Source organism: Moraxella sp. CTOTU46711 (genome assembly GCF_031975715.1).
In the GTDB taxonomy this organism is placed as follows: domain Bacteria; phylum Pseudomonadota; class Gammaproteobacteria; order Pseudomonadales; family Moraxellaceae; genus Faucicola.
The window spans coordinates 1-49,482 of the sequence record NZ_DALYMP010000012.1 but is presented as its reverse complement, the minus strand read 5'-3'; the positions used below and the strand labels follow the sequence as shown (position 1 = coordinate 49,482).

The following is a 49,482-nucleotide window of genomic DNA, read 5'->3' as shown; positions in this document are numbered from 1 at the left end:
AGTCGGCTTTTGCCCAGCTTAAGGCTATTAGCGGTGCGTAACTTCGGTTAATAAGCTACTATTTATCAAAGCGTTTGTAAAACCTTCTAATCCATAAAAACTTAGCCATAGTCGCAAACTTTTATTTATGTTATAGTAAACTAGTACGTTGAAATGATATACTCGACTCACAAAACAAGTTTAACTATTGGGGAATACTATGTTGTCAACTAGAAACGGTCAATTATCCGCTCTTTGCGCCATTGTTGGATTATCTTTAGCTGCCTGCTCACCTCAGAAACCATCCGCGCAAGCCTCTATGAACACGGCTAGCAACCCCTCAGCCACTGCCAGCCAAAAACCCAATAAAACCATCGCCATTTCTGCGATTGTGGCGCACCCATCGCTCGACGCCATTCGCCAAGGTATCATTGATGAATTGGCTGCTGAAGGGTATATCAAAGGACAAAATCTAACCGTAAATTTTCAATCTGCACAAGGCAATACAGCAACGGCAGGACAAATATCCAAGCAATTTGTCGCTGATAAACCTGATGCCATCGTGGCAATCTCCACCCCTACTGCCCAGTCATTGGCTGCCGCTAGCAAAGAGATACCGATTGTTTATACAGCAGTGTCAGATCCTGTGGCTGCCAAGCTCATTACTCAACAAAATACCCCGACTCAGCCCAACATCACAGGTTTATCCAGCCAATTACCGCTAGCACCGCAGCTCGACTTTATGCAAAAAATCATGCCGTCAGCCAAATCCATTGGCTATGTGTTTAGCGCAGGTGAAATGAATTCGGTGGCGCTGCGCGATAAACTCAGCATTGCGCTACCACAGCGTGGCATGAACTTAGTGGATATCCCAGCCAACCGTCCGACTGATATTGCCATGGCAACTAATAGCCTTGGCGGCAAAGCCCAGTTGATTTATACATCAATGGACAATAATGTGGCGTCGGCATTTGAATCAATGGTGCAATCAGCCAATGCACTAAAACTTCCCATCATCGCCTCCGATGAGTTTAGCGTCCGCCGAGGCGCTACCGCAGCACTCGGTGTCAATGACTATGATTTTGGGCGTACCACAGGCAAAATGGTAGGCAAAATTTTGGATGGTACACCCGTCACTCAAGTTAAACCCGAAGTGATGAACCAATTAACTTTATACGTGAGCCCAAAACACGCACAAGCCCAAGGCTTAACACTAAATCCTGAACTACTAAAAGGTGCGATTAACGTTGATACTACACCCGAGCGAAAAATTGACAAATAATTGTTATGAGTAAATAAGAAAAAACCCGCCTAACTAAATAGACGGGTTGTTCAAACTGGGCAGTAAAACGATGCCTTATTTAAAGCACATTTAAAAATTTAAAGCACATTTAAAATAACACGTGTCGCTTCAAGAACATCAAGTACGCGGTTGTCAACACGTAGGCGCACTTCACCTGGACGCGGGCGACTGATAACTTTTGCCTGGCGATAAGCATTGTTATTTAATACATAGACATTACGGTCATTATATCGCTTGACGCTGTAATAACGACTGTCTAGTTTTTTTGCCCAGCCTGGTGGTACCGCTTTACCACGAGCGACATTTTTTTGTAGACCTGGGGGCAATTGGCGATACTGATCGTGGGTTAGGTACCGACCTGTACGACTATCGTAGTATCGATTATTGCCTCTGTCGTGGTCTCTATCATGGTTTGTGTTGTAGCGTCGATTTTCTTTACGGTCATCTTTATAGTGTTTTTGTTGCTGAGTCCAGTTTCTAGCTTGTTTATCTTGACCTTGACCTTTACCATGCCCAGGATCTGCAAAAACAGCGGATGAAGCCATGAATGAGCCCGCTAAAAATAAGCTAGTTAATAATGTCGATTTTTTCATTGTCATACACCTTTATCTGTACGTTGGATAAGTAATTTTGTATGAAGCTATATTATGAAATTAAAATGTAACTTAATATGACAATGCTGTGGTAATTTTCTTTCTACTTAAAAACAATGCGCTATGACTTATTAGTTAGCTGATGACTTAGCGAATTATTATTAAAAAATGATACATTAGCGAAATGAGGCAGATTTTTATGTGATAGAAATTTATCAGATAATGCCTTTTTAACCAGTGACCCAAAGCTTCAATCATGGTTGGCAAACTTGCCTGATACATATAACGCTATGCGACTGCAAAATTAGCTGATAAAATGTAAATAATGTTTAACAATGCGGTATGATATTGTTATTGAAGTGTAAGATTTACCTTTTTAATAGTTACCCTATGGATGGATTTTTGGAGTGATATATGTTGAACGCTACATTTGGTGTTTCTCGTTTAACCAAAGCAATGATGCTAGGTGGAATTTGTATGGCAAGCCTGATGGGCTGTAGCCAATCTAACAATAAAACAGCTGATGCCAGTACTGCAAGCACGGCAAGCGCAACGACAGCTGCGTCAGGCGATACCAAATCTGTTGCTATCACAGCAATCGTTGAGCACCCAGCATTAGATGCCGTTCGTCAAGGTGTGATTGAAGAGCTTGGTAACGAAGGCTTTAAAGAAGGTCAAAACCTAAAAGTAAATTTCCAGTCAGCCCAAGGCAATACGGCGACTGCCGGTCAAATTGCCAAACAATTTGCCGCTGATAAACCCGATGCCATCGTTGCCATTGCTACCCCATCGGCGCAATCCGTCATTGCAGCGACCAACTCAATTCCTGTTATCTTCTCTGCGGTTACCGACCCTGTCGAAGCGAAACTGATAAAATCTTGGGAGGCCTCTGGCACCAACGTGACAGGCGCATCAGACATGTTGCCACTTGAGCCACAGATTGAGCTGATGAAAAAAGTCGTACCAAATCTCAAATCAGTCGGCTATGTATACAGCCCAGGCGAAGTCAACTCAACCGTGGTACTCAAAGCGCTTGAAGCAAAATTTAAACCGATGGGTATCAACATAGTTGCGGCACCTGCACAGCGCACTACCGATATTCCGCAAGCGACTCGCGGTCTACAAGGTAAAGTTCAGCTCATCTATACCTCACTTGACAACAACGTGGTATCCGCTTATGAGTCGCTTTACCAAGCGGCTAAAGAAATCAAAGTCCCTCTAGTGGCGTCCGATACTGGCTCCGTTGCCCGTGGTGCAGTCGCGGCGATGGGTATCAACTACAAAGATTTGGGCATCGAAACAGGTAAAATCGTCGGACGCGTCCTAAAAGGCGAAAAACCCGGTACCATCAAGCCTATCACGATGAATAAGCTTGACTTATACCTTAGCCCAAAACACGCGCAAGAAGTCGGTATTACGCTGCCACAAGATTTAATTAGTCAGGCAGCCGAAGTAGAGCCTGCACCAAAAGCTAAACAATAAATCTTTTGTTAGTTTTAGCTGTTTTAATGTGATTGCAAATTTAATTTCCCAGTGGCAACTAAAGTTTCAAAGCGCGTATTTGTACTTTAGTCGCATTACGCTTAATGCCACTTGGTTTACCTTAACACCTGACTGCTTGTTAAATTAACAAGCGGTCTTTACTTTTTTGTGTGAACAGTTATGTCGTTACTTGCTTTATTTGGTGCCCTAGAAAGTGGTCTAATCTATGCGTTAGTGGCTTTGGGCGTATACATTTCATTTCGGGTGTTAGATTTTCCAGATTTGACCGCGGATGGTAGTTTTCCCTTAGGCGGTGCTGTCGCGGGTGTGGCAATCATCGCGGATGTCAACCCTTGGCTGGCTTGTATCTTTGGTATGCTTGCTGGGGGTGTTGCAGGTTTGGTAACGGCTTGGCTACATGTCAAACTTGGTATTTTACAGCTGCTCTCCAGTATTTTAGTTATGGTCGCGCTGTATGCCGTCAATTTGCGTATTATGCAAGCGCCAAACTTGGCATTGCTCGGTGAGCCAACGATATTTGGCGAACTGGTGACCGATAGTAACGGCTATTGGATGCGCTGTATGGTGATTGGTGGTGTGGTGATTGCTGCCAAGTTTTTCTTGGATTGGTTTTTTAGCACTGAGATGGGCTTGGCGATGCGAGCAACTGGCTCTAACCTTAGAATGTCACAAGCTCAAGGTATTGCTACCTCTCGTAGCATTTTGTTAGGTATGGCGATTTCTAACGGGCTGATTGCGCTTGCTGGTGCGATTTTTGTGCAAACCCAAGGGGGTGCCGATATTTCCATTGGTGTCGGTACGATTGTGATTGGTCTTGCTGCCGTTATCATTGGTGAGACCATCATCCCTGCCAAAAAAATGCTGTGGATTACCCTATCCGCTATTGTCGGGGCGATTCTTTATAAATTCTTTATCCAAATTGCGTTGTCAAATGATACCTTACGTGCGATTGGTTTTGGTCCTCAAGATGTTAACTTAGTCACCGCACTACTGGTTGTGATTGCTTTAATCCTGCCAAAAATCAAATCAAAAATTTTAAGCAATCGCCATAAGCATGCTGCTTAACTTGGTATCAAATAGTTGATTTTAATTTTGGCACTTAACAACTTATAAAGTAAAAGTAAAAGGACAATGCCTTATGATGAACGCAGACAACCTACGATTGACCTTCAATCCTGGTACGCCCATCGAAAACCCTGCCTTACGTGGCATCAGCCTGCGTATTGAAGCGGGTGAATTTGTCACGGTCATTGGTACCAACGGCGCAGGTAAGTCAACGTTTCTAAATGCTGTCGCTGGCACGATTCGGGTCGATAGTGGCAAAATTACCCTAAACAATATTGACGTCACCAAAAAATCCGCCCACCAGCGGGCGCACTGGGTAGCACGCGTTTTTCAAGACCCAATGGCAGGTACTTGTGAAGCTTTAACCATTGAAGAAAACATGGCACTTGCTTATAAGCGCGGCGAATCGCGTTTTTTAAAAGGCGCATTGAATCACAAAAACCGTGAAATCTTCCGTGAAAAACTGGCGATTTTAAAATTGGGGTTAGAGAATCGACTCACTGACCGTATGGGTTTGTTATCAGGCGGGCAACGCCAAGCGGTTAGCCTATTAATGGCGTCCCTGCAGCCGTCAAAAATTTTACTACTCGATGAACACACGGCTGCCCTTGACCCAAAAACCGCCGCTTTCGTCTTGGATCTGACTGATAAAATCGTCCAAGAAAATAACCTCACTACCATGATGGTCACTCACTCCATGCAACAAGCGCTCAATCATGGCACGCGCACCGTCATGCTACACCAAGGACAAGTGGTACTAGACGTATCAGGCGATGAACGCAAAGGCATGACTGTTCATGATTTACTCAATATGTTTGAACGCACCCGCGGCGAAGTGGTAGAAGATGACAGCTTAATTTTGAGCTAACTTAACTGGGCCCAATCAAATAAGATGGGTTAATATAGAATAAGTTAAATAAACCCTAACGCTTAACAAGATGAAGATGGATAACATAAGTTATCCATTTTTTTACACACAGTGATAAATTAATTCTTCATAATAACACTGGATAAGCAAGCAGTGACAATACTGCTATTTTCCCTAAATTTTAATTATAAAAAACAATATCCTTTGAGGTCACTATGTTTGATTTAAAATCACTTGTTACGAAAGCTGTCGAAGACAAAACGTTAAATGTCAATGAATATATCTTTATGCCAGAGCGCGTGGATATGATGGTAAAAGATGGACGGTTAAGCTGTGTCCTAAACACCAATGGTAAAGTTGATTTTATTTACCATAAAAATGGTATTACCGAAGTGCGTTCAGGTCTACGTAAAAGTCCGTTTACGTCATTTCGCAATGAACTTCACTATGGGGTGTATGATGATGTGGTGGATGAAGTGATTGAAGCAGTTGAAAAAATCATTGGCAGTCAGTCAAAATACTTTAATTTTGCAGCAGATGCAGAATAAACAAGTGAATTATAAAAAAGCTGAAACATTACTTTTCAGCTTTTTTTATATCTTTTATTCATAGATGATTAAAGGCACTATCAATCGCATCATCTAATCGCTCAACCGCGATGATTTTGAGACCTTGATATTGCTCTAATTGCGTTTTGGGTGCATTGGCTTTGGGTACAATCGCATGGGTAAAGCCATGTTTCACCGCTTCTTTTAGACGCTCTTGACCATTGGGAACAGGTCTGATTTCACCCGACAAGCCCACTTCACCAAATACCGCCAGGGTATAAGGCAAAGGCTTTTCTTTAATGCTAGACGCACAGGCCAATAAAACCGCTAAATCTGAGCCTGTTTCAAGCACCTTGACCCCGCCTACCACATTGACATACACATCTTGCCCATTGGTTTGGATACCGCCATGACGGTGCATGACTGCCAGCAACATGGCTAAGCGCTGATAATCTAAACCTAGTGCCATGCGCCTAGGTTGTCCTTGCGATTCATCCACCAGCGCTTGTACTTCAACCAGTAGCGGTCTGGTACCTTCACGGCTAACCATGACCACTGAGCCTGCAATCGGTTTATCATAGCGACTTAAAAATATCGCTGATGGATTCGCAACTTCTTTGAGTCCTGCATCCGTCATGGCAAAAATGCCCAGCTCGTTGACGGCACCAAAACGATTTTTCACCGCACGAATCATTCGAAAACGGCTGTCCGACTGTCCTTCAAAATACAGTACCGCATCTACCATATGTTCTAGCACGCGAGGGCCTGCCAGCGCCCCTTCTTTGGTCACATGCCCGACCAAGAATAACGCTGTGCCCGTTTGCTTGGCATAGCGCGTCAGAATCGCCGCTGATTCACGGATTTGACTGACCCCGCCTGGTGCGGATTGGATGGCTTCGGTAAACAAAGTCTGAATTGAGTCAATGATGGCGACGGCTGGTTGCTCTTGGGTTAGGGCTTGGCAGATCATTTCAACATTGGTTTCTGCCAATACTTTTAAGTTGTTATTGGGTAGCCCCAAACGACTAGCCCGCATCGCCACCTGTGACAACGATTCCTCACCTGTAATGTACAGCGCACTTCCGGCTAGACTGTGATTTTCTGCCATGTGAATCGCCGTCTGTAGCAAGATAGTGGATTTGCCAATACCAGGGTCACCCCCAATCAGCACCACAGAACCTGCTACTAAGCCACCGCCTAACACCCGATCAAACTCACCAACACCCGTTGGTAGCCTAGTATCGAGTGACATAGGCACGGCATTAAGTGGCATAACGCTCGATTGTTCGCCCGCGTAGTTGCTGGCTTTTTTGGTGACAGGTTTATGATGTGGCATGCTGACCGTCGGCGCTTCGACAAGGCTATTCCATGCGCCACATTCGGCACACTGTCCCGACCATTTACCAAAGTTTGCGCCACATTGTTGGCACACGTAGGATGATTTTGATTTTGCCATAGAGTCCAATTTGCAATGAAAAATTTAAAAATAAAGAATAAAGAGTAAAAAAACTTAAAGCGTATTGGTGATGGTGAGAGGGATAAACTATGCGATGAAATTAATACGATGACATTAATGCGATGAAATTAGGGATAGCGAGCTATATTTGACACACAAGTTTTGACACGCAAGATTGCTGTTATTTGCGACTATATTTATGGGCGACTAGGTCATAAATCCAGTAAAAAATAAACCCATACACCAAAATAAGTAGGGTCAACGAAATATCGAGCAAAAACGCCTGCCACAGACCAATATTCATCACCCACATGACCAGTGGTAAGGTAAAGCCCAACAAGCCACCTTCAAATCCCAGTATATGCAACACCCGTAGCCATAGCGGTCGAGTCAGTTTTTCACCGGTAAAAAATTTATCAAACAATAAGTTATAAATAAATGTCCAAATCATGGCGATGAGCGAAATGCCAATCAGCAGCGCCAATATACTTGCGTTATGCTGCGATTCACTACCCGTAAAGCCAAAAAAGCTGAGTAGTTTTACCCAGCCTAATGATAGCAGTATGGCGATTGTCTCAAATAACATCGCTTGCCAGATGCGTGCTTTGGTGGTCATCACGTTTTGCTTGTAACCATCTTACTAAACCCTGCTTGCTAGACCATGAAGTTTTCACCCAAGTAGACCTTACGTACCAACTCATTGTCTAAAATATGCTCTGGTGTACCTGCCGCAATAATTTCTCCTTCACTGACAATATAGGCATGTTCACAGATAGCCAAAGTCTCACGCACGTTGTGATCAGTAATCAACACGCCGATACCGCGCTGTTTAAGCTTAATAATTACCTCTTTGATATCGCCTACCGAAATCGGGTCGACTCCGGCAAAAGGCTCATCAAGCAAAATAAACTTGGGATTTGAGGCAAGGCTGCGGGCAATTTCACAGCGTCTGCGCTCACCGCCTGACACGCTCATCCCTAATGAGTGGCGTACGTGACCCAAATTAAATTCCCCAATCAGCTGCTCAAGTTGCTGCTGCTGCCCCGCTTTATCCAAATCTGTGCGAGTCTGCAAAATCGATAAAATATTTTCTTCAACGGTTAATTTGCGAAAAATTGACGCTTCTTGCGGTAAGTAGCCAATGCCTGATGCGGCGCGCTCGTGCATGGACAATGCCGACAAATCCCGATTACCTAGCTGTATTTGCCCTTTGTCCATATTGACCAGACCAACGACCATATAAAAGCTGGTAGTCTTACCCGCCCCATTTGGACCAAGTAACCCAACCACTTGCCCTTGTTCTACCGAAAAAGACACGTCTTTAACCACCCAACGCTTGCCATAGCGTTTGGCAAGGTGCTGCATGATTAGAGTCTGGTTGGCTTGCGGTTGCGACATAATAAATCCTAGAACTAAACAATGGCAATGAACAAAGCGAAAGCAAGTTAAACAATACTAGCGATTGCGAACGCCCACACGGTTGGTCGCTTGTGGCGGAAATACCAGCTCAACACGTTGGTTATTCCCCGCTTTTGCCTCAATATCACCCACTTTTAGACTGTAATGGATGACATTGCCAGAAAAACTACCACCATTTTGGGTCAAACGCGCATTACCCGTGAGGGTGACAAGCCCTGTTTTGACATTGTAATCAATTCGATTCGCCTGACCTTTCGCCAAGCCCTTCTCTTGTGTCACAATTTGTTGGATAGTGGCAGGACGCCCGGTTGCGACTGCGCTTTCGATGGCGCGGGTTGGCGTCAAATTGACGGTTAAATTATCCGCCGCCATTTTGAGCGTGCCTTGGCTGATGGTGACGTTGCCTGTATAGCTTGTCACCCCAGAGCGCTCACTATACGTCGCTTTATCTGCCAATAACCGAATCGGCTCATTGGCGTCTGATGGCAAGGCGTTTGCCACGTTCGATGCCGCAAGGATGCCAGCAACTAACACACCGCCAGCCATTATTAATTGTCGAGTCTTCACCACAATCATGTTAAACCTTTTATATAAAAATTTTAAAATCAACAATATAGATTAAATTAGCACCGAAGTTAAAGATTTTTGATAGTCATTTAAATCCCGTCAACATCACAACTGAATTACTATCTTAATAGTAGCCACTCTACTCCATAGAGATAGGGTTAGCTACTGTGCAGGTTGAATCATCACACTCACTTGTCCAAAACCGTAATCACCCGTTGCCAAGTCACCACTAAATTGTTTGGCATCAAACCGATTATTTCCATGGATAAAGGTAAGCGGTTCATTAGTCATTACTGTATTATTGACCAAATCACCGACAAAGTTTTTACCTATCATTTTAACGGGCAAATTCGACCTACTGGTATTTTGGGTGAGCAACGGAACGCTGGTTAAGGTCACGTTACCTATCAGTTTGGCAATCTGCTTATTTTCATCCAATTGCGCTTGGTCAGCCACCAAGGTTACTTCACGTTCGTTTTTTGGACGGATAACAATCTGCGGCTTGGACATCACGGCGGTATTGGCATTTTGGTAATGGGTTACCTGCGCCGCTGTTAACTGATAGCCGACACTACCTGTTTCGGTCGTTTGTAATGCTTTAATTTGCTCTGCTTGGTAATCAATATCGGTCGGTTTGAGTGACACTTGGGTCAAGCGAGCATCGTTTTGCGCATAAAAATAGGCCGATACGATAATAAATAATAAGCCTAAAATAAATAGCGTTTTTGTTGACACAATTGCCACCTAACATTGCCAAAAAATTTGATAAAAACGGACGTTACCACACTAAGCCGCATACGCCAAATCACTTAAAACAAATCACTTAAAATAAATCACTTAAAATAAATTACTTAAAATAAATTACTTAAAATAAATCCCTTAAACCAACTTACATGCACTAAATCACATAACTGGCCAAAATATCCTCGTAATGACCCGTTGCTTTTAATATCAAATCACATAACTCACGAACTGCCCCTTCTCCGCCTGAGCGCGTGGTAACCATATCGACCCGTTTGATGACTTCGCCATTGGCATTTGCCACGGCTACAGCAAATCCGACGGATTGCAAGGCTTTGATATCTGGCCAATCATCACCGATATAAGCACACTCTGTTAGCGAAATACCAATATTAGCTAACAATTCGTTGAGCGCCATTAATTTGTCTTCCCGCCCTTGCACTAGATGGGTGATTTTTAATTCTTTGGCGCGATGCGTGACAATGTCACTAGTACGACCCGTTATAATGGCAGTTTGAATCCCTGCTTGGTGAATACGCTGAATACCAAAGCCATCTTGAACATTAAAGCCTTTGGTTTCCACACTGTTGGCGTCATAGATAATTTTTCCATCGGACAATACACCATCCACATCCATGACCAATAGTTTAACGTTTTTTGCTTTAGTGAGCAGACTTTGCATGACCTTATCCTTATTATTTTAAGCCTAATTACTTTAAGCCTATTAATTCACACCCGCATGCAGTAGCTCATGCAAGGTCAAAATACCCGCCAAAGTCTTATCATCATTAATGATTAATAGCTGATTTATCTTTTGTTCATTCATTAATGTGAGCGCATCAGACGCACGAACATCAGGATTGACGGACTTTGGATTGGTTGACATCACCTGACTAATCGGCGTATCAAGCCCCAATTGGCGCGCTAAGCTACGGCGCAAGTCGCCATCGGTGAATACGCCCACGACTTGATTATTCGCATTTGTAATTACCGTCATCCCCAGTCTACCACCCGTCATACTAAACAAGGCTTCGTTAAGCGTCGAATGCTCATCAATGGTTGGCAGGTTATTTACATGCATCAAGTCTTTTACTTGGGTCAATAATTTGCGACCCAATGCCCCTGCAGGGTGTGATAAAGCAAAATCTTCTGAGGTAAAATGCTTACTATGCACCAACGCCACCGCTAACGCATCTCCTAGTGCCAAAGTAGCTGTGGTACTTGATGTCGGTGCTAACCCAAGGGGACAAGCTTCTTCAGACGCCCCTAAAGTCAAAGCTACATCGGCAGATCTTGGCAAAATACCGCGTTTGTCGCGGCTGATACTAATGAGCGGAATGCCCAGTTTTTTTACCACAGGCAGTAACGTGCGGATTTCATCTGACTCACCTGAGTTCGAGATGCCAATTAACACATCACCTTTGACCAACATGCCAAGGTCGCCATGACCTGCTTCACCAGGATGCATAAAAAAAGACGGCGTTCCCGTTGAGGCAAAAGTCGCTGCAATTTTGCGACCAATAAGCCCTGACTTACCCATGCCTGTCACCACCACACGCCCCTGACAGTTTTCAATCAAATGGCAAGCAGTCACAAATCGTTCATCTAGCTGTTCAATCAGCAAATCTAAAGCATGTTGTTCTGTTTTGATAGCGTCTTTGGCATGCTTTAAATAATCAACCGATGCATCCAAGATAATTCCTCACTAATTTTTCAAGATGGCTGTTGGTGCGCTTTTTTCAGGCACTTATCTTTATGCGATTATTGCTATACGCTTATTAGGGCGTTTAATAGTTAGCATAAACAATCTTTAAAGCTAAAAATTTAAAATTTTTTAAAGTCTGATTATCATAGCGTAATTTCAGCCAATATTCACGGGATAAGTCCGAAAATACATATTTTGACAACATTTCATCGAGTTTGTATTAACAATCTAGGCATTGCTAAATCAGCCCCAAATACACTATAAAAAATAAGCTATAAAAGCTATAAAAAATGGCGAACACTGATAGGGTTCGCCACGTAATATCATGTTTGGAATTTAAAAATTAATACTTGTCTTCACCATTACCGTTTGCATCATCGTCAAAGTTGGCATCGTCTTTGGTAGGCTCAAAATTCATATTGTCATAGCCGCTATCAAAACCACGGTCAGCAAAACCACTGCGATCATACGGTGCTTGCGCAAACCCTGTACGTTCCTGCGGATAGCCACGTTGGTCATTGTCATAACCGCCGCCATCAAAACCGCGATCGCCAAACCCACCCCGATTAGCAAACCCCGTGCGATTTGCGCCATAGCCTGATTGTTCAAAACCGCCTGCTTGACCAAAGCCCATTTGGCTAGATTGACCGTAGCCACTTGCCCCTGGCATTGGTGTGGCTGAACGTGGATTACGGGCTGGTACTACAGTTGAAATGGCGTGTTTATAGACCATTTGACTGACAGTGTTTTTGAGTAACACCACATATTGATCGAAAGACTCGATTTGACCTTGAAGCTTGATACCATTGACTAAAAAAATAGACACTGGAATACGGTCTTTGCGTAAAGAGTTTAAGAAAGGGTCTTGTAGTGTTTGACCTTTTGACATAGGTTTCTCCCAGAAATAAACAGAAAGTTAGTTAAATTATTATATTTTTAGACGACTTTTTAATTATACCTTAAATGACAGCTTATTGGCTTAACACGGATGGTCAAAGCTATACTAGACAAGCGCTTAGATAGTATTACCCAAGCATAGCACTGCTTTTAACTTGTTTTTATTAGCAGCGTTCTTGCCTGATCAATAGTTGTCAAGGGTTTTATAGCAAACCGCTCAACCAATTGTTGTGTACTTACTAGCTTACGCATCCATGTATATTGGCGTTTTGCTAGCTGCCTTGTAGCATATAATGCCTCATTTTGCATAGTTTGTCTATAATCTTCAATTGGGGAGCTGTGCGTGTTTAGTAAAGAAAGCGCCACATTATCATGAAAATTTTCTTCATTATTATCATGTGTAAACACTGTTGTATTTTGTATTTTTTCTAAAAAATCCCAAGCTTGCCGGTAGCCAACGCAGCGCATGGATGGCAGATCAGCCGTGAGGTGATACTGTTGTCGCAGCGCAATCACTTCTTGTAAAAAGCCTTGCTGCCACATCATATCTAGGCGAAGTGCGATACGCTTGTGTAACCAATCACGATCTGGCATCACAGCTAAAATTTGCCAACGCTGATGTGGGTTATCAGCCAATGCCCTAGCGGGCTGATTCTGCCAAGCGCTTAATGGCTTACCTGTTTGTAGATAGATTTCGACCGCTCTGCCAATTCTTTGGGTGTCTGTGGTTCTGAGTTGCTTAGCAAGGATAGGATCTACCTGGGTTAAATAAGCATGCAGCTGTTCAATCCCCTGCTTGGCAATCATTTGGGTGACTTGTTGGCGAGTCGCTGGCAAGGTTGCTGGGATATCATTGATACCTTGAATCAGTGCCATATAGTACATCATCGTTCCACCCACCAGTACAGGTGTTTTATTTTGCTGATGCGCAAGATTGATATGATAGTCCACATCGTTGACAAACTGGGCAACGCTATAGCTTTGCTCAGGACTAATGATGTCAACAAGCGCATGTGGATACTTTGCCAATTCTTCACGTGTCGGTTTGGCAGTCCCGATATTCATATCCCGATAAATCAAAGCAGAATCTACCGAAATAAGACGATATTTGCCTGTTTCATAGAGTTCATACGCCAACGCTGTCTTGCCGCTGGCAGTAGGTGCTATAAGGCAAATCACGTCTTGTTTGTTGGCTGTTATCATAGCTTATTCTGGGGATTGTTAAGGTTACTAGGGATTAGGTAAATGCGAATGCGACAGCAGCCATTGTAGCATGTCAGTTTCACTGACTCGAATGGCATTGTCGGCAATATAGTTAAAATCTGCTTGATTTAAATAAGATTGAACATAGGCTTTATCATAATTGTCTATATGATGATATTGTAAATCAAGCAGATAAAAATATCCTTGCCAAAAAATTAAAGCAAAAGTTTGATGCTGGTTTTCACATTGATGCTGTCTTTCAAATTCATGCTTGTTTTCAAATAAGGTCACTAGCTGTATCGAGTCGCTATCCGTTAACTTATCAACCGCACCCTTTGTTGCTAGTTGATACATCGACTGATTTTCGGCAACGTGAGTTATGTGATTAGTGGGTTTTTCATTAGGATTTATATACTGAATGGACGTAGCTTCACCCGCAGGCAAGTTTTGAAATTTATCGACGTTACTGTCATCAGTTTTTGTCATGCAAGCTTGCCGTTGCAGGGTGTTTAGCGCAGTCATTTTAGGCTGCAGTTGTTGTAGCATATGCTGAGACAACCAAGCTAATATATTGGCGAATGGTTGGATTTTCACTTGTTGTTTACTTGGGTGAATATTGACATTTATCCACTCGGCAGGCAGCTCAAAAGACAACGCATAGCCCATTTGTAGCGAATTGTCGTTACCAATACCTAGCTTGCGACCCACTTTTTGTAGGGCTTGACTAATCGCCAAATCACTGACCAAACGATGATTGATATAAATCAGTTTTGGCAGATTATTCTTATGGGCGATAAAAAACCAGCCGGTGACTTGGGCACTTAAATCGTCTGTCTGTGCTTGTAAACCTTGCAGTGATAAATAAAATGGCTGTGCAATGTCAGCCAATGGCAAATTTAACGCTTGTTCAAGCCGCGCCAAACTAAAAGCGGGCAAAAAAGGCAATGCAGCACCCTCTAAATTTTGGTGAGGGGCTTGGGCTGACTGCGTTAAGCTAAAACGCAATTTGTCTTGATGATATAATTCAATCTCCACATCGGCAAAACTAATCGCTAATCGCTGCACGACTTGTTCAATATGGGCAAATTCTGTGGCGATACTTTTTAGGTGCGAGCGTCTGCCTGGCACATTGAAATATAAGTCACGAACGCTGACACATGTGCCGCGATGTTTTACGATAGGACGAATAGTAGCTTGGCTTACCTCACTACCGCTCACGCTCAGCTGTTGCCCTATACCGCTGTCGTTGTGACTACTAGTTAAGGTCAGATGCGATATCGCTGCAATGCTCGCTAGTGCCTCGCCGCGAAAGCCTAAACTATGAATACCAACCAACTCACTGACATTAGCAAGTTTACTGGTGGCATGGCGAGTGACTGCAAGCGTCATGTCATCAGGATGAATCCCCATGCCGTTGTCACTAATTTGAATTAGCCCAAGGCCGCCTTGTTCGATATCGATGCGAATATGAGTAGCGTTGGCATCGATAGCATTTTCAATCAGTTCTTTGACCACAGAAGCAGGGCGCGTCACTACCTCGCCAGCGGCGATTTGGTTGATAAGCAGTGGGGATAATTTATGAATACGGTTGTCAGGCAAAACTTATTGTCACTTCTCGTTGTTCATCATCAAGGCGTTTGATATCAAGGGTGGCATTGGGCGGCGTCAAATAGCCTGCTGCCCGACTCGCCCATTCAATAATCACCAAACTATTTGGCTCATCTTGATATTCATAAAAACCGATAAATTCCAATTCTTCAGGATCATTTAGGCGGTATAAATCGGTATGGTAAACCGGCTTAATTGTACCATCGTCCTGCGTAATACGATAAGGTTCAACCAGGGTAAAAGTCGGACTTTTTACCGCGCCTGTATGACCCATTGCCTGTAGCCAATAGCGAGTAAGCGTGGTCTTGCCCGCACCCAAATCACCCGACAGCCAAACGCTACCGGTTAAATTCATCTCGGCAAGCTCTTTAGCTAAGGCTTGGGTGTCGGTTTCGGATTTTAAGAGGATAGTTTTATTCATGTCGATTTTCCCAGCTTTCCCCATGTTTGTCCTGAATCAAAAAACGTTACAACAACCCCGTCAAATACCAACAGCTTAGTCAACTTGTAAAACCACTGTCGGATTGACAAATTTTTCGCCTTTTTTTAATTTGTCATACATGTTTGGGTCATGCCATTCAGCTTTTACTTGCTCGCTAAATTCAAAATCACCCAGCGTCAACGCGCCCATTTGGGCATTATCGACATCCTCTTCAAAGCACTGTGCATAACCTGTCGCTGTTTCGTGGGCGATGACGGAATACACTCTGACATCGGTTTCGCCGTTTTGCATTTGGGTTTGTTTTAAGATTTCTCTTGCCCAAAAAAATACCACGCGGCTAAACTGCTCTGCCGAGGGCGAAACAGGCAAACTAATCCAGCGCGCGCTAAATTTTTTACAGGCGTCAATATAGTCGGGGTCATCTTTATCCCAAAAACAAATAGCATGATCAAAACTATCAATGATGTCTTTGATCGATGATTTTAACAGCCCAAAATCGTACACCATTTGCCCGTGATCGAGGCGGTGCGCTTCTAAAATCAGCTCGATTTGGTAACTATGCCCATGAATCGAGTACTTACAGCGATCGGAGCTACAATTGCGCACGATATGGGCATTTTCAAATTTAAACAGCTTTCTAATTCTCATAATGGGATTCGCATTTTTTTAGCAGTAATAAAGGTTTGAATGCTGACTATTATAAAGCTATTGGGCAAGTTAAGCGAATTTTAGTCATGTGCCCAAATTTGCCTACCTAAATTTACCCATAACATGAACAAAAAATCTCGTCACATTTAAGACAGTAACTCACGCCTTAAATCGCTAACTGTGCTAATATAAAAACTTGGGGATAGACAGTTATTATTGAAAAATGAGTTTTTTTAGCTGACTCTTTTTTATATAAAGTCTTGTTGATACAAAACTTTGTTGGCATAAAGATAAGCAAAGATAAGCGCGGTGGAGATAAAAAATGATGATTAGAGTATTGGTCGTTGACGATCATGATTTAGTCCGAATGGGTATCGTACGGATGCTGTCAGATAGCCCTGACATTGATGTAATTGGTGAAGCTGCTGATGGTGAAACCGCGATTATCAAAACCAAACAATTAAAACCCGATGTGGTGTTACTTGATGTCAATATGCCTACCATTGGCGGATTAGAAGTCACCAAGCGCTTGCTGCAAACCGATAAAAATACCAAGATTTTGGCGGTCAGCTCTCTAGTTCAGCAGCCCTACCCATCCATGCTCATCAAAGCAGGGGTGAGTGGCTATATCACCAAAGGGACACCGCTTGATGAGATGATTAAAGGCATCAAAAAAGTCCACCAAGGCGGGCGTTATTTTAGTGCCGATGTTGCCGAGCAGCTTGCTGATATTTTATTCACTGACAATTCAGAGTCGCCATTTGATGCGCTAAGTGAGCGAGAAATGCAGGTAGCGATGATGGTGGTCAATTGCAAAAGTCCACAGCAAATCGCCGATCAGTTGTTTGTGAGTGTCAAAACAGTCAATACCTACCGCTATCGTATTTTTGAAAAGCTTAATATCGACAGTGATGTCAAACTTACTCACTTAGCTATGCGTCACGGTTTGATTCAACCCTAAACCATGATTACCAATCCTGCGTTTTCATCGCTATTTGACAAGCCAAGCACCCACGATAAAACCAAAAAAATCGGTAACGTCTACAATGGTTACCGCATTATTATTGCTATCTTTTTTTCCTTTAGTTTTATGTTGGCGTTAAAAAGTGCCCAGCATGACTATTGGGTATTGATTAATCTTTTCCCTACCTTTTTCTATTTTTTCTTTAGTATTGCTTTATTTATTTTGTATTACTTTTATCCCAAAAATCCGCTTTTGATGGTCGGGCTAATCGTTGATGCACTGGTACTCACTACCTTGTTGTATTTTAGCGGTGGTAATGATTTACAAGTAATTTTGCTGTTTTTGGTGCAAGTTGCCGCAGCTTTTATGTTGGTGCGCTCCAACCAAGCTATTTTGCTGACTATTTTTGCCATCACGCTGGTTATTTATCAGCAGTTTTATCAAACCCTAAAAAGCGATGTTAACTACGCGCTAGTCAATAACGTGGCTTCGATGGCGATTAGCTTTATCGGGGTGGCTTATTTAAGTTATACGTTATCCAAACGGCTTAAACAAATTGAGCGGCTCTCTGAGCGCCAAGTCAATGAGGTCAATGCCCTAAATGCCATTAACAATAAAATTGTGCAAATCATTGACCAAGGCGTGGTAGTACTATCCCACGATTTAGAAATTTTTATCGCCAATGATACCGCAATCGACCAATTACATCTGCCAAAGACACTTGATAATTTTAATTTACTATATATTTCCCCCCTATTAGCCGCGAGACTTGCACCCATCATTCAAGAGCCTGAAGCAACTTTAATAGTGCGGCTCGATGTACCGACCACTCGTACACCTTTAGCCGTTGGCATTGAGCCCAATCACCAAAGTTTTAATGACTTGCGACTTCGTATCGCCCAATTAAGACAGCAATATGCCATTATTTTTATTGAAGATTTACGCCATGAGTTTAGCCGTGCGCAGCAGTTAAAACTTGCGTCACTAGGGCAATTATCCGCCAGTATTGCCCATGAGATTCGTAACCCACTAGCAACCATTAGCCAAGCCAGTCAATTATTAATGGAAGAAGTTAATGAGGATGACAGCGGCTTATCCGATGATAATATTCTGCTATATGAGATGATTTATCACCAAACCATTCGGGTCAATAAAATCATCGAAGATGTGCTTAAATTATCTCGTCAGCAGCGCCCTAATTTTGTTTATATTGAACCCAAAACTTGGCTAAACGATTTTATACAAGAAAACTTTAGCGGCCATGATATTTTCCTGCACTGCCGTACGGATAAAGGCTTTATGTTTGATAACCATCAGTTAGCACAGATTTTGGTCAACCTCATCAATAACGGGCTGCGTTTTAGTAGCAAAACCCAGCCTCATGCTTTTGTCACCCTTGAAGTGTATGAATCTGGCAAATCTATTCATATCGATGTGATAGATACGGGTCACGGCGTTGCCAAAGAAAATATTCAGTATTTATTTAATCCGTTTTTTACCACCGATAATCAGGGCACGGGTCTGGGACTTTACTTATCGCAGGCCTTTTGTCAGGCAAACTATGCCAATCTAGAATATGCGCCAAGTGAGCGGCAAACTTGCTTTCGGATTATTTGTCAAACCAAAACTTTACCGTCTGTCTAAAATATCTTTGTAGCTAAAATTTTTAATTGAATTTTTTGGCTAAAGCATTCATATTACAGTAAGTTTATCGATATCAATTTAGTAAAAATTGTCGGGAATTTGAGTGTATATGTGTTCACTTTTTTCCATTTTTTCAGTACAATATAGCGTAAATGATTAAAAAAATACATGTCGTATTTTGATCATCCTCAGGACATTTATCTCTATGGCACAACCTCAATCTTTTGAAAACGCGCCCATCAATTGGATCCCTGCGTTTGTCTTAATTAGCACGCCTTTGGCGGCTTTATTGATTGTACCTTATTACTTGTGGACACATAGCGTCAGTTGGCAAGTTTGGGCAATTTTCGCATTCTTTATGGCTTGGAATGGGTTAAGTATCACTGTCGGTTATCACCGTTTGTGGTCACATCGTACTTACCAAGCGCATCCGATTGTCAAATGGTTCTTTCTGATTGGCGGCACGTTAGCTGTTCAGGGCTCGGTATTTGACTGGTGTGCAGGTCACCGTTTGCACCACCGCCACGTCGACGATATCTATCAAGACCCCTACTCTGCCAAGCGTGGCTTTTGGTTCTCACATATCGGCTGGATGCTTAAAAACTACCCAAGCGGGCACTATGACTACAAAAATATCCCAGATTTAAAAGCTGATCCTGTGTTAGTGGCGCAAGATAAATATTATGCCGTGTGGATTTTATTGGCCAATATTGGCTTGCCAGCGCTGTTTGGTTGGATGGTGGGTGATCTTGCAGGTACCTTAGTACTCGCAGGGCTACTGCGCTTGGTGTTAAGCCATCATTTTACTTTCTTTATCAATTCGCTTTGCCATATGTTTGGCACCCGTCCTTATACCGATACCAATACCGCGCGTGATAATCCGATTCTGGCGATTTTCACTTGGGGCGAAGGCTATCATAACTACCACCACTTTTTCCAATACGACTATCGCAATGGGGTAAAATGGTGGCAATATGATCCTAGCAAATGGATTATTTATGGCTTGTCAAAAATCGGTTTGACTTGGGATTTAAAACGTGTCCCAGATGTTACCATTCAGCATGCGCAAACAGAAATGGCATTCAAACGTGCTGAGAAAAAAGTTGCGACTTTTTCAGGGAATTTAACCAGTGATTTTCAAGTGATAAAAGATCGTTTAAACAGTGAACAACAAGCTTTTAAACAAACGATTGCAGAATGGCAAGCGTTAAAAACGCAAGCCATTGAGATGAAAAAAAATGAGTTTGCCCAGCGTATTCATGAGGTCGATGATAAGCTAAAAGACCAGTTTAGTGGCATTGAGGATAAACTTCGCAATCATGCGCAGCAAATTGAAAATTTGGTTAATCATTTAAAAGGCAAACATGTTTGATTAAAACATAAATATGTTTAAAGGTTGACTGTGTCAAAAAAGGTAGGATGAAGTCCTACCTTTATTTTTATGGTTTTGTTGGGTTTTGATTAGTCTTTTAACGGATAAGAGGGTGAAAATGGGTCTAACAATTCAATCAATCGGCGTTCATAGCACTGCCCGCGCCAAATAAAATGTACTTTTGCCTCACTAAAGGGTTTATCATCAAACCACAAAAACACCCCTTCCATCATTTTTGGCCAGTCATCCCAGCTAATTTCACCCACGCCCATTATCACCGCTAAGAACGCTGACAATAGCGTATCATGGCTAACCGCCAGTAATAAATGTCCGTGCTTTGGCTGATGCTGAAAAAAAAGCGCTAATAAATCCAAACCGCCTTTATGTGGTGCTTTAATCCCTGCCATGTCGCCCGCCAAAAAACGATTGATAAAATTGAGCGCACCAATTTGTTTGAATACCTTACTCACTTCTTCATGGTCAACGACCAAACTACCTGGCTCTACCAACAGCGATTGGTGCGACACATTTCTAGAGATGCCAGCCCCTGCTTGCATTAAAATTGCGGTATCAATACAACGTTCTATCGGGCTACTGATGCTATCTACATCCATCGAGTAATCTAAGTTAGCAGCCAACCAACGCCCCCAAGACTCCGCCAATACTCTACCTTTTGGTGTCAGTGGCAAGGCATAACTGGCAAAGCCATTTTTATCTGACATTTCGCGCAATGAATGGCGGGTAAATAGGATTAATCGCTCATTTTTCGGCAGTAGCTTAACCGAGTCAATCATACTGGGCGGTAAGTGAGCAGGCATGGTGTTGATTGAATTAGACATTTAAATACGCATTCCTTATATCTTTTTATCTTTGCACCATAAATTGATACTATAAATTGATGAGGTCAAAAAATTTAAGCGATTAAATGGGATATCACTGGGGCAAACGTGCCAATCATACCATGACTTCAATGACCTTATGCCAGTCAAAAACTATCCCGGTACTACTGATTTCATTGGGGTAGGCTCTGGGATTGACAATAACACGTGTATGACCTTGCTGATAATCAAAGGCTTCATGGGTATGTCCATGCAGCCAAACATCAGGCGCAAAGTCGCTCTGTAGCCATTCGCTCAAATCAACGACAAATCCCGCATTACTGGGGAAATTGGCATATTTTGGTGCGATAGATAATGGGCTAATGCTGTGATGTGTCATGACCACGGTGGGCATCGGATCTTTTTGGCTTTGTTTTAAGGCGTTTTGCAACCATGCCCGCTGCCGCTGGTGAATAGCTACAGTATCTTGGGGCGTTAACAGTCGGTTATCATGATAAATTTCGCGGTAATCGCGCATAAACTGCTGAGCAATCTCCAACGTATTATCTTGTGGTTGATATTGATAATCCGTCCAAAGCGTTGTACCAATGATTCTGACACCCATAAATTCAAAGCTCGCGCATTGTAAAAAATGTACTTGCGTATCTTGCGTCAATGCCTTTATTTGGGCATCTAACTCAAGAATATTATGACCAAAATATTCATGATTACCCACAATCACAAAAATTGGTTTTTCAAGTCGCTTCGATTCGCCGATGAGCCATTCAATGCCCAACAGCCCATTGGATGTGTCGCCCGCTACTAAAATAGCATCGGCATTTATATCAGGGATTTTACCAATGGGCAAATCCCTTTTTGCATAGCTATCAATATGTAAATCACTTAACACTTGAAAACGTACTGGCATACATGACTCGAAATTGATTATTTTAACGTATCCAGGATATATTGCAGTTTTACGGTGGGATCCGCTGCTGCCGTAATTGACCGCCCAATGACCAAATAATCAGACCCATTTACTATGGCATCTTTGGGCGTGCAAATCCGCGTTTGATCATTACTGGCGTCTTCTAGCAGCCTGATACCTGGGGTGACCAACAGAAAATCCTTGCCGCAAAGCTGTTTAAGCATAGTGGCTTCTTGTGCAGAGCAAACCACCCCATCAAGCCCAGATTGCTGAGTCAATAATGCTAGTCGCTTAACATGATTTTCTACCGAGTCGGTGATGCCCACTTCAGCCAAATCTTGCTGTGACATAGAAGTTAGCACCGTCACCGCAATCACTAAGGTTTGGTAGTGTTGCGCCGATAAACGCGCTTTCACCGTTTGCATGGCAGTACGCCCGGAACTGGCATGGACATTGACCATCCATACCCCCAAATCAGCCGCTGCTAAGACTGCGTGCGCGGTGGTGTTGGGGATATCATGAAATTTTAAATCCAAAAATACCTCAAAATCACGCTGATGTAAGGATGTCACTAAGCTATTACCATATTTGGTAAACAGCTCTTTGCCAACTTTCACCCGGCACAATGTAGGGTCCAATTTATCTGCCAAGCTTAATGCCTGACGGTCATTCATGTTGTCCAATGCCACAATAATGGGTGACTGGATGGCTGATTTGATGAGTGATGTTGCTTGCGGTACTGCCACTTGATTCATAACAAACTGACTCTTTTTTTAACCCGATAGTATGGATTGCTTATCGTAAGGGTGGTAAATTAGGGTTGGCTGCGGTAGGGGCAATCGTTGCATTGCTGGTTTGCGCTAAATGCTGTTCATAATTATGCTGCGTTTGCATCAATTTTTCTTGGGTTTGCTTTAACTCTTTAGATAAACGCTGATTTTCCAGCTTCATCTGTAACACACGAAATAAAATCACACCTATCAATAGTCCCGCGATGACCCCTAAAACAATGCTAATAATCAGCAGTAACCCCAAACTCATTTGTGGTACTTGGCTAAACAGTAAATTTACTTCGACTTGGTTGTTATTCACCAATACCAGCATCAATGAATAACCAACGACCACGAACAACAAAATCGCTAACAGATAACGCATAGTTTTCTCCTTGGTTATTTTAATTAATCTACATTTTTGAATGCCACTATTATTACAGATAATTCAAAAAAAAGAGTGGATTTTTTGTCCACTCTCTTTTGATCAATCATATATTAAACCATAACGTAAGTTCAATAACGTTAAATGACTCAAAAACCGCAACTAACGATGATGATTAACCGCCTCTCGCAATGCTTTGCCAGGTTTAAAATGAGGTATCGCTGTTGCTTTCACGGTAACTTTCTCGCCTGTTTTAGGGTTGCGTGCCACACGTGGCTCACGATGATGCAAACTAAAACTACCAAAACCGCGTACTTCGACACGTCCGTTTTGAGATAAGGTATCGACCATCAAATCAATGATTTGCTTGGTGGCATCCTCAATGGTTTTTTCTGGTATATTCTCACATTCACTTGATAATCTAGTGATCAAATCAGATTTGTTTAACACTTTTTCCATACTACCCCTAACACGCTAAACGTAACTGTCGTAGTCTAAATTACAGAATGATGGTTTTAAAAACTTCGTTACAGTCCAATTTCATCCAACAATCTATTAACAATTCTAATAATGAAAAATTACATTTCATTACTTTTCTTCGCATATTATAACAAAACCACCTTAAATTCGTCGTCTTTTTTTAGACTAAATCTTTCATTTTGTTACCTAAAAGGTGAAAATAAAAAAAGCGACTAAATTAGTCGCTTTTTTTATTGCTCACAAAACCGATTATTGGTTTTGTTGTTGCTCTTTGATTAAGTCACCAATGGTTTTTGGTTGTGTATCAGCCGCTGCATTTGAACTTAATGCTTTGATAGCATCACGTTGCTCTGCTTCGTCTTTTGCACGAACTGATAAGTTGATACCGCGTGTTTTACGATCCACGCTGACAATTTTCGCTTCAACTTCATCACCGACATTCAGTACAGTGGTCGCATCATCTACTTTGTCTTGTTGGATTTCTGAAGCACGTAAGTAGCCTTCTACATCAGCAGCTAGTTTTACTTTAGCGCCTTTGGCATCAACGTCAGTCACTACCCCTTTCACTACCGCACCACGATCATTTGATACTAGGTATTCATTGAATGGGTCGCTGTTAAGTTGTTTGATACCTAAGCTGATACGGTTAGCTTCTGCGTCTACAGACAAGATGACCGCTTCAACGGTATCGCCTTTATTGTAGTTACGAATCGCTTCTTCACCGCTTTCAGTCCAAGAAAGGTCTGATAAGTGAACTAGACCATCAATACCACCTTCTAAACCGATAAAGATACCAAAGTCAGTGATTGATTTGATAGTACCAGATACTTTGTCGCCTTTTTGGTGGTTCTTATCAAACTCTTCCCATGGGTTTGGCATGGTTTGTTTGATACCTAGGCTAATACGACGACGGTCTTCATCAATATCAAGGATTTGAACCATGATCTCGTCACCGATTTGTACCACTTTTGAAGGATGGATGTTTTTGTTGGTATGATCCATTTCAGAAACGTGTACCAAGCCTTCGATACCATCAGCAATTTCAGCAAAACAACCATAGTCAGTCAGGTTAGTTACACGTGCTTTAACGTTAGTACCTTTTGGATAGTTGTTAAGAACGTCTTGCCATGGGTCAGTGCCTAATTGTTTTAGACCTAAGCTGACACGGTTACGTTCGCGGTCAAATTTTAATACTTTAACTTTTAATTCTTGACCCACTTCAACCACTTCTGATGGGTGCTTGATACGGCGCCATGCCATATCTGTGATGTGTAATAGACCATCGATACCACCTAGGTCTACGAATGCACCGTAATCAGTCAAGTTTTTCACCACGCCGACCACTTCTTGACCTTCTTCAAGGTTAGATAGTAGCGCTTCGCGCTCTGCTGAGTTTTCAGATTCCATCACAGCGCGGCGGCTAACAACGACGTTGTTGCGTTTTTGATCCAGTTTGATGACTTTAAATTCTAGCTCTTTGCCTTCTAAGTGCGCGGTGTCGCGTACTGGGCGAGTGTCCACCAATGAACCTGGTAAGAACGCACGTACTGAACCGATATCAACCGTGAAACCACCTTTAACCTTACCAGAGATAAGACCGGTTACGATCTCATTGTTTTCGTAAAGTTTTTCAAGTACGTTCCAAGTTTCAGCACGTTTTGCTTTTTCACGTGACAATAGGGTTTGACCCATGCCATTGTCAACCGCATCTACAACGACTTGAACTTGGTCGCCAACTGCTACTTCAAGCTCGCCTTGTTCATTCAAAAATTCTGAACGCGCAACGATACCTTCTGATTTTAGACCCGTATCTACGGTAATCCAGTCGCTATCAATCGCAACTACTTGACCAGAGATAACTGCACCGCGTTCTACATCAAGTACTTGGCTTGCTTCAAACAGTTCAGCAAATGATTCCATCATAAAATTTACCTTTGTATAGCCGTAGCCTGTCCAGCACAGTACGGTTCAAATTAAGATTTTTTATAAACATAAGGCTGGTTTTAGTGCCTATAAAAAATCGATAAAACTTTTAAAAACACCTAGTTAATTGTCAAACCACGTTCAACACATAGCTGCCAAACTTGGTTAAACACTTGCTCAGCATCGATGGCTGAGCTATCAATCACTATCGCATCATCGGCAGGCTTAGCCGGTGAGGCACTGCGTGTACTATCACGCTCATCACGGGCAATAATTTGTGCCAAAATTTCGTCAAAATCTGCCTGTTTGCCAGCGTTGGTCAACTGACTGACACGGCGCGCGGCTCGTGCCTCAGAGGATGCGATCAAATAAACTTTCAGCGGCGCATCGGGAAAAACCACTGTTCCCATATCACGCCCGTCTGCAATCAAACCCTTTTTTGAGTTGCCTTGCGACGTTGCCATATTTTTTTGTAAATCCAATAGCGCTTGACGCACCTTCGGGAATACCGCGACTTTTGATGCAAAGTTACCCACTTCTTCGGTGCGAATCACTTCGCTCACATCGTTGGCATTCACGAGCACTGTCACATGCTCAGAACCCGCTTTTGCGGCTGCAAACTCAATTTTCAACGATTGGGTTAAATCAGCTAGCGCAGTTTCATCAATGTTGTCCATTAACAAACCCGCTTGGTGAGCTGCAAGCCCCACAATCCGATATAGCGCCCCTGAATCTAAAATTTGATAATCCAGCAGCTTTGCCAGTCTTGCCGTCAATGTACCTTTACCTGCACCACTTGAGCCATCAACGGTGATGACGGGCAGGCTTGCAGTTACATCAAAAGACGGTTGCGTTAACGATTGTGACATGCCATTCTTAGGAACAAAGCAAAAATAGTCGTATATTTTACGCCTGAAAGCTATTTTATACAAGTAATTTGACACAAGGATTGACTAAATTACGTATCATTTTTTGCCAATGAAAAAATGCGCAGAAAATGAGAAATGCACCGATAAGCGGAGTGATGATTAACCATTGTGCGATAGAAGAAAAAAAGCTAGCGACTTATAGGATTAAGCATAAGCTCACCTTTAACAATCGCTGGCTTTAACAATCACCGGCTAAAACTGCCAAAGGTTCAACAGTTTCTAGAATTTATAGCGTGAAGGTGGGTTTATCGGAGCTGATATGACCCGCTAACAGGCGGTCGACTTCGTTTTTGATGCGTAAACCTGCTTCGTCTTTGCCAAGCTGTAGCGCATAGCCTGCGGGGCGCTGTGATTGTGCGCGGTGGTTGACCCACACCACTTTGCCATGCAGCGGCATTCTCTCACTCGAATTTGGCAAAGTGATTGCTACAAAGGTTTGACTGCCTAGTTGTTGCTGCTGGTTTGTAGGAATAAATAACGCACCGTTTTCAATAAAAGGCAGGTAGCTCGCATACAATTTTTCGATCGTATCATAGTTAATGGTGGTGATACCGCCACGAGATGGCATTGCCATAATCACTGTTCCTTTTACTAACGTATGGTGAATGATAAGTAATATAGATAATTGGGTAATATAGATAATTGAATAGATTAGCAATCAAGCATGGTGCTAAAAATTTTATCATAGCATAACTTATCTTGGATATGTTGCTGTCTATCTTGCCAGATTTGATCGATAACCCACTGTAACTGGCTAATTTGCTTTAATGTCGGTGCTGGCTGCAGTTTGCCAAAATCTAAGTCATTGGATGACGCTGAGATACCGACGGCAAATTGCCCCAATGGTACTAATAAGGCTTGCGACAAGTATAAAAAGTCCGTCAATGTCAGCGTTTTTTGCCAATAGTTGCTGGCTTGTACAGGCGTACGTTGCCCACTACGAACCGCTTGAAAGCTGTTTATCCAAGTTTGGCGGTGTTGATACCATTCGCTGTTTAACATTTGCAGTGCCAAAAAAGGCGCATAACCAGACAATTCACTCACTTGTTGTAGCGTTGCAGTATCGGTATTTGGCAATAACCGCTGCATCGCTTGCATTGACTGATCGGGGGTCACATGGCTCACCGAAAATGACTGTAGCCGAGAGCGAATCGTTGGCAGTAACTGCGAAGGACTATCGCTAATTAACAGCATCAACACATTCTCGGCAGGCTCTTCTAAGGTCTTAAGGAGCGCGTTACTGGCGGCTAGCGTCATCGCATCCGCTTGGTGAATAACCACGATTCTTAATCCGCCACTCGATTGCGTGACAAAGGGCTGTAATTCACGAATTTCGTCAATCTTGATGCTATAACCTGACTGATGGGTTGGGGCTTGCGCCACGAGGGCGTTGTTTGCTTTAGGTTTAGGCGACGCGTCACGCGCCACGGTGGGTGTGGGAATTTGATAAAGATCGGGGTGGGTATTGGCGATCAGCCATTGGCAACTTTGGCATTGCCCACAGGCAGTTGTGACACCTTGTACATTGTGCCGTTGATTCTCACACAAAGCCCATGCGACAAACCGATAGACGAAGGCGCGTTTCCCCGTCCCTGCATTGCCTGCAAACAACATTGCGTGCGGCAAGGCGTGTAGATGGGTGGTCAAATACTGCCAAGTTGACTGTTGCCACGGCAGTAAATCCATAAACAGCCACTGCTGTATCACCTGTTGATTGACGGGATCTGGATAGTAGTATTGGGTTACTTCATTGGGTGTTGATTCGGTATTGGGTTGTTTGGTGCTTTTTGATTGAAAGGTTATAGTCGATGCCATAGAAAAAAATCAGTCAACAGAGTAACCATAGTATAATCGCTGCGGCTAGATAATCAATTAGGATAATCAGTCAGGTTGTTTTCTCGAAGACATGAATGCGGTAACACGTAGCGTTATTTTATCCTTTACTGTCTTTAAAACCTCAGCCCATAAGATTTTTGTTGCAAATAAATGATGGATTTTTTCTGATGAGTCGATTAAATTTTCATCTTAGGATATCTATTTTCGTATTTTTTCTTATAGTTGTGATTCACCCTATTTAAAAAAACGATTCAATTTTCTGTTTACTTCGAGGTTAGTTTGACGAATTTATCGCAACCTAATAATCAAGATGCTTTACTCAATGCCCAACATCGTTATGATGCGGCGGATATGGCAGACCAATTAAAGGTGATGCCGACCCTAGAAGCGCGTTTAACTACTATTTTAAACGAAATCAATGCGCTGCGTGATTTTCCGCAAGTTACCCTATTTAAACAACTGCTAGATACCCTGCGCAACCGTGCAGATGATGCTACAACTGCCAATGAGCAGATGGAGCTATTTATTCGGCTACTGCGCGGCAATCGTGTGTGGGCAGAAGGGTTTTGTGTGTTTATGCTTACCCTGATTAATCGTTATCGTCAGGTGTCGCTATACACGGATTTGGGTATCTTGTCAGATGCTGGCTTTACTTCGCAATTTTTTGATTTGGTCGGTGAAAAGCTCTTACCCTCCGTACCTGATGACCGCGATTTGATTGGGTTATTTAATGCGTTTTTTGCCACACCAAAAACCCGCTACTGGGTGCGCTTAATCCATGAGCGTTGGTGGATTGAACTGATACTCATCCTTAAAGTACCCGCAGGCAAAGAAGCATTGGTGCAAGCGCTTGAAGCCAATGTGCTCAAAGCCATTACTATTTTAACTGCGCGTATCAACGGCATCGGGCTCAATGCCGATTTAATAAAGGCGTTTCCCAATCCGATTGACAATCAAGATACTTTTATTGCGCTGAATCGCGAAGTCGCTGAATTTGTCAGTCAATACCAGCTCAGCATGCAGCCAGGGGATGAGCAAGCGATGCCCCAGCCTGAGGTGGATAGCAGTCAAATTTTAGTGTTGACCGACCAAGCCCGCAGTATGATGCAAAACATCCGTCGCCGTATTCATCGAACGGGTATTACTGTGCGTACCACCAATATGTTGGTGCGCCTTGAGCAAAGCCTGCAGCGTCTTGAATTGTTGGTGTCACTACTATCTGACAACGATCATATTAAGAAAAAAACCATCATAGAGCTCATTAACACGTTGTATGAAGATTCATACCACCGCAGTAGTTTTAGATATTTATTTGGCATCAATACCGCGCTTTTGTCTCGCCGTGTGACTGAGACTGCCAGTAAGGTCGGCGAGCATTATATCAGTACCGATAAAGCGGGCTATCGCCGTATGTATAAAAAAGCGGCATTGGGTGGTTTACTCATCGGCTTTATGGCGACCCTTAAAATCCTAGGGAAGACCCTACCCTTGGCACCGTTTGGCGTGGCTTTTTTAAACAGTATGATTTATGGTCTTGGCTTTGTGGCCATTCATATCATTGGTGGTACAGTGGCGACCAAACAGCCTGCCATGACAGCTGCCGCCATTGCTTCGACCATCTCAGAGGTAAAAGGGCGCAAAGCGGCGCAATTTACCAAGCTGACCGAATTGGTCGTTGATATCATGCGCACCCAATTTATTGCCATTATGGGTAATATTTCAATTGCAATGCCGATTGCGCTACTGATTTCATCCATGTGGCTGTATGGGCTGGGTCGTCCATTAACATCGGAAGCTAGCGCAGAGCACTTGCTGCATGATCTTAACCCGTTTACCTCGCTTGCTATCTTTCATGCCGCGATTGCTGGGGTGTATCTGTATATTTCAGGATTGATTGCAGGCTATTATGATAATCTTGCAGTACACTACAAAATCGGTGAGCGTATCCGCAACCAACCCACCCTCAAAAGGATGATGACACCTGTGACGTTATTGCGCTTTAGCGATTTTATCGAGCGCAATCTGGGTGCGATTATGAGTAACTTTTTATTCGGTTGCTTTTTGGGTAGCACGGCGACCATCGGTTATATTTTTGGCTTACCGATCGATATTCGCCATATTGCCTTTGCGTCCGCCAACTTTATTCACGGGATTTTTAACATTTATGCCAACACGGGCGAGTTTCCAGAAATCGGTATTATTTTGGTCAGTCTATTTGGGGTGATGGTCATCGGTATGATTAACTTGTTGGTGAGTTTTTCACTCGCCTTAATGACCGCCCTACGCGCTCGTAATGTGAAAGTCTTTGAGTGGAAATTCTTATTTGAATTGGTCGCTTCGCATTTGATGACCCAACCCTCTGACTTTTTTATCCCGCGTAAACAGCCGATGAAGTATGCGCTCATCGATAGCGACGGTAATATTATCTATGATGATAAACCGATTGCAAACGATGGTAAAAATAACCATGGACATAAAACTGCCCTGACATCACAGCCAGAAGAACAGCCGTATGCTACTACGCCCCATATCGACAATATCAGTCATACGGAAAAACTGACCGATGAAGAAATTGCAGAGAAAAAACAGGCAATTAAAGAAAAAGTGGTGCAAAAGGCGGTCGATAATATCACCCCAAATGACACGGCAAGCAAGCTACCCAAATAACCGATTAAATACTGTATGTTAAACACTGCAGACGTTAGAACCACTGAACGACTGTTAAAATACTCACCACTGTAAAAATATGATGCATTTTTTGAGAGATACAAGTTTGCAAAATACAATGAACCAACCTGCGACCTCAATGAGTCCGACTCAATTGGCTCATCGATTAAATGAGCTGTTAAAAATTAATGAATTCCAAGATTATTGTCCCAATGGTCTGCAAGTGGATGGTGGACAGCCGATACAGCACATCCTCACCGGTGTCACAGCCTCTGAGGCATTGATTGAACAAGCGATTGCGCACAACGCCCAAGCGATTTTGGTGCATCATGGCTATTTTTGGAAAGGGGAACCTGCGCCGTTAATTGGCATGAAAGGTAGGCGTATTCGTTTGTTGATGCAACACGGTATTTCCTTACTGGCTTATCATTTACCGTTAGACGCCCATCCCCAATTGGGCAATAACGCCCAATTAGCGCTAGCGTTGGGCTGGAGTGATTTGTCGCCGCTATATCCTAATGAAAAACACCCGATTGGTAATATCGTGGATTTAGCAGCGCCGTTGTCGATTGCAAATCTCACCAACAAGCTATCGACTACCTTAAGCCGTCTGCCCCTACATCTATCTGGGGGTAATCAAGCAATTTCGCGAATCGGTCTATGTACGGGTGGCGCACAAGATATGATTGAGCAAGCGGCACAAATGGGTTGTCAAGCCTATATCTCGGGTGAAGTATCAGAGCGAACCACTCACATAGCGCGTGAGCTGGGTATTGATTATTTTGCTTGTGGACATCATGCCACCGAGCGAGGTGGCGTACTCGCATTGGGGAATTATGTCAAAGAAAATCTTGCTTTGACCGTTGATTTTGTCGATATCGATAATCCCGTGTAAAATCGGGCAATTTATTGACTAATTATTACCCGTTAATTGCATTCTAGCGGGTTTTTTACGCTTTTTATCATAAATTTGCCTTTCGTTACGTTCAAAAACATGACGCGTAACTTTAATTTCACTAAAATACCCCCATTGTTTTATATAACTAACTGTAATGCCATGCAGTAAATATTGTTATTGTTTATTATTTTATGCGTGCCATACGTTACCCTACGTTAAATTCTTTAGGTAAGTGCTTGGGCTTATTAAACAATTTTTAATTTGCCAGTACTTACAAAAATTTTAACCCTTTTTCGGGTTGTACTTGATTATTATTTATTTCGATAGTTCTCTACGATGGATAGGGAGTTATCACCGTCCTAGGTATAAGGGGAGCCAACCTGTTTGGCTCTTTTTTTAGCGTTAAGTTAATAACGACCTATTTTGGATGGAAGCTTTTTTGGTGAGATTTAGGATAGAGTTAGGTAGTTGCATTAAGCCATGTACTTATTTGGCTTGGCTAACTGGTGCTTATTTTGACTGGTACTAGGTTTAACTGGTGCTTAGTTTGACGGGTATTAGATTTAACTATCGATTCGGTTCTTAGTTTCACAAAATGTTTTCATTTGGCATAGTTGTTTTTTATTAATTTAACGTATCTAACGTATGTGCACCGTGGAGTGACACATGCCGCTAAACTCATCATTTGAGTATTGTGATGATTTGGCTTTGACCTATCCTGCGTCGATTTCGATGTCGGTCAAAGCATTTTTAAGCCCTTTAACTTTATACCCGTTTCAACACCCTTTATTACGCTTTAGTAAATACGCGACCCAATTTAAACGCTTGCAATTCTTTCCGATTCAATTCAAGCCTTGTTTGGGTGGGGTGATATCGCCAAAAATTACCCAGTTACGTGTGCCAGTGGTGCCTAGCCATGTGCAAGATTTGGCGCAACAGGCTAATCCGTCCGCTCAGCTCATTAATCGCTTTATCAAGCCGCTAAAATGGTTGAGTGCCAGTAAAAAGCTGGCAGCTGTGATGGGGATTGGTTTGCCCTTAGCTTATGTTGCCACCCAGGTGAGTATTACTGACAAAGTCGACAATGCTCATACTTTTGCCTCACCTACTAGCGTGGTTGCGGCACCAAAAATGGCGACCTTTGATAGTATCCTATCTCAAAAGCAGCTGCGTATTGCCACTGTTAATGGTAATACCACCTATTTTGCTCAAGATGGTTTTGAGCACGGCTTTGGCTATGATGTCATGCGCCATTATGCCAAGCGATTGGATGTCACCCTGAGCACCCAAGTGTTTGCCAATGATGCGGACGCGATGGCGGCTGTCAAAACAGGCAAAGCCGATATTGCGTTGACCAATGTGTCAGATTATCAAAATGCGACTGCGTTATCATCGCTGAGTCTAAGCTGCGACAAAGATTATTTATCACAGCAGGGTCTCAACGAACATGTTGCCATACAGCTAAACCCCAATGATGTCAAACTCAACGACGATGTAAAAAACTTCCTTTGTGGCGGTCAATCGCTCACCCGTAACCAACATTTAGCCGCGTTTTATAGTCAAACACCATTGGCAGAGCCGTTTAATCAACAACATTTTGCCGATACCATGACACGCGTGTTACCCATTTATGAACCATCTTTTAAGCAGACAGCAAACAAATACCGACTTGATTGGGAACTGCTTGTGGCAATGGGATACCAAGAATCGCATCTGGATGCAGAAGCCACTTCGCCAACGGGTGTGCGCGGTATCATGATGTTGACCAATGCCACTGCCAATGCGATGGGCGTTGATAATCGGACTGACCCGACACAGAGCATACAAGGGGGCGCCAAGTATCTCAGTCAGCTGCAACATGAATTTGCCCAAGTGCCAGCATCGGATCGAGTATGGTTTACCCTAGCGGCTTACAATATGGGTCCACAAGCGATTAAAGATATCCAGCAGGTTTTGGAAAAGCGCGGTGTTGATGGCAACAATTGGGCAGCCGTGTATCAGTATTTAAAAGTTAATAGCCAAAGCAATAGCCGTTACGTGCAGTGCTTAGATTACGTCACCCATATCCGCAGTTATTTGGAAGCGTTGAAATTAGATAAAGTCAATCATCGTCAATTGACTTGATGAGTGTGGGTATAAAAAACGGCACATTTTCAAAAAAGAATGGTTTAACGCCATTCTTTTTTTTATGCTATCACTTTGTCGTTTTTAAAAATTACTGACTTACTGTTAACATTACCAACCTAAGGATAGCACGTGACCCAGCTCCAGAATCAGCCCCACACTCAGTCAAGCAATCAGCCTGTTTATGCGACCCAATACCGTATTTATTTGGAAGATACTGATGCAGGCGGGATTGTGTATCACGCCAATCATTTAAAGCTGTTTGAGCGTTGTCGTCGTGATTGGTTACGTGCATTGGGGATGACCAGTTATTTTTATCAAGCGCATTCAGCCGAGGCTGTGAGTCAAGACGTTACTCACCATAGCGATAGTGGCAAACCTGATATCCAATTTGTAGTGAGCCAAGCCAACATCCGTTATGTGCGTCCGATTCTGCTTGATAGCGAAGTCACCGTTGTGATTGAGATAGCAGACTGCAAATCTGCGTCATTACAGCTTGAGCAGCGGATTTATGATAACCACCAGCAGCTGTTAAGCCAAGCCGAAATAAGTATTGTATGTGTGGCTACTAGTAAAGATCAAAAAGGGCAAACCCAAGTTCGCCCTACCCGTTTGCCCAAAGCATTTGTACAGTTGCTGCAGCTCGCTCGGTAACTCTAGCGTCATTTTGCTTTACAAAGAAAGGTTATTTTGCTTTACAAGTTTGACAGGTAACCTGCTCATCTTCTAGGCGGTATGCCATCATACTGCCGCCCCACACACACCCTGCATCCGTGGCTCTGGCATTCGCCAAATCCACTTTGGCTTTTAGCGCCGCCCAGTGACCAAATAAGATTTTACGTTCGCGTGGCACTTGCCATTCAAACCACGGACGAAACCCCTCTGGCATTTTATCATCGAGACTGGATTTAAAGCTAAACTCTAGTGTGCCGTTCATTTGACATAGGCGCATACGGGTAAAATAATTGCAAATCGCTCGCATACGCGCGTAGCCTGTCAGCATATTTGACCAAGGAACAGCGGTATCGCTATACAGGTTTGGCAGCAGTCTATCGAGTTGCCATAAGCTACTTTGCAGCTGAGTTTGCAATTCTGACGCATGCATGGCTGCTTGGGTAATACTCCAGTTTGGTGGGATGCCTGCATGCACCATCACGGTTTTATCATTGGGATAGACAAGCAGCGGCTGATGACGAAGCCAGTTGAGTAGTTCATCACAATCTGGGGCGTCAAAAATCGCTTGGGTTCTATCCTTTTTCTTAATCTTTATAACACCACGCCATACCGCGATTAAGTTAATATCATGATTGCCCAACACCATTTCGGCAGCACCGGCTTGGCAAAGACGTTTTACCAGACGTAGCGCGCTCAGCGAGTCTTCACCGCGTGCCACGATATCGCCAACAAACCATAATTTATCTTGCTGTTCATCAAACCCAATTTGCTTGAGCAGTGCCTGCAAATCGGCATAACAGCCTTGAATATCGCCAATGACAAATTGATGTCGAAAACCCATAACACCTCATACATCTTGAAAGTAAAATTTTAAACAGCTACAAAAAAATTAACCATTTGCTGCGATATAGTTTGCCGCGATGCCGTTAGTTAAAGTCACGAAATCTTGTACTGATAACGTCTCAGGACGCGCGAGGGGATTAAGTCCCCATGCCACAAGCTGGTGTTCTGTGACCGCAGGCAAAATCGGCGATTTTTTAAAAATCGCGCGCAGTGTTTTACGGCGATGATTAAATGCCTCACGCACCACAAGGGCAAACAGCTTTTCATCGTCAGCCACAATCGGTTTTTGTTGATAAGGTCTGAGTCGAAATACCGCACTCGTCACTTTGGGTGGGGGGTTGAATGCCCCATTTGGCACCGTCAGTAAATAATCGGTTTCACAATAATACTGCATCATGATGGATAAGCGACCATATTCTCGGCTATCCACCTCTGCGGTGATGCGATCAACCACTTCCTTTTGTAGCATAAAATGCATGTCTTCAATGACATCGGCAAAACTTAGTAAATGAAACAATAACGGCGTAGAAATATTGTATGGCAAGTTACCGACAATGCGCATTTTTTTGTCGGTTGTATCATTAGGATTATCGCCAATGATTTGCTTGAACAGCGCACGGTAATCCACTTCCATGGCATTGGCTTTGACAATGGTTAAGCCATCATTGCTATTGGCGCCAATGCGAATGCGCAGGCTGTCTGCCAAATCGGTATCAAGCTCGACAACGGTCAAGCGATTGACTTCCTTGAGTAACGGCTCAGTAATGGCGCCCATGCCTGGACCAATTTCAACCATCAAATCATCGCGACCTGCATGAATACTGTCAATAATTCTCCCAATAATCACCTGATCATGTAAGAAATTTTGCCCAAAACGTTTTCTAGGCTGATGCGATAAAAAAGCAGAGACTGTCACTCAAAACATTCCTATAAAAATGAAATAATTATCAATGTTGCGCAGTACACGATAACATTCACCGTCATCAGACACAAATCATTATCAAACTGATAATTATAGCATAGCTTGACGCTCCATTATGACAATTTCATGACAACTCGAGACTATCGCAATAGCATGACAACAATCTGCCCAATCGCTCAATTTGAATTTTTGTAGTTTATATCATGCTACAAATTTTTGATGCGTCAATCGCCTGTCGAATTCTGATGACTAAGTTGTTATAATGCAACAAATTTAACTAACCCTTTATTTAGTGAGCATTGTATGGGCTTTAATTGTGGTATCGTCGGACTGCCAAATGTTGGTAAATCAACCTTGTTTAACGCATTGACCAAAGCTGGGATTGCGGCAGAAAACTTCCCGTTTTGTACCAAAGATCCCAATACTGGGATTGTACCTGTACCCGACCCACGTCTCAAACAACTTGCGGATATCGTCAAGCCTGAGCGCGTTGTGCCCACCTCAATGGAGTTTGTGGATATTGCCGGTCTGGTGGCAGGCGCATCCAAAGGCGAAGGCATGGGTAATCAGTTCTTAGCCAATATCCGTGAAACCGATGCGATTGCCCATGTGGTGCGCTGCTTTGATGATGATAACGTGATTCACGTCGATGGACGCGTCAACCCATTATCCGATATCGAAACCATCAATACCGAACTTGCGCTTGCTGACCTTGAAGCGGTCAGCCGTGCGATTATCAACGTGGGTAAAAAAGCCAAAGGCGGTGATAAAGACGCCAAAGCCATGCTGGATGTGTTTAACAAAATTGAGCCATTTTTAGCCGATGGTAAGCCTGCACGTATGGCAAATCTGGATGAGGATGAGAAAAAAATCATCCGCAGCTATGGTTTAATCACCCTAAAACCGACCATGTATATTGCCAACGTGAGCGAGGATGGCTTTGACAACAATCCTTATCTTGACCAAGTACGGGAATTTGCGGCAAAAGATGATGCGTTGGTCGTTGCACTATGCAACCAAATCGAATCAGAAATCGCCCAGCTGGATGACGATGAAAAACAAGAGTTTTTAGAAAGTATGGGTATGACTGAAGCAGGACTTGACCGTGTGATTCGCGCAGGTTATGAGCTGCTTAATATGCAAACGTATTTTACCGCAGGGGTCAAAGAAGTACGCGCTTGGACGGTCAAAGTGGGTGCCACTGCCCCAGAAGCAGCAGGCGTGATTCATACCGACTTTGAGCGTGGTTTTATCCGCGCCGAAGTGATTGCGTTTGATGATTTTATTGAATATAACGGTGAAAAAGGCGCGGCAGCGGCAGGTAAATCTCGCCTCGAAGGTAAAACCTACATCGTGCAAGATGGCGATGTCATGCACTTTAGATTTAACGTTTAGTTCAAACACTTTTACTTGATAAATGGGTTATTATGATATAACCCATTTTTTTGGCTAAATTTTGATATGAAAAGGTTTCCAGAATTCGTCACTACATTTCTATCTTATTATTTAGCTTCGGCTGCTATCACAGCGCTTATGATGCTAACGGTTTTCTTCTTTGTTATAGAACTTTTTAATAATTTAACTAAAGACTTTTATTTTATTATTACTTCATTCTTATATTACCTATTGTTAATTGTACTTGCTTTCTTCTATTATCCTCATCGCAAAAGGCGAAATTATCGCATAATTACAATTACCACCGTTATTGTTATTCTATTACATAAATTTTTGATAGGAAATTTTATTTTAACTATGCTTCATTACTCAATTAGTAGTATTGTTTTAGCGAATATAGTCGTAGGTTATTTACTTGATAAAGATAATCAAAAAAATGCGTTCATTAATTTAATAAAGATTGGCAGTTTAATTTATGCTGTTGAAAGCATATGGAATAGTATCCTTTATTACCAGAATATCAATACCTATAAAACTATCTACGAATTTTTTTTAGATAAAGTTCATAATTTAGTCATATTACCATTCGCTTATTATATAAGCTATTTGCTAGCGATTTATGCGTTTTATCTTACTTACCCGCTAGTGACAAATATTCGTTTAAAAATTTCAGATTTTGAAGTAATTTTTGATGTACTAAAAATTTTATTAGCACCAATCGGTGTAATAACTATTTTATTTGCGCTTATATTTGCTTAAATATAAATAGTAGGTTTTGAAAAAATATTACTAAATATCAACCTATCATATTGCAACTTCTTGACACAATCCCTATAATATGCGTTCGTAATTTTGAGAGCCCTCGTTTCCCAGACACTCACTCTCAACTATTAACTCAAAAAGGTTTTTAAACATGAAAACTATCAGTGCTAAACCACATGAAGTGACACACGATTGGTACATCGTCGACGCTGAAGGTAAAACATTAGGTCGCTTGGCGAGCGAAATCGCATCACGCTTACGTGGCAAGCATAAGCCTTCTTACACCCCTCACGTTGACACAGGCGATTATATCGTTGTGATTAATGCTGAGAAAGTTGCCGTGACTGGTAAAAAAGCGCAAGACAAAAAATACTACCGTCACACCGGTTACCCAGGTGGTATCAAAGAGACTAACTTTACCAAACTTATCGCACACAAACCCGCTGACGTACTTAACAAAGCCGTTAAAGGTATGTTGCCAAAAGGTCCATTGGGCTATGCGATGATTAAAAAGTTAAAAGTTTACTCAGGTACTGAGCATCCTCATACTGCTCAACAACCTCAAGTATTAGATATCTAAGGAGTAACACATGGAACGCAATTACGGTACAGGTCGTCGTAAAACTTCAACAGCTCGTGTGTTCTTATCTGCGGGTACAGGTAACATCGTCGTCAACGGTAAACCACTTGATCAATACTTTGGTCGTGAAACATCAGTAATGGTTGTACGTCAACCTTTAGAATTACTAGATTCTGCTAGCAAATATGATATCTATGTGACTGTAAAAGGTGGCGGTATCAATGGTCAAGCAGGCGCGATTCGCCACGGTATCACCCGTGCATTGATTGAGTCAGACGAAACTTTAAAACCAGCGCTTAAAGAAGCGGGCTTTGTGACTCGTGACGCGCGTGAAGTTGAACGTAAAAAATTGGGCTTACGTAAAGCACGTAAACGTCCCCAATTCTCAAAACGTTAATATTTTTCGTGGTCGAAATTCTCGTATCGACTGCGTTTTTCGGCGTTTACAAAAAAGACTCTTGTTTACCGCAAGGGTCTTTTTTATTTACCTTAGGTAATTTATTTTATTGCAAAAATAGCATAAAATAGCAAAATTAGCGTAATTTAGGCACAGCTAAGGTGGCAATTCTGTAACAACTGATTTACAATAGCCACAAACCCAGTGTGGGAATATGGTTACCCACTTCATTAATCTGGAGGAGTTCTTAATGAGCCATGCCGAAGGCGTCGACGTTAAGCGTCGAAGAGTTTTAATCGCATCCACTGCCGCTATGGGCGCAGTCGGTGTCGCTGCTATTGCTACGCCGTTTGTGCGTTCATGGTATCCAAGTGCAAAAGCAGAAGCTGCGGGCGCACCTGTTAGCCAAGACCTAAGCAAACTCGAAGCAGGACAAATGATTGTTATCAAGTATCGTGGTAAACCGATTTATCTTGTCAAACGTACCAAAGAGATGATGGATAATTTATCAAAAGTAGAATCATCACTTGCCGATCCAAAATCAGAAGGTTCATTACAACCTGACTACTGCAAAAATAATAGCCGCTCAAAAGACAATAGTGAAGTTCTAGTGTGTGAAGGGGTTTGTACTCACTTAGGTTGTGCACCAGGTTATCGTCCTGATGTCGGCGCAGCAGATTTGGGTGGTAGCAGTTGGGTTGGCGGATTTTTATGCCCCTGTCACGGTTCAAAGTATGACTTAGCTGGACGTGTTTTTAAGGGTCAACCTGCGCCTCGTAATTTGCCAGTTCCTGAGTATAGCATCAGCGGTACTATCTTAACGGTGGGGGCATAATATGAGTGCAAAGAAATTTATGCATTGGGTGGATGCGCGCTTTCCAGCGACAGAAACTTATGAATACCATATGTCAAAGTATTACGCACCAAAGAATTTCAACTTTTGGTACTTCTTTGGCGTATTATCCATGGTGGTATTGGTCAATCAGTTAGTGACGGGTATTTGGCTAACCATGATGTTCAACCCAAGTGCAGAAGGCGCATTTGCTTCTGTAGAATACATTATGCGTGATGTACAAGGTGGTTGGTTAATCCGTTATATGCACTCAACTGGTGCCTCGGCATTCTTCGTGGTCGTTTATCTGCATATGTTCCGTGGCTTGTTATATGGTTCATACCAAAAACCTCGTGAACTGGTTTGGCTCATCGGTATGGGTATCTATCTGTGCTTAATGGCAGAAGGTTTCTTCGGTTACTTATTACCTTGGGGTAATATGTCTTTCTGGGGTGCGCAGGTTATTTTAAACTTACCAGCTGCGATTCCATTTATTGGTGATGCCTTGGGAGAATGGGTAAAAGGTGACTATATCATCTCGGGTATTACCCTAAACCGCTTCTTCGCCTTGCACGTTGTTGCGATTCCTTTGATTTTAGTGGGTCTGGTATTTGTTCACTTGGTAGCATTACACCATGTTGGTTCTAACAACCCAGATGGTATCGATATCAAAAAACTTAAAGATAAAAATGGTGTACCCCTTGATGGTGTGGCTTTCCACCCGTACTACACCGTACATGATATGATTGGTATCGTGGTATTCTTTATCATTTTCTTTACTGTGGTATTTTTCTTCCCAGAAGGCGGCGGTTTCTTCCTTGAGCCACCAAACTTTGAAGCAGCAAACCCACTTAAAACACCGGCTCACATTGCCCCTGTTTGGTACTATACGCCTTTTTATGCAATGTTACGTGCAACGCCGTCCATGTTTGGTTCAGCCCTGCCGGGTGTTATTGTGATGGCTGCATCAATCGCCATTTTATTTGTATTGCCTTGGTTAGACAAATCGCCTGTGCGTTCAATGCGTTATAAAGGTATGTTGTCAAAAATCGCACTTGCTATCTTTGTTGTTAGTTTCTTGATCTTAGGTTACTTAGGGGTAATTCCATCAAGTGATACCGCAACGCTTGTGGCACGTATTTGTACTATTTTGTATTTCTTGTTTTTCTTGCTAATGCCAATCTACACATCGATTGAAACTTGCAAACAGCCACCTGAACGTGTAACTGGAGGTCACTAATGAAAGCGGTTAAAAAATTAGTTGCTGGATTGGGTTTGACAGTTGCACTAGGTTTGGGCGCGACAGCCGCACAAGCTAGCGAAGGCGGCTGTGGCACCTACAAAACGGTTGATGGTAAAGACGCGCATTTGGCTTGTGAAACCGCGCCTGTGGATTTGACCAATAAAGCGTCCATTCAACGCGGTGCCTCATTATTTATGAGTTACTGTGCAGGCTGTCACTCAGCACAATATGTTCGCTACTCAAAAATGTACAAAGACTTGGACATTCCAAAAGAGTTGGTGGAAAAATACTTGATGCTGACCACTGACCAAGTCGGTGACCATATCAATGCAGGCGTAGACCCAGAGCTTCAAAAAGCTTGGTTTGGTGCCCAGCCACCTGATTTGTCACTTGAAACCCGTCTACGTGGTAATGATTGGGTTTATACGTACTTGTTAGCCTTCTATGAAGATCCAAGTCGTCCTTGGGGTGCCAACAATATCGTACTGCCGAATGTTGCTATGCCGTTCGTCCTTCATGATATGCAAATGAATACCTCAAAAGAAGAATATCGTCGTAACATTGGTGATATCGTCAACTTTATGGCGTGGATGGCAGAGCCGCAAGCGCACCAACGTAAAGTATATGGTTTTTGGGTCATCTTATTCTTACTTGCGTTATTAATTCCAGTGTACTTACTCAATAAAGAATTTTGGAAAGACGTTAAATAAGGGTTGATACAAAAAAAGGTAGCTTAGGCTGCCTTTTTTTATGCGCATTTATTGCTTGATTGGTACGATAACTTTCACAGTTATTGCTAATTCAGTCATTTTAAGCTAGGCTTATCCTTTACGCTGATACAGCTTATTATTTTTAACTATGTTGACCCCTACTTCGAACACCCCGTTGATTTATGCCGATGATGGCTACCTAAGTCACCAATTAAGACTGGTTTTACTTGAGAAAAAAATAGAATTTAGTGAGACGAACATTCGTGATGATGAGGATTTTGCCGAAGATTTACCTGATATCAATCCTTACAACACGCTGCCGGTATTTATTCATCGCGAATTGATTTTATATAACAATCGCATTATTTTTGAATACCTTGAAGAGCGCTATCATCAGAACAAACTGCTACCTGAAAATCCGATTGAAAAGGCACAATACCGTCAATTATGGTGGCGCATTGAAAAAGACTGGATTAAATTGGCAGATACGCTATTGACCCATAAGGATACCTTAGATGTCAACCAAGCAAAGATTGCAAGAAAGCAACTGACTGAATCTCTTGTTACCATAGCGCCGCTGTTTGCCCATAAAGCTTTTTTTCTTTCAGATACCATGGGTGTCTGTGATTGCATTTTGTCATCGATTTTATATCGCTTAACACCCATGGGTATTGAATTGCCGCTGCACTTGTGCCGTCCGTTGTATCAATATATGGAGCGGATGTTTAATCGCCCAACCTTTAAAACTAGTTTAAAATAGTAATCATTAAAATAAGAGAATCACCATGGAAAACGACTTTCAACTCACCCCGACTCGCCCTTATATGGTACGCGCTATTTTTGAATGGCTTGAAGACAATAACCTGACCCCACATATCATGGTCGATACGACACAGCCCAATGTCACGGTGCCTGTCGAATATGTGCAAGATGGTCGTATCGTACTTAATATCGCCAGCCGTGCTACAGGTAATTTGGTCATTAATAATGATTTTATTAATTTTCATGCGCGATTTGGCGGTGTTTCGCAAGAATTGTGGGTGCCGATGCAAGCGGTGATGGGGATTTATGCCAGAGAAAATTCACAAGGCATGTTCTTTGACCCAACGGAATACGATAATGCACCGCAATCTGAAATCAACGCCAGTCAACCAGCCGAGTCCACCGATACACAACGTCCAAAACGTGAGAACAAAGCCGGGTTAAAAATCTTGGATTAGTGGATTGTCACTGGCAATATGGGTTTAATTTTGTTAAAATAATCAATTACTTTTTTAGTTTTGAATAGGATAACCATAGTCATGGCACGTGTCACTGTAGAAGATTGTCTAGAAAATATCCACAACCGTTTTGATTTGATTCTTGTTGCCAGTAAACGTGCGCGCCAAATCGCACGCGGTGTATCAGAACCTATGGTTGAGCGTGAAAATGATAAACCAACCGTACTTGCCCTACGCGAAATCGCTGAAGGCCTTGTGACTAAAGAGATTTTAAATCAACCTGAGCGCGAATTGCCTAACAAATTTCACCATGTTGATTTGAGCATTTCAAGTGGTCATGGATTCTAACGCTAGCTTAAGCCACTGTTAATAGTTAGCGACTATTATTTTATAAAAAGTCACCTTTTTTAGGTGACTTTTTAGTTGAATTAAACGTGGAATTATATGTAACTTAGCTTGACAATTCGCGGTAATTTTGCGAATAATTAAGATATCTTTATAATACGTTTTTACTAACTTTAGCTGGTTTGATACCAGCTATTTTTATCCAACCGTTTTTTATGATAGAGTTAACTGCTGACAAGGACAATATGAATTTTTTAGCAGGTTAAACCTATCGATCGTACGTTGAGGGCACATTTTTGAATATATCAACTTTACCAAAATTAAGCCATCCTGATGTGGATATTGCACAGTTTGACCTAATGCGTGTATTGGATTATTTGGATGATGCCGAACAGCAAATTGTTCTCAAAGCCTGTGCCTTTGGCGACCAAGCCCATATCAAAGATAAACGCAAATCTGGCGAGCCTTATATCACCCACCCTATGGCGGTAGCGGAGATTTTGGGTAGTTTTCGCATGGATGTCGATACCATCGTGGCGGCGATTTTGCATGATACCGTGGAAGATACACCTACCACTGAAGAAGATTTGACTCGAGAGTTTGGCAAGGCAGTTGCCCAAATCGTCAATGGTGTCACCAAATTAAAATCCTCCAATGAAAAACACATCAATAAAGCTGCGACTTTTTATCGTATTATTACCGCAACGCTAGAAGACCCGCGCGTGTTGATTGTCAAGTTGGCTGACCGCTTGCACAATATGACCACCATCGAGGCGGTGCCCGAAAAAAAACAACAAGCAACCGCACAAGAAACGTTGGATTTTTATGTGCCGTTTGCACGTACGCTTGGGCTTAATGATTTAGCCGACTATATCGAGATTTTATGTTATCGCAGCCTAAATGCGCCTATGTATAATAAATTATCCGATAAGCTTATGCAGCATGGCTTGGGGCGCACCTTTCAACAAGAGGCTATTCATAACTATTTAAATATTGTTTTGAGCCGACTGGGCGTTAAAGGTTATGTGAAAGATGTTGATAACCGCGTGACTTTGTTTCGCCAGTTTTTTAAAAACCGCGGCGAAATCACCGATTTGCTATGGCATTATGAATTTATGCTAGTCATGGATAAAGTGGAAGACTGCGACCAAATCGCCAAGTATTTTATCAATAAATACCAAATTGCGCCTGAGTGTATCGAAGACAATATCCGCCATCCGCGTGCGGGTGGTAACCAATCGCTGACCATTACCTATAAAAACGACCATGACACCATCAAAGTGGTCATTCTGACGAAAACCATGCTCAAAACTACCCGTTTAGGGATTTTGATGGGTGAAGCAGCATCGCCGCTTAGCCAGTCGGTGATTCAGGCCTCTCTACGCAATCTGCAAAACTTGATTGCCGACAATGAAAGCGATATCGAAGAGCAGCCGTATGATGCGGTGACGGTGGTCGATAAACTGATTGATTATCTTCATGAACGTAAAATTATTTGCTATACCCCAAACGGTGATGCCTATGAGTTGCCGCGCGGCTCCACAGCGCTTGACTTTGCCTATACTATTAGCACCCATATCGGTAACCGTGCAACGGGCGCTGAAATCAATGGCGTAGAAGCCAAACTGGGTACGATTTTGAAAACTGGCAATAGGGTCAAAATTCATACCGACCCTAATGCGATTCCAAAAGCCGAGTGGCTGGGTTTTGTGGCAACCAATAAAGCGCGGCGTGCGTTGTTTGAATGGTTAAAAGGCTTAAATCCTGAGCAGAAAGAGCACGAAGGTAAAACCGCCTTTGAGCGCGCGCTAAAAACGCAAAATCTTTCACTCGCTGATGTGAGTGATGAGCAATGGCAATTGCTACTTGATTGGCGTGGCTTACAGGATAAAAGTGCGTTCTTTACGGAGTTTACCACAGGTAAATTGCTACCGCAGATTGCCGTTTCGCGCTTATTGACCCAAGAGCAGCTTGCCAAAAACCAAGCCAGTGCTCATGCAGCTAACCAACCGCAAAGCTTGATTGCGGATGCCGCCAATATGGAGATGAATTTTTCCAGTTGTTGTCATCCTGTGTATGGCGACCCGATTGTCGGGCATATTTCAAAAAATGGCTTGGTGGTGCATCGACACAAATGTTTTTCAATTGATGAAATTCGCCGTGTCAACGAATACCAAGTGATTCCGCTACATTGGCGAGTATCTAACAGTGAGGATGAAGTATCAAAGCGTGTTTATTTTGATGCCGCGCTAAAAATTAATCAAAACCTGACCGATGAGCAAATCAGCGATTTAATCTTTATTGTACGTGATACTCAGGCGGGTTTTGAGTATATCGAACAGCGTAATGGCTATACCTTGCTGTTTGTGGTGGTGCAAAGCCGTGACCAGATTGCAAGCTTAATTCAGCGCCTACGCACCTTCTTGGGCTACCCCAATATTGTAAGGCTGTATCAATGGAATGACGAAGTGCTACTTTCTCAGAGCCAAAACACGTCTGCACCAAGAAATAAAGATATTTTATAAACTCATTATACTTTAATAGGAAATAATATGAGCCGTGACATCATTCATACTGACAATGCCCCTGCTGCGGTAGGCACTTATTCACAAGCCGTGAAAGTTGATAAGACTGTTTATATTTCAGGTCAAATCGGACTCGACCCAAACACTATGACCCTAGCCGATGGCTTTGTGGCGCAGGCCAACCAAGTCATGTCAAACATCGAGGCTATCTGCCAAGCCGCAGGCGGTTCGCTTGCCAATGTGGTGAAGTTTAATGTTTCGCTCACCGATTTGGCAGATTTTACTGCCTTAAATGAGATTTTTGCAGCGCGCCTAACTGCGCCTTATCCTGCCCGTGCCGCGGTGCAAGTGGCTGCCTTGCCAAAAGGTTCGGTGGTCGAAATTGAAGCGATTTTGGTTTTAGATTGATTTTGGTTTTAGATGAATGTTAACCCGCTCAAATGGAAGGTGAGTTACAAGACTTGCCTTTTTTTATGTCAAATTTTTGCCTATCTGACAACAGTTTAATGCCTAGAATTGGGCTATAATTCAACCCTATAACAATTTTTAAAGGTGTGTTTTGCTGATACAAGTTGCTTTACCTGTGCCCATTGATTCGGTGTTCGATTATCGAGTGACTGGGGATACCTTGCCTGCGATTGGCTGCCGCGTCCGAGTACCGTTTGGCGCGCGCAAATTGGTCGGCATTGTGGTGGCACATATTGAGCACAGTCAGCTTACACAAAATGCGATTAAACCTGTATTGGAAATACTTGATGATCTGCCGATTGTCGATGAGGCATTGCTAAAACTCGCTTATTGGCTGTCTGCTTATTACTGCTATCCGCTTGGCGGTGTGTTTTCTGTCATGCTGCCGACTTTGATTCGCCAAGGGATGACGCTCGACTATCGACAATTATGCTGGCAACAACTACGTGATGCCACTGACGAGGATTTTTCCGCCAGTGCAAAAAAACAACGCCAACAATTTGCTTTATGTGTACTGGTCATCAACTCGCATGGTAATTCGCATCGCAATGACACAAAGCTTGTAACTGAGTTTGCGCTACTAGACAATGGCGTTGAACCCGCTTATTTAAAAAAATTTGAGCAAAAAGGTCTGATTGCGCCTGTTTATCAAATGCCATCTTTACCCAAGCTTGCTAAGCTTGCCACCACGCCGCTCACCTTAAATTTGCAGCAACAACAAGCTGTGCAAAAAATCACCCGCGCCTGCCAGCAGCCACACTATGAAGGTTTTTTGCTCAATGGCATTACGGGAAGTGGCAAGACCGAAGTGTATTTGCAAGTGATGCAAACAGTACTGGCACAAGGCAAACAAGTGCTTATCTTAGTGCCAGAAATTGGGCTGACCCCACAGACCAGGCAGCGATTTGCCGAACGATTTGAAGCCCAAGTATTGATGCTACATTCGGGACTTAATGACACCGTGCGGCTTGATGGCTGGCAACAATGCCGACTGGGCTATGCGCAAATTATTATCGGTACGCGTTCGTCAGTGTTATACCCATTTGCCAATTTAGGGCTGATTATTGTCGATGAATCGCATGACCAATCTTACAAACAGCAAGACTCACTGCGCTATCACGCCAGTGACGTGGCGCTCTATCGTGGGTTTCAGCTTAATTGTCCCGTGATTTTGGGCACCGCGACGCCATCGCTTGAAAGCCTGTATTTGGTACAACAAGGTAAACTTACCGAGCTTACTTTGACCCAGCGTGCAGGCGATGCCAAACCTGCCATTATGCAGCTGATTGATGCGCGCCAACAGGCATGGCAAAACGGTTTGGCGCAAAGCTTAATTCAAGCCATTCGGCAAACGTTGGATAAAGATGAGCAAGTATTGGTATTTTTAAACCGTCGTGGCTATGCGCCCATCTTATTGTGTGATGCTTGTGGCTGGCAAGCAGACTGCCCGCGCTGTGATGCGCATTTGACGGTGCATTTTCAGCCAGTGGCAATGCTAAAATGCCACCACTGCGATTGGCAGCAAGTCATCCCGAACCATTGCCCTAGCTGTGGTAGTAGCAATCTTGACCCTGTGGGCATGGGTACTGCGCGGATGGTTGAAGGGTTAACTGAGCTTTTCCCCGATGTGCCTGTGATTCAGATTGACCGCGATACCACGCGTAAAAAAAACAGTTGGGAGCAAGTGTATCAGCGTATTGCTGATAACCCCAAAGCCATTTTGGTGGGCACGCAAATGGTGGCAAAAGGGCATCATTTCCCCAATGTGACCTTGGTGGCAATTCCCAATGCTGACCGTGGTTTTTTATCGTCAGATTTTCGCTCGCCTGAGCATACCGCCCAGCTGATTATCCAAGTGGCAGGTCGTGCAGGTCGTGCCGATAAAGCAGGTCTGGTACTGATACAAACCCTGCAACCTGAAAATCCCGCGTTACTGACTTTGGTACGTGAAGGATATCTGAGTTTTGCCCAGCAATTATTGGCTGAGCGGCGTATGTTGGGATTGCCGCCATTTACTTACGCTTGTTTGGTACGGGTGGAAAGCAAATCGTTAGAAAACAATCAGCAAATTTTGCATCAAGCGATTGCACTATTGCCATCACGCCATCACATGACAGCCTTGGGTATTGCGATTAATGGCCCGGTGGATGCGCCGATGGCAAAGAAAAACAGTCGCTATCACTCGCATTTATTAATTTTGACCAAAACACGACACGTTCGTCAGCAGCTATTGTCGGACTGGTGGCGACAGACAATTGCGTTGCCATCGGCAAAGTATGCCA

The 49,482-nt window shown here is 42.9% G+C and carries 49 protein-coding genes; 25 read left to right on the top strand and 24 right to left on the bottom strand.

Translation table 11 applies throughout. From position 1 onward, the window contains the following. Window positions 1-199: 199 nt before the first annotated feature. Window positions 200-1,261 carry an ABC transporter substrate-binding protein gene (locus RTJ53_RS11435; protein WP_312277022.1) on the top strand — a complete coding sequence of 354 codons (1,062 nt, stop codon included), beginning with the start codon at window positions 200-202 and terminating at the stop codon, window positions 1,259-1,261. Window positions 1,262-1,359: 98 nt separating this feature from the next. On the opposite strand, the gene RTJ53_RS11430 is transcribed toward RTJ53_RS11435, so the two are convergent. Further along, complete coding sequence (locus RTJ53_RS11430) at window positions 1,360-1,875, bottom strand: hypothetical protein (RefSeq protein ID WP_312277021.1); 516 nt, start codon at window positions 1,873-1,875, stop codon at window positions 1,360-1,362. A 489-nt stretch (window positions 1,876-2,364) separates the two neighbouring features. On the opposite strand from RTJ53_RS11430, the gene RTJ53_RS11425 reads away from it, so the two are divergent. The 4 genes from RTJ53_RS11425 to RTJ53_RS11410 all read left to right on the top strand — a co-directional run bounded on the left by RTJ53_RS11425 (window position 2,365) and on the right by RTJ53_RS11410 (window position 5,859). Continuing rightward, entirely contained in the window at window positions 2,365-3,357 is a 993-nt protein-coding gene (locus RTJ53_RS11425; RefSeq protein WP_409418169.1) for an ABC transporter substrate-binding protein, read from the top strand. A gap of 180 nt (window positions 3,358-3,537) precedes the next feature. Continuing rightward, the gene (locus RTJ53_RS11420; protein ID WP_312277019.1) at window positions 3,538-4,443 is read left to right on the top strand and encodes an ABC transporter permease; all 906 of its coding nucleotides are present in this window, start codon (window positions 3,538-3,540) and stop codon (window positions 4,441-4,443) included. A 73-nt stretch (window positions 4,444-4,516) separates the two neighbouring features. After that, window positions 4,517-5,311, top strand: coding sequence for an ABC transporter ATP-binding protein (locus RTJ53_RS11415; RefSeq protein WP_312277018.1), 795 nt, complete (start codon window positions 4,517-4,519; stop codon window positions 5,309-5,311). Window positions 5,312-5,526: 215 nt separating this feature from the next. Then, entirely contained in the window at window positions 5,527-5,859 is a 333-nt protein-coding gene (locus RTJ53_RS11410) for a hypothetical protein (RefSeq protein WP_096488671.1), read from the top strand. Window positions 5,860-5,917: 58 nt separating this feature from the next. Here RTJ53_RS11410 and radA read toward each other — a convergent pair whose 3' ends face one another. The 12 genes from radA to RTJ53_RS11350 all read right to left on the bottom strand — a co-directional run bounded on the left by radA (window position 5,918) and on the right by RTJ53_RS11350 (window position 16,545). Beyond that, window positions 5,918-7,315 carry a DNA repair protein RadA gene (gene radA / locus RTJ53_RS11405; RefSeq protein WP_144917379.1) on the bottom strand — a complete coding sequence of 466 codons (1,398 nt, stop codon included), beginning with the start codon at window positions 7,313-7,315 and terminating at the stop codon, window positions 5,918-5,920. A 181-nt stretch (window positions 7,316-7,496) separates the two neighbouring features. Next, complete coding sequence (locus tag RTJ53_RS11400) at window positions 7,497-7,931, bottom strand: PACE efflux transporter (RefSeq protein WP_312277017.1); 435 nt, start codon at window positions 7,929-7,931, stop codon at window positions 7,497-7,499. A 38-nt stretch (window positions 7,932-7,969) separates the two neighbouring features. After that, the gene (gene lptB / locus RTJ53_RS11395; protein WP_312277016.1) at window positions 7,970-8,713 is read right to left on the bottom strand and encodes an LPS export ABC transporter ATP-binding protein; all 744 of its coding nucleotides are present in this window, start codon (window positions 8,711-8,713) and stop codon (window positions 7,970-7,972) included. A 57-nt stretch (window positions 8,714-8,770) separates the two neighbouring features. Further along, the gene (lptA, locus tag RTJ53_RS11390; RefSeq protein ID WP_095355688.1) at window positions 8,771-9,280 is read right to left on the bottom strand and encodes a lipopolysaccharide transport periplasmic protein LptA; all 510 of its coding nucleotides are present in this window, start codon (window positions 9,278-9,280) and stop codon (window positions 8,771-8,773) included. Between the two features lie 183 nt (window positions 9,281-9,463). After that, entirely contained in the window at window positions 9,464-10,036 is a 573-nt protein-coding gene (lptC, locus tag RTJ53_RS11385; protein ID WP_312277015.1) for an LPS export ABC transporter periplasmic protein LptC, read from the bottom strand. A gap of 163 nt (window positions 10,037-10,199) precedes the next feature. Further along, complete coding sequence (locus RTJ53_RS11380; RefSeq protein ID WP_312277014.1) at window positions 10,200-10,724, bottom strand: KdsC family phosphatase; 525 nt, start codon at window positions 10,722-10,724, stop codon at window positions 10,200-10,202. Window positions 10,725-10,766: 42 nt separating this feature from the next. Beyond that, window positions 10,767-11,735: a KpsF/GutQ family sugar-phosphate isomerase gene (locus RTJ53_RS11375; protein WP_224053619.1), complete on the bottom strand. Its 969-nt coding sequence runs from the start codon at window positions 11,733-11,735 to the stop codon at window positions 10,767-10,769. Between the two features lie 355 nt (window positions 11,736-12,090). After that, the gene (hfq, locus tag RTJ53_RS11370; RefSeq protein WP_036593488.1) at window positions 12,091-12,636 is read right to left on the bottom strand and encodes an RNA chaperone Hfq; all 546 of its coding nucleotides are present in this window, start codon (window positions 12,634-12,636) and stop codon (window positions 12,091-12,093) included. Window positions 12,637-12,794: 158 nt separating this feature from the next. Continuing rightward, a complete protein-coding gene (gene miaA, locus RTJ53_RS11365; protein ID WP_312277013.1) occupies window positions 12,795-13,847 on the bottom strand; it encodes a tRNA (adenosine(37)-N6)-dimethylallyltransferase MiaA in 1,053 nt (350 codons plus the stop codon). A 27-nt stretch (window positions 13,848-13,874) separates the two neighbouring features. Then, complete coding sequence (gene mutL / locus RTJ53_RS11360; protein ID WP_312277012.1) at window positions 13,875-15,446, bottom strand: DNA mismatch repair endonuclease MutL; 1,572 nt, start codon at window positions 15,444-15,446, stop codon at window positions 13,875-13,877. Continuing rightward, window positions 15,439-15,876 (bottom strand): tRNA (adenosine(37)-N6)-threonylcarbamoyltransferase complex ATPase subunit type 1 TsaE, encoded by a 438-nt coding sequence (gene tsaE / locus RTJ53_RS11355; RefSeq protein ID WP_312277011.1) that lies wholly within the window; start codon window positions 15,874-15,876, stop codon window positions 15,439-15,441. The genes mutL and tsaE overlap by 8 nt, the downstream gene beginning before the upstream one ends. A 75-nt stretch (window positions 15,877-15,951) precedes the next feature. Continuing rightward, window positions 15,952-16,545 (bottom strand): 6-pyruvoyl trahydropterin synthase family protein, encoded by a 594-nt coding sequence (locus RTJ53_RS11350; protein WP_312277010.1) that lies wholly within the window; start codon window positions 16,543-16,545, stop codon window positions 15,952-15,954. 325 nt (window positions 16,546-16,870) lie between these two features. On the opposite strand from RTJ53_RS11350, the gene RTJ53_RS11345 reads away from it, so the two are divergent. The 3 genes from RTJ53_RS11345 (at window position 16,871) to RTJ53_RS11335 (ending at window position 20,525) form a co-directional block, all read left to right on the top strand. Next, window positions 16,871-17,506: a response regulator gene (locus RTJ53_RS11345; RefSeq protein ID WP_036603711.1), complete on the top strand. Its 636-nt coding sequence runs from the start codon at window positions 16,871-16,873 to the stop codon at window positions 17,504-17,506. 3 nt (window positions 17,507-17,509) lie between these two features. Beyond that, window positions 17,510-19,153 (top strand): sensor histidine kinase, encoded by a 1,644-nt coding sequence (locus RTJ53_RS11340; protein ID WP_312277009.1) that lies wholly within the window; start codon window positions 17,510-17,512, stop codon window positions 19,151-19,153. Between the two features lie 205 nt (window positions 19,154-19,358). Then, window positions 19,359-20,525, top strand: a complete 1,167-nt coding sequence (locus tag RTJ53_RS11335; RefSeq protein ID WP_312277008.1) for an acyl-CoA desaturase — start codon at window positions 19,359-19,361, stop codon at window positions 20,523-20,525. An 89-nt stretch (window positions 20,526-20,614) separates the two neighbouring features. On the opposite strand, the gene RTJ53_RS11330 is transcribed toward RTJ53_RS11335, so the two are convergent. The 9 genes from RTJ53_RS11330 to RTJ53_RS11290 all read right to left on the bottom strand — a co-directional run bounded on the left by RTJ53_RS11330 (window position 20,615) and on the right by RTJ53_RS11290 (window position 28,573). Further along, window positions 20,615-21,364: a histidine phosphatase family protein gene (locus tag RTJ53_RS11330; protein ID WP_312277007.1), complete on the bottom strand. Its 750-nt coding sequence runs from the start codon at window positions 21,362-21,364 to the stop codon at window positions 20,615-20,617. Window positions 21,365-21,479: 115 nt separating this feature from the next. Beyond that, entirely contained in the window at window positions 21,480-22,271 is a 792-nt protein-coding gene (locus tag RTJ53_RS11325) for a metallophosphoesterase (protein WP_312277006.1), read from the bottom strand. A gap of 17 nt (window positions 22,272-22,288) precedes the next feature. Beyond that, window positions 22,289-22,990 carry an orotidine-5'-phosphate decarboxylase gene (gene pyrF / locus RTJ53_RS11320; protein ID WP_312277026.1) on the bottom strand — a complete coding sequence of 234 codons (702 nt, stop codon included), beginning with the start codon at window positions 22,988-22,990 and terminating at the stop codon, window positions 22,289-22,291. Between the two features lie 76 nt (window positions 22,991-23,066). Continuing rightward, a complete protein-coding gene (locus RTJ53_RS11315) occupies window positions 23,067-23,426 on the bottom strand; it encodes a lipopolysaccharide assembly protein LapA domain-containing protein (RefSeq protein WP_312277005.1) in 360 nt (119 codons plus the stop codon). A 162-nt stretch (window positions 23,427-23,588) separates the two neighbouring features. Next, complete coding sequence (locus RTJ53_RS11310) at window positions 23,589-23,885, bottom strand: integration host factor subunit beta (protein WP_036603685.1); 297 nt, start codon at window positions 23,883-23,885, stop codon at window positions 23,589-23,591. A gap of 270 nt (window positions 23,886-24,155) precedes the next feature. Further along, on the bottom strand, window positions 24,156-25,826 hold the full coding sequence (gene rpsA / locus RTJ53_RS11305; RefSeq protein ID WP_312277025.1) for a 30S ribosomal protein S1: 1,671 nt from the start codon (window positions 25,824-25,826) through the stop codon (window positions 24,156-24,158). Window positions 25,827-25,948: 122 nt separating this feature from the next. Continuing rightward, window positions 25,949-26,698, bottom strand: coding sequence for a (d)CMP kinase (cmk, locus tag RTJ53_RS11300; protein WP_312277004.1), 750 nt, complete (start codon window positions 26,696-26,698; stop codon window positions 25,949-25,951). A gap of 286 nt (window positions 26,699-26,984) precedes the next feature. Continuing rightward, window positions 26,985-27,332, bottom strand: a complete 348-nt coding sequence (locus RTJ53_RS11295) for a PilZ domain-containing protein (RefSeq protein WP_312277003.1) — start codon at window positions 27,330-27,332, stop codon at window positions 26,985-26,987. A gap of 77 nt (window positions 27,333-27,409) precedes the next feature. Next, window positions 27,410-28,573, bottom strand: coding sequence for a DNA polymerase III subunit (locus RTJ53_RS11290; RefSeq protein WP_312277002.1), 1,164 nt, complete (start codon window positions 28,571-28,573; stop codon window positions 27,410-27,412). 300 nt (window positions 28,574-28,873) lie between these two features. Here RTJ53_RS11290 and RTJ53_RS11285 point away from each other — a divergent pair, with 300 nt between their 5' ends. The 4 genes from RTJ53_RS11285 (at window position 28,874) to RTJ53_RS11270 (ending at window position 34,937) form a co-directional block, all read left to right on the top strand. Then, window positions 28,874-31,261, top strand: coding sequence for a site-specific recombinase (locus RTJ53_RS11285; protein ID WP_312277001.1), 2,388 nt, complete (start codon window positions 28,874-28,876; stop codon window positions 31,259-31,261). A 118-nt stretch (window positions 31,262-31,379) separates the two neighbouring features. Further along, window positions 31,380-32,156, top strand: coding sequence for a Nif3-like dinuclear metal center hexameric protein (locus tag RTJ53_RS11280; RefSeq protein ID WP_409418168.1), 777 nt, complete (start codon window positions 31,380-31,382; stop codon window positions 32,154-32,156). 669 nt (window positions 32,157-32,825) lie between these two features. Continuing rightward, window positions 32,826-34,283 carry a transglycosylase SLT domain-containing protein gene (locus tag RTJ53_RS11275; RefSeq protein WP_312277000.1) on the top strand — a complete coding sequence of 486 codons (1,458 nt, stop codon included), beginning with the start codon at window positions 32,826-32,828 and terminating at the stop codon, window positions 34,281-34,283. A 132-nt stretch (window positions 34,284-34,415) separates the two neighbouring features. Continuing rightward, a complete protein-coding gene (locus RTJ53_RS11270; RefSeq protein WP_312276999.1) occupies window positions 34,416-34,937 on the top strand; it encodes a thioesterase family protein in 522 nt (173 codons plus the stop codon). A 31-nt stretch (window positions 34,938-34,968) separates the two neighbouring features. Here the strand turns inward: RTJ53_RS11270 and RTJ53_RS11265 are convergent, their stop codons facing one another. Both RTJ53_RS11265 and rsmA read right to left on the bottom strand, forming a co-directional pair. Then, window positions 34,969-35,799: a symmetrical bis(5'-nucleosyl)-tetraphosphatase gene (locus RTJ53_RS11265; protein WP_312276998.1), complete on the bottom strand. Its 831-nt coding sequence runs from the start codon at window positions 35,797-35,799 to the stop codon at window positions 34,969-34,971. A gap of 48 nt (window positions 35,800-35,847) precedes the next feature. Continuing rightward, on the bottom strand, window positions 35,848-36,717 hold the full coding sequence (gene rsmA, locus RTJ53_RS11260) for a 16S rRNA (adenine(1518)-N(6)/adenine(1519)-N(6))-dimethyltransferase RsmA (RefSeq protein WP_312276997.1): 870 nt from the start codon (window positions 36,715-36,717) through the stop codon (window positions 35,848-35,850). A gap of 309 nt (window positions 36,718-37,026) precedes the next feature. Here rsmA and ychF point away from each other — a divergent pair, with 309 nt between their 5' ends. The 13 genes from ychF to RTJ53_RS11195 form a co-directional block, all read left to right on the top strand. Then, on the top strand, window positions 37,027-38,118 hold the full coding sequence (gene ychF / locus RTJ53_RS11255; RefSeq protein ID WP_062334373.1) for a redox-regulated ATPase YchF: 1,092 nt from the start codon (window positions 37,027-37,029) through the stop codon (window positions 38,116-38,118). A gap of 66 nt (window positions 38,119-38,184) precedes the next feature. Continuing rightward, window positions 38,185-38,877 carry a hypothetical protein gene (locus RTJ53_RS11250; protein WP_312276996.1) on the top strand — a complete coding sequence of 231 codons (693 nt, stop codon included), beginning with the start codon at window positions 38,185-38,187 and terminating at the stop codon, window positions 38,875-38,877. Between the two features lie 154 nt (window positions 38,878-39,031). Beyond that, window positions 39,032-39,460 carry a 50S ribosomal protein L13 gene (gene rplM, locus RTJ53_RS11245; protein ID WP_036601896.1) on the top strand — a complete coding sequence of 143 codons (429 nt, stop codon included), beginning with the start codon at window positions 39,032-39,034 and terminating at the stop codon, window positions 39,458-39,460. A 10-nt stretch (window positions 39,461-39,470) separates the two neighbouring features. Continuing rightward, window positions 39,471-39,857 carry a 30S ribosomal protein S9 gene (gene rpsI, locus RTJ53_RS11240; RefSeq protein ID WP_312276995.1) on the top strand — a complete coding sequence of 129 codons (387 nt, stop codon included), beginning with the start codon at window positions 39,471-39,473 and terminating at the stop codon, window positions 39,855-39,857. Window positions 39,858-40,107: 250 nt separating this feature from the next. After that, window positions 40,108-40,692: a ubiquinol-cytochrome c reductase iron-sulfur subunit gene (gene petA, locus RTJ53_RS11235; protein WP_007116512.1), complete on the top strand. Its 585-nt coding sequence runs from the start codon at window positions 40,108-40,110 to the stop codon at window positions 40,690-40,692. A 19-nt stretch (window positions 40,693-40,711) separates the two neighbouring features. Continuing rightward, complete coding sequence (locus RTJ53_RS11230; RefSeq protein ID WP_172823566.1) at window positions 40,712-41,929, top strand: cytochrome b; 1,218 nt, start codon at window positions 40,712-40,714, stop codon at window positions 41,927-41,929. Continuing rightward, window positions 41,929-42,642: a cytochrome c1 gene (locus RTJ53_RS11225; protein WP_144917350.1), complete on the top strand. Its 714-nt coding sequence runs from the start codon at window positions 41,929-41,931 to the stop codon at window positions 42,640-42,642. The genes RTJ53_RS11230 and RTJ53_RS11225 overlap by 1 nt, the downstream gene beginning before the upstream one ends. A 148-nt stretch (window positions 42,643-42,790) precedes the next feature. Beyond that, window positions 42,791-43,402, top strand: a complete 612-nt coding sequence (locus RTJ53_RS11220; protein ID WP_312276994.1) for a glutathione S-transferase N-terminal domain-containing protein — start codon at window positions 42,791-42,793, stop codon at window positions 43,400-43,402. Between the two features lie 25 nt (window positions 43,403-43,427). Beyond that, on the top strand, window positions 43,428-43,862 hold the full coding sequence (locus RTJ53_RS11215) for a ClpXP protease specificity-enhancing factor (protein WP_312276993.1): 435 nt from the start codon (window positions 43,428-43,430) through the stop codon (window positions 43,860-43,862). 81 nt (window positions 43,863-43,943) lie between these two features. Beyond that, a complete protein-coding gene (rpoZ, locus tag RTJ53_RS11210; RefSeq protein WP_036601878.1) occupies window positions 43,944-44,210 on the top strand; it encodes a DNA-directed RNA polymerase subunit omega in 267 nt (88 codons plus the stop codon). Window positions 44,211-44,566: 356 nt separating this feature from the next. Then, window positions 44,567-46,732 carry an HD domain-containing protein gene (locus tag RTJ53_RS11205; RefSeq protein WP_312277023.1) on the top strand — a complete coding sequence of 722 codons (2,166 nt, stop codon included), beginning with the start codon at window positions 44,567-44,569 and terminating at the stop codon, window positions 46,730-46,732. Window positions 46,733-46,759: 27 nt separating this feature from the next. Next, window positions 46,760-47,140, top strand: coding sequence for a Rid family detoxifying hydrolase (locus RTJ53_RS11200; RefSeq protein WP_312276992.1), 381 nt, complete (start codon window positions 46,760-46,762; stop codon window positions 47,138-47,140). A gap of 151 nt (window positions 47,141-47,291) precedes the next feature. Next, window positions 47,292-49,482, top strand: a 2,191-nt coding sequence (locus RTJ53_RS11195; RefSeq protein WP_312276991.1) for a primosomal protein N', incomplete at its 3' end; no start/stop codon positions are given.

Excerpts from the sequence above, each read along its gene's own strand:
- RTJ53_RS11435 (WP_312277022.1), top strand. The coding sequence starts at position 200 with ATGTTGTCAACTAGAAACGGTCAATTATCCGCTCTTTGCGCCATTGTT.
- RTJ53_RS11430 (WP_312277021.1), bottom strand. The coding sequence starts at position 1,875 with ATGAAAAAATCGACATTATTAACTAGCTTATTTTTAGCGGGCTCATTC.
- RTJ53_RS11425 (WP_409418169.1), top strand. The coding sequence starts at position 2,365 with ATGGGCTGTAGCCAATCTAACAATAAAACAGCTGATGCCAGTACTGCA.
- RTJ53_RS11420 (WP_312277019.1), top strand. The coding sequence starts at position 3,538 with ATGTCGTTACTTGCTTTATTTGGTGCCCTAGAAAGTGGTCTAATCTAT.
- RTJ53_RS11415 (WP_312277018.1), top strand. The coding sequence starts at position 4,517 with ATGATGAACGCAGACAACCTACGATTGACCTTCAATCCTGGTACGCCC.
- RTJ53_RS11410 (WP_096488671.1), top strand. The coding sequence starts at position 5,527 with ATGTTTGATTTAAAATCACTTGTTACGAAAGCTGTCGAAGACAAAACG.
- radA (WP_144917379.1), bottom strand. The coding sequence starts at position 7,315 with ATGGCAAAATCAAAATCATCCTACGTGTGCCAACAATGTGGCGCAAAC.
- RTJ53_RS11400 (WP_312277017.1), bottom strand. The coding sequence starts at position 7,931 with ATGACCACCAAAGCACGCATCTGGCAAGCGATGTTATTTGAGACAATC.
- lptB (WP_312277016.1), bottom strand. The coding sequence starts at position 8,713 with ATGTCGCAACCGCAAGCCAACCAGACTCTAATCATGCAGCACCTTGCC.
- lptA (WP_095355688.1), bottom strand. The coding sequence starts at position 9,280 with ATGGCTGGCGGTGTGTTAGTTGCTGGCATCCTTGCGGCATCGAACGTG.
- RTJ53_RS11380 (WP_312277014.1), bottom strand. The coding sequence starts at position 10,724 with ATGCAAAGTCTGCTCACTAAAGCAAAAAACGTTAAACTATTGGTCATG.
- hfq (WP_036593488.1), bottom strand. The coding sequence starts at position 12,636 with ATGTCAAAAGGTCAAACACTACAAGACCCTTTCTTAAACTCTTTACGC.
- miaA (WP_312277013.1), bottom strand. The coding sequence starts at position 13,847 with ATGATAACAGCCAACAAACAAGACGTGATTTGCCTTATAGCACCTACT.
- tsaE (WP_312277011.1), bottom strand. The coding sequence starts at position 15,876 with ATGAATAAAACTATCCTCTTAAAATCCGAAACCGACACCCAAGCCTTA.
- RTJ53_RS11350 (WP_312277010.1), bottom strand. The coding sequence starts at position 16,545 with ATGAGAATTAGAAAGCTGTTTAAATTTGAAAATGCCCATATCGTGCGC.
- RTJ53_RS11345 (WP_036603711.1), top strand. The coding sequence starts at position 16,871 with ATGATTAGAGTATTGGTCGTTGACGATCATGATTTAGTCCGAATGGGT.
- RTJ53_RS11340 (WP_312277009.1), top strand. The coding sequence starts at position 17,510 with ATGATTACCAATCCTGCGTTTTCATCGCTATTTGACAAGCCAAGCACC.
- RTJ53_RS11335 (WP_312277008.1), top strand. The coding sequence starts at position 19,359 with ATGGCACAACCTCAATCTTTTGAAAACGCGCCCATCAATTGGATCCCT.
- RTJ53_RS11330 (WP_312277007.1), bottom strand. The coding sequence starts at position 21,364 with ATGTCTAATTCAATCAACACCATGCCTGCTCACTTACCGCCCAGTATG.
- RTJ53_RS11325 (WP_312277006.1), bottom strand. The coding sequence starts at position 22,271 with ATGCCAGTACGTTTTCAAGTGTTAAGTGATTTACATATTGATAGCTAT.
- RTJ53_RS11315 (WP_312277005.1), bottom strand. The coding sequence starts at position 23,426 with ATGCGTTATCTGTTAGCGATTTTGTTGTTCGTGGTCGTTGGTTATTCA.
- RTJ53_RS11310 (WP_036603685.1), bottom strand. The coding sequence starts at position 23,885 with ATGGAAAAAGTGTTAAACAAATCTGATTTGATCACTAGATTATCAAGT.
- rpsA (WP_312277025.1), bottom strand. The coding sequence starts at position 25,826 with ATGGAATCATTTGCTGAACTGTTTGAAGCAAGCCAAGTACTTGATGTA.
- cmk (WP_312277004.1), bottom strand. The coding sequence starts at position 26,698 with ATGTCACAATCGTTAACGCAACCGTCTTTTGATGTAACTGCAAGCCTG.
- RTJ53_RS11295 (WP_312277003.1), bottom strand. The coding sequence starts at position 27,332 with ATGGCAATGCCATCTCGTGGCGGTATCACCACCATTAACTATGATACG.
- RTJ53_RS11290 (WP_312277002.1), bottom strand. The coding sequence starts at position 28,573 with ATGGCATCGACTATAACCTTTCAATCAAAAAGCACCAAACAACCCAAT.
- RTJ53_RS11280 (WP_409418168.1), top strand. The coding sequence starts at position 31,380 with ATGAACCAACCTGCGACCTCAATGAGTCCGACTCAATTGGCTCATCGA.
- RTJ53_RS11275 (WP_312277000.1), top strand. The coding sequence starts at position 32,826 with ATGCCGCTAAACTCATCATTTGAGTATTGTGATGATTTGGCTTTGACC.
- RTJ53_RS11265 (WP_312276998.1), bottom strand. The coding sequence starts at position 35,799 with ATGGGTTTTCGACATCAATTTGTCATTGGCGATATTCAAGGCTGTTAT.
- ychF (WP_062334373.1), top strand. The coding sequence starts at position 37,027 with ATGGGCTTTAATTGTGGTATCGTCGGACTGCCAAATGTTGGTAAATCA.
- RTJ53_RS11250 (WP_312276996.1), top strand. The coding sequence starts at position 38,185 with ATGAAAAGGTTTCCAGAATTCGTCACTACATTTCTATCTTATTATTTA.
- rplM (WP_036601896.1), top strand. The coding sequence starts at position 39,032 with ATGAAAACTATCAGTGCTAAACCACATGAAGTGACACACGATTGGTAC.
- rpsI (WP_312276995.1), top strand. The coding sequence starts at position 39,471 with ATGGAACGCAATTACGGTACAGGTCGTCGTAAAACTTCAACAGCTCGT.
- petA (WP_007116512.1), top strand. The coding sequence starts at position 40,108 with ATGAGCCATGCCGAAGGCGTCGACGTTAAGCGTCGAAGAGTTTTAATC.
- RTJ53_RS11230 (WP_172823566.1), top strand. The coding sequence starts at position 40,712 with ATGCATTGGGTGGATGCGCGCTTTCCAGCGACAGAAACTTATGAATAC.
- RTJ53_RS11225 (WP_144917350.1), top strand. The coding sequence starts at position 41,929 with ATGAAAGCGGTTAAAAAATTAGTTGCTGGATTGGGTTTGACAGTTGCA.
- RTJ53_RS11220 (WP_312276994.1), top strand. The coding sequence starts at position 42,791 with ATGTTGACCCCTACTTCGAACACCCCGTTGATTTATGCCGATGATGGC.
- RTJ53_RS11215 (WP_312276993.1), top strand. The coding sequence starts at position 43,428 with ATGGAAAACGACTTTCAACTCACCCCGACTCGCCCTTATATGGTACGC.
- rpoZ (WP_036601878.1), top strand. The coding sequence starts at position 43,944 with ATGGCACGTGTCACTGTAGAAGATTGTCTAGAAAATATCCACAACCGT.
- RTJ53_RS11205 (WP_312277023.1), top strand. The coding sequence starts at position 44,567 with ATGCGTGTATTGGATTATTTGGATGATGCCGAACAGCAAATTGTTCTC.
- RTJ53_RS11200 (WP_312276992.1), top strand. The coding sequence starts at position 46,760 with ATGAGCCGTGACATCATTCATACTGACAATGCCCCTGCTGCGGTAGGC.